Annotated in this window: 49 protein-coding genes and 1 pseudogene (2 of these 50 running past the window's edge); 31 read left to right on the top strand and 19 right to left on the bottom strand. The window is 69.7% G+C overall.

Annotated features, from left to right (window positions below):
- Together ACZ6K0_RS05120 and ACZ6K0_RS05125 are read right to left on the bottom strand one after the other, a co-directional pair.
- Positions 1-338: the 5' end (the start) of a tyrosine-type recombinase/integrase gene (locus ACZ6K0_RS05120; protein ID WP_469227852.1), read on the bottom strand. Its footprint begins 781 nt before the window's first position; the window shows 338 of its 1,119 coding nt (coding positions 1-338); the start codon lies at positions 336-338; its stop codon lies off the left edge, out of view.
- Positions 339-362: 24 nt separating this feature from the next.
- Positions 363-863 carry a helix-turn-helix transcriptional regulator gene (locus ACZ6K0_RS05125; protein WP_469227851.1) on the bottom strand — a complete coding sequence of 167 codons (501 nt, stop codon included), beginning with the start codon at positions 861-863 and terminating at the stop codon, positions 363-365.
- Between the two features lie 121 nt (positions 864-984).
- Here ACZ6K0_RS05125 and ACZ6K0_RS05130 point away from each other — a divergent pair, with 121 nt between their 5' ends.
- The 6 genes from ACZ6K0_RS05130 (at position 985) to ACZ6K0_RS05155 (ending at position 6,807) form a co-directional block, all read left to right on the top strand.
- Positions 985-1,179 (top strand): helix-turn-helix transcriptional regulator, encoded by a 195-nt coding sequence (locus ACZ6K0_RS05130; RefSeq protein ID WP_469227850.1) that lies wholly within the window; start codon positions 985-987, stop codon positions 1,177-1,179.
- A 544-nt stretch (positions 1,180-1,723) separates the two neighbouring features.
- On the top strand, positions 1,724-2,989 hold the full coding sequence (locus tag ACZ6K0_RS05135) for a DUF3631 domain-containing protein (protein ID WP_469228024.1): 1,266 nt from the start codon (positions 1,724-1,726) through the stop codon (positions 2,987-2,989).
- Positions 2,990-3,304: 315 nt separating this feature from the next.
- Positions 3,305-3,880: a MobC domain-containing protein gene (locus ACZ6K0_RS05140; RefSeq protein WP_469228022.1), complete on the top strand. Its 576-nt coding sequence runs from the start codon at positions 3,305-3,307 to the stop codon at positions 3,878-3,880.
- Positions 3,870-5,567 carry a relaxase/mobilization nuclease domain-containing protein gene (locus ACZ6K0_RS05145; RefSeq protein ID WP_469227849.1) on the top strand — a complete coding sequence of 566 codons (1,698 nt, stop codon included), beginning with the start codon at positions 3,870-3,872 and terminating at the stop codon, positions 5,565-5,567. The genes ACZ6K0_RS05140 and ACZ6K0_RS05145 overlap by 11 nt, the downstream gene beginning before the upstream one ends.
- Before the next feature lie 57 nt (positions 5,568-5,624).
- Positions 5,625-6,065, top strand: coding sequence for an FHA domain-containing protein (locus tag ACZ6K0_RS05150; protein WP_469227847.1), 441 nt, complete (start codon positions 5,625-5,627; stop codon positions 6,063-6,065).
- A 169-nt stretch (positions 6,066-6,234) separates the two neighbouring features.
- The gene (locus ACZ6K0_RS05155) at positions 6,235-6,807 is read left to right on the top strand and encodes a hypothetical protein (protein WP_189510171.1); all 573 of its coding nucleotides are present in this window, start codon (positions 6,235-6,237) and stop codon (positions 6,805-6,807) included.
- Between the two features lie 120 nt (positions 6,808-6,927).
- On the opposite strand, the gene ACZ6K0_RS05160 is transcribed toward ACZ6K0_RS05155, so the two are convergent.
- The 4 genes from ACZ6K0_RS05160 to ACZ6K0_RS05175 form a co-directional block, all read right to left on the bottom strand.
- Positions 6,928-7,473 (bottom strand): HAD domain-containing protein, encoded by a 546-nt coding sequence (locus ACZ6K0_RS05160; RefSeq protein WP_469227844.1) that lies wholly within the window; start codon positions 7,471-7,473, stop codon positions 6,928-6,930.
- Between the two features lie 34 nt (positions 7,474-7,507).
- Positions 7,508-8,200, bottom strand: a complete 693-nt coding sequence (locus tag ACZ6K0_RS05165) for a class I SAM-dependent methyltransferase (protein WP_469227842.1) — start codon at positions 8,198-8,200, stop codon at positions 7,508-7,510.
- A gap of 1 nt (position 8,201) precedes the next feature.
- Positions 8,202-9,113: a phosphotransferase family protein gene (locus tag ACZ6K0_RS05170; RefSeq protein ID WP_469227841.1), complete on the bottom strand. Its 912-nt coding sequence runs from the start codon at positions 9,111-9,113 to the stop codon at positions 8,202-8,204.
- 79 nt (positions 9,114-9,192) lie between these two features.
- Positions 9,193-9,942 carry a hypothetical protein gene (locus ACZ6K0_RS05175; RefSeq protein ID WP_469227839.1) on the bottom strand — a complete coding sequence of 250 codons (750 nt, stop codon included), beginning with the start codon at positions 9,940-9,942 and terminating at the stop codon, positions 9,193-9,195.
- 223 nt (positions 9,943-10,165) lie between these two features.
- Here ACZ6K0_RS05175 and ACZ6K0_RS05180 point away from each other — a divergent pair, with 223 nt between their 5' ends.
- Both ACZ6K0_RS05180 and ACZ6K0_RS05185 read left to right on the top strand, forming a co-directional pair.
- Positions 10,166-11,521, top strand: coding sequence for a tetratricopeptide repeat protein (locus ACZ6K0_RS05180; RefSeq protein ID WP_469227837.1), 1,356 nt, complete (start codon positions 10,166-10,168; stop codon positions 11,519-11,521).
- Between the two features lies 1 nt (position 11,522).
- Entirely contained in the window at positions 11,523-12,059 is a 537-nt protein-coding gene (locus ACZ6K0_RS05185; RefSeq protein WP_469227836.1) for an NUDIX domain-containing protein, read from the top strand.
- A 42-nt stretch (positions 12,060-12,101) separates the two neighbouring features.
- Here the strand turns inward: ACZ6K0_RS05185 and ACZ6K0_RS05190 are convergent, their stop codons facing one another.
- The 6 genes from ACZ6K0_RS05190 to ACZ6K0_RS05215 form a co-directional block, all read right to left on the bottom strand.
- Positions 12,102-13,727, bottom strand: a complete 1,626-nt coding sequence (locus tag ACZ6K0_RS05190) for a hypothetical protein (RefSeq protein WP_469227834.1) — start codon at positions 13,725-13,727, stop codon at positions 12,102-12,104.
- Between the two features lie 354 nt (positions 13,728-14,081).
- A complete protein-coding gene (locus tag ACZ6K0_RS05195; RefSeq protein WP_469227833.1) occupies positions 14,082-14,714 on the bottom strand; it encodes a DUF6000 family protein in 633 nt (210 codons plus the stop codon).
- Positions 14,715-14,718: 4 nt separating this feature from the next.
- Positions 14,719-15,450 carry a HEAT repeat domain-containing protein gene (locus ACZ6K0_RS05200; protein ID WP_469227831.1) on the bottom strand — a complete coding sequence of 244 codons (732 nt, stop codon included), beginning with the start codon at positions 15,448-15,450 and terminating at the stop codon, positions 14,719-14,721.
- Positions 15,447-15,833, bottom strand: a complete 387-nt coding sequence (locus tag ACZ6K0_RS05205) for a CPCC family cysteine-rich protein (protein WP_469227829.1) — start codon at positions 15,831-15,833, stop codon at positions 15,447-15,449. The genes ACZ6K0_RS05200 and ACZ6K0_RS05205 overlap by 4 nt, the downstream gene beginning before the upstream one ends.
- Positions 15,834-16,079: 246 nt before the next feature.
- The gene (locus ACZ6K0_RS05210) at positions 16,080-16,388 is read right to left on the bottom strand and encodes a type II toxin-antitoxin system RelE family toxin (RefSeq protein WP_469227827.1); all 309 of its coding nucleotides are present in this window, start codon (positions 16,386-16,388) and stop codon (positions 16,080-16,082) included.
- Positions 16,381-16,650 (bottom strand): type II toxin-antitoxin system Phd/YefM family antitoxin, encoded by a 270-nt coding sequence (locus tag ACZ6K0_RS05215; protein ID WP_060180502.1) that lies wholly within the window; start codon positions 16,648-16,650, stop codon positions 16,381-16,383. Before ACZ6K0_RS05215 ends, ACZ6K0_RS05210 begins: the two co-directional genes overlap by 8 nt.
- A gap of 244 nt (positions 16,651-16,894) precedes the next feature.
- Here ACZ6K0_RS05215 and ACZ6K0_RS05220 point away from each other — a divergent pair, with 244 nt between their 5' ends.
- From ACZ6K0_RS05220 to ACZ6K0_RS05240, 5 genes and pseudogenes are all read left to right on the top strand, one after another.
- A complete protein-coding gene (locus tag ACZ6K0_RS05220; RefSeq protein WP_361981294.1) occupies positions 16,895-17,323 on the top strand; it encodes an Rrf2 family transcriptional regulator in 429 nt (142 codons plus the stop codon).
- A gap of 79 nt (positions 17,324-17,402) precedes the next feature.
- Positions 17,403-18,140 carry an NIPSNAP family protein gene (locus ACZ6K0_RS05225; RefSeq protein ID WP_469227824.1) on the top strand — a complete coding sequence of 246 codons (738 nt, stop codon included), beginning with the start codon at positions 17,403-17,405 and terminating at the stop codon, positions 18,138-18,140.
- A 182-nt stretch (positions 18,141-18,322) separates the two neighbouring features.
- Positions 18,323-18,697 (top strand): annotated as a pseudogene (locus ACZ6K0_RS05230) (SDR family oxidoreductase); the annotation flags it as partial.
- Positions 18,698-19,213: 516 nt separating this feature from the next.
- Positions 19,214-19,498 (top strand): hypothetical protein, encoded by a 285-nt coding sequence (locus ACZ6K0_RS05235; RefSeq protein ID WP_028438980.1) that lies wholly within the window; start codon positions 19,214-19,216, stop codon positions 19,496-19,498.
- The gene (locus tag ACZ6K0_RS05240) at positions 19,480-19,893 is read left to right on the top strand and encodes a PIN domain-containing protein (protein ID WP_037661709.1); all 414 of its coding nucleotides are present in this window, start codon (positions 19,480-19,482) and stop codon (positions 19,891-19,893) included. The genes ACZ6K0_RS05235 and ACZ6K0_RS05240 overlap by 19 nt, the downstream gene beginning before the upstream one ends.
- A gap of 16 nt (positions 19,894-19,909) precedes the next feature.
- On the opposite strand, the gene ACZ6K0_RS05245 is transcribed toward ACZ6K0_RS05240, so the two are convergent.
- Together ACZ6K0_RS05245 and ACZ6K0_RS05250 are read right to left on the bottom strand one after the other, a co-directional pair.
- Positions 19,910-21,301, bottom strand: coding sequence for a hypothetical protein (locus tag ACZ6K0_RS05245; RefSeq protein ID WP_469227822.1), 1,392 nt, complete (start codon positions 21,299-21,301; stop codon positions 19,910-19,912).
- Between the two features lie 139 nt (positions 21,302-21,440).
- The gene (locus ACZ6K0_RS05250; protein WP_469227820.1) at positions 21,441-23,189 is read right to left on the bottom strand and encodes a DUF6119 family protein; all 1,749 of its coding nucleotides are present in this window, start codon (positions 23,187-23,189) and stop codon (positions 21,441-21,443) included.
- A 352-nt stretch (positions 23,190-23,541) separates the two neighbouring features.
- Between ACZ6K0_RS05250 and ACZ6K0_RS05255 the strand changes: the two genes are divergently transcribed.
- From ACZ6K0_RS05255 to ACZ6K0_RS05295, 9 genes are all read left to right on the top strand, one after another.
- Complete coding sequence (locus tag ACZ6K0_RS05255) at positions 23,542-25,707, top strand: hypothetical protein (protein WP_469227818.1); 2,166 nt, start codon at positions 23,542-23,544, stop codon at positions 25,705-25,707.
- Positions 25,708-25,724: 17 nt separating this feature from the next.
- Entirely contained in the window at positions 25,725-27,359 is a 1,635-nt protein-coding gene (locus ACZ6K0_RS05260) for a class I SAM-dependent DNA methyltransferase (protein ID WP_469227817.1), read from the top strand.
- Entirely contained in the window at positions 27,352-28,551 is a 1,200-nt protein-coding gene (locus tag ACZ6K0_RS05265; protein ID WP_469227815.1) for a restriction endonuclease subunit S, read from the top strand. The genes ACZ6K0_RS05260 and ACZ6K0_RS05265 overlap by 8 nt, the downstream gene beginning before the upstream one ends.
- A complete protein-coding gene (locus ACZ6K0_RS05270; protein ID WP_469227813.1) occupies positions 28,548-31,850 on the top strand; it encodes a type I restriction endonuclease subunit R in 3,303 nt (1,100 codons plus the stop codon). Before ACZ6K0_RS05265 ends, ACZ6K0_RS05270 begins: the two co-directional genes overlap by 4 nt.
- Before the next feature lie 225 nt (positions 31,851-32,075).
- The gene (locus tag ACZ6K0_RS05275; protein ID WP_018100890.1) at positions 32,076-32,261 is read left to right on the top strand and encodes a hypothetical protein; all 186 of its coding nucleotides are present in this window, start codon (positions 32,076-32,078) and stop codon (positions 32,259-32,261) included.
- On the top strand, positions 32,258-33,664 hold the full coding sequence (locus ACZ6K0_RS05280; RefSeq protein ID WP_469227811.1) for an N-6 DNA methylase: 1,407 nt from the start codon (positions 32,258-32,260) through the stop codon (positions 33,662-33,664). Before ACZ6K0_RS05275 ends, ACZ6K0_RS05280 begins: the two co-directional genes overlap by 4 nt.
- Positions 33,645-34,838, top strand: a complete 1,194-nt coding sequence (locus ACZ6K0_RS05285) for a restriction endonuclease subunit S domain-containing protein (protein WP_469227809.1) — start codon at positions 33,645-33,647, stop codon at positions 34,836-34,838. The genes ACZ6K0_RS05280 and ACZ6K0_RS05285 overlap by 20 nt, the downstream gene beginning before the upstream one ends.
- Positions 34,839-35,621: 783 nt before the next feature.
- Positions 35,622-38,282, top strand: a complete 2,661-nt coding sequence (locus tag ACZ6K0_RS05290) for an AfsR/SARP family transcriptional regulator (protein ID WP_376402270.1) — start codon at positions 35,622-35,624, stop codon at positions 38,280-38,282.
- 103 nt (positions 38,283-38,385) lie between these two features.
- Positions 38,386-39,168, top strand: coding sequence for a DUF4232 domain-containing protein (locus ACZ6K0_RS05295; protein WP_469227807.1), 783 nt, complete (start codon positions 38,386-38,388; stop codon positions 39,166-39,168).
- A 60-nt stretch (positions 39,169-39,228) separates the two neighbouring features.
- On the opposite strand, the gene ACZ6K0_RS05300 is transcribed toward ACZ6K0_RS05295, so the two are convergent.
- Positions 39,229-40,350 carry a pyridoxal-phosphate dependent enzyme gene (locus ACZ6K0_RS05300; protein WP_469227805.1) on the bottom strand — a complete coding sequence of 374 codons (1,122 nt, stop codon included), beginning with the start codon at positions 40,348-40,350 and terminating at the stop codon, positions 39,229-39,231.
- Positions 40,351-40,538: 188 nt separating this feature from the next.
- On the opposite strand from ACZ6K0_RS05300, the gene ACZ6K0_RS05305 reads away from it, so the two are divergent.
- Together ACZ6K0_RS05305 and ACZ6K0_RS05310 are read left to right on the top strand one after the other, a co-directional pair.
- Positions 40,539-42,113 (top strand): S8 family peptidase, encoded by a 1,575-nt coding sequence (locus ACZ6K0_RS05305; protein WP_469227803.1) that lies wholly within the window; start codon positions 40,539-40,541, stop codon positions 42,111-42,113.
- 191 nt (positions 42,114-42,304) lie between these two features.
- Positions 42,305-43,483: a DUF4190 domain-containing protein gene (locus tag ACZ6K0_RS05310; RefSeq protein ID WP_469227801.1), complete on the top strand. Its 1,179-nt coding sequence runs from the start codon at positions 42,305-42,307 to the stop codon at positions 43,481-43,483.
- A gap of 131 nt (positions 43,484-43,614) precedes the next feature.
- On the opposite strand, the gene ACZ6K0_RS05315 is transcribed toward ACZ6K0_RS05310, so the two are convergent.
- A complete protein-coding gene (locus tag ACZ6K0_RS05315) occupies positions 43,615-44,958 on the bottom strand; it encodes a glycoside hydrolase family 18 protein (protein ID WP_469227800.1) in 1,344 nt (447 codons plus the stop codon).
- 295 nt (positions 44,959-45,253) lie between these two features.
- Here ACZ6K0_RS05315 and ACZ6K0_RS05320 point away from each other — a divergent pair, with 295 nt between their 5' ends.
- From ACZ6K0_RS05320 to ACZ6K0_RS05345, 6 genes are all read left to right on the top strand, one after another.
- The gene (locus ACZ6K0_RS05320; protein WP_024760850.1) at positions 45,254-46,006 is read left to right on the top strand and encodes a GntR family transcriptional regulator; all 753 of its coding nucleotides are present in this window, start codon (positions 45,254-45,256) and stop codon (positions 46,004-46,006) included.
- 281 nt (positions 46,007-46,287) lie between these two features.
- Positions 46,288-48,045: a purine-cytosine permease family protein gene (locus ACZ6K0_RS05325; protein ID WP_376402286.1), complete on the top strand. Its 1,758-nt coding sequence runs from the start codon at positions 46,288-46,290 to the stop codon at positions 48,043-48,045.
- Positions 48,046-48,199: 154 nt separating this feature from the next.
- The gene (locus ACZ6K0_RS05330) at positions 48,200-48,379 is read left to right on the top strand and encodes an SPOR domain-containing protein (protein ID WP_376402289.1); all 180 of its coding nucleotides are present in this window, start codon (positions 48,200-48,202) and stop codon (positions 48,377-48,379) included.
- A 40-nt stretch (positions 48,380-48,419) separates the two neighbouring features.
- Entirely contained in the window at positions 48,420-48,890 is a 471-nt protein-coding gene (locus ACZ6K0_RS05335; protein WP_469227797.1) for a (deoxy)nucleoside triphosphate pyrophosphohydrolase, read from the top strand.
- A gap of 143 nt (positions 48,891-49,033) precedes the next feature.
- Positions 49,034-49,456: an ATP-binding protein gene (locus tag ACZ6K0_RS05340; protein ID WP_376402295.1), complete on the top strand. Its 423-nt coding sequence runs from the start codon at positions 49,034-49,036 to the stop codon at positions 49,454-49,456.
- 144 nt (positions 49,457-49,600) lie between these two features.
- The gene (locus tag ACZ6K0_RS05345; protein ID WP_469227796.1) at positions 49,601-52,168 is read left to right on the top strand and encodes a SpoIIE family protein phosphatase; all 2,568 of its coding nucleotides are present in this window, start codon (positions 49,601-49,603) and stop codon (positions 52,166-52,168) included.
- Positions 52,169-52,227: 59 nt separating this feature from the next.
- Here ACZ6K0_RS05345 and ACZ6K0_RS05350 read toward each other — a convergent pair whose 3' ends face one another.
- Positions 52,228-52,935 (bottom strand): PspA/IM30 family protein, encoded by a 708-nt coding sequence (locus ACZ6K0_RS05350; protein ID WP_376402300.1) that lies wholly within the window; start codon positions 52,933-52,935, stop codon positions 52,228-52,230.
- Positions 52,936-52,994: 59 nt separating this feature from the next.
- Positions 52,995-55,103, bottom strand: a complete 2,109-nt coding sequence (locus ACZ6K0_RS05355) for a TPM domain-containing protein (RefSeq protein ID WP_469227794.1) — start codon at positions 55,101-55,103, stop codon at positions 52,995-52,997.
- Between the two features lie 151 nt (positions 55,104-55,254).
- On the opposite strand from ACZ6K0_RS05355, the gene ACZ6K0_RS05360 reads away from it, so the two are divergent.
- On the top strand, positions 55,255-56,262 hold the full coding sequence (locus ACZ6K0_RS05360) for a glycoside hydrolase family 18 protein (protein WP_376402306.1): 1,008 nt from the start codon (positions 55,255-55,257) through the stop codon (positions 56,260-56,262).
- Positions 56,263-56,565: 303 nt separating this feature from the next.
- Here ACZ6K0_RS05360 and ACZ6K0_RS05365 read toward each other — a convergent pair whose 3' ends face one another.
- On the bottom strand, positions 56,566-57,671 hold the 3' portion of the coding sequence (locus tag ACZ6K0_RS05365) for a glycoside hydrolase family 1 protein (protein WP_469227792.1). It continues 103 nt past the right edge of the window; 1,106 of the gene's 1,209 nt are visible here — the last part of the coding sequence; its start codon lies off the right edge, out of view; it ends in the stop codon at positions 56,566-56,568.

Genomic DNA, 57,671 nt, shown 5'->3' on the forward strand with positions numbered 1-57,671 from the left:
AGGCCGGTGACCCAGCTCTGTACGTCGCCAGGCTTGATGGCGCCGAGTGCCCGCTTCTCCCAGGCCGGGTAGACGTAACAGCGCAGGTGCTGGGCCACCGCCTTGGCCGTGGAAGGCCGGTGCGGCTGCATGGCCCGCCATTCCTCCGCGTACTCCTTGAAGGGCTTCTTCGCCGATCGCGGGTCGACGTACTGGCCGGTGACCAGGCTGGCCGTGACCTCGTCGATCCACCGCTGGGCGTCGATCTTGCGGTCGAAATGGCGGGCGTGCTCCTTGCCGTCGAGGTCGCGGTAGCGGGCCCGCCATTTTCCGTTGGGGCGCTTCTGGATGTTGGCCAAGTGGCCTCTCCTTCGTGTCGGTTGTCAGTAGTGGCCGCCGTCCGCGATGTCGTTGCTGAGCGTGCGAGCGTCCCGCTCGTCGCCCATGAGGCGGAGGCACTGCTCGTGGATCGCCCGCGAGCTGTCGGGATGGGCCTTGATGTGGTCGGCGATGGCGACCACTGCGTGGTGGAGGCGGTCGCGCGCATCTCGGGCCTCGTAGAACGCTTCGACGGCCTCCTGGACGAGGCGCCGGCTGTCGATGTCGAGCCCCTCCAGGGGTGGGGACATCAGCTCTTCGAGGGGGAGCTCGAAGACGCGGGTGAAGGCGAGGGCCTCGTCGAGGTTGATGCGGCGGCGGGGCGTGCCGTTCTCGATGCGCCAGACCGCAGTCTGGTTCATCTTGACGCCGGCTCTGGTCACCCGCTCCGCCAGCTCGGTCGTGCTCCACCCTCTGACTTCGCGCTCCAAGGCGACGCGTGCGGCCACGTTCCCTTCGCTGTAGAGCAGCGGCACTTCGCCACCCTCGGGCTTGTCGCCTGCCATCGGACCTCCATCGTCACCGTCGCTATCCCAATTGAAACATGAGCTTCCCGATTTGGGTAACCGTCGATCCTGGGGTACAACTTTATGCAGATCGAATCGCTACCTAGCCGAATGGGAATGCATGCGATATCTGACCACCACCGAGGTCGCCGAGCGCTACCGCACAGCCGAGAGCACCATCCGCTACTGGCGCCACATCAAGAAGGGGCCGCGCGGCATCAAGGTCGGCAAGCGGGTGCTGTACCCCGAGGCCGAGCTGCTGCGCTACGAGCGCACGCTGATCGACGGCCGAGACGAGTGGGGCCTGGCCTCATGAGCCGTCGGCAGCCCCGGACACAGCAACGGCCCCCGGCGCGTCAACGCCGAGGGCCGGAGATTCCCCTGCACGTCGCCCATCCCTGAACGAACGAACCGGTGAGGGGCGGGACCTTGCCCGTCCCGTCCCTCCCCTGAGAGGAACGTCGATGGAGGACTCTACGTCCCCCGCCACCTCGAGCACATCCCACAAGGTCGTCTGGCCTGCCGCTGCGGTCCCCGGCCAGGGCATCCCGTGGCTCAGTCCGGATCGAGCGGACGGTCGGTCCACCTCTCCGGGGACCGGTGACCGACCGGATCGTGCCGCTGGTTCGGTCGGTCCGGAACCGGACCGACCCGCGACCGAAACCCGGACCGAAGTTCCGGTCAACCCGGACCAGGAACCCGGACCGACGGAGAACACGCAGCTCAACGGCCTATCGGGCCTGGTCGGGAACCCGGACCACGGCCCCGGTCCGGAAGCCGAGGACCGGACGGAGAGTTCCGGTCGGTCGGCCGGCGAACCCGGACCGTCGGTCCGGGTTGACCATAGTCACCACGGTGCTCTGGGGACGGTCCCCGAACCCGGACCGGGGCCCGAGGATCGTGAGCGTGCTGACTTCTCGGCGGACCGGGACCAGGACGGGACCGTCGTACTGGACGAGTTGTGCGCCGCGATCGGCCGCTACGTGGTGTTGCCGAGCGAGGAGGCCCTGACCGCGGTCACCCTGTGGGTGGCGGCCTCCCACATCCAGCCCGCCCTCCAGCACGCGCCGCGTCTGGCGGTGGTGGGGCCGACCAAGGGCTGCGGCAAGTCCCGTGTCCTGGACGTGCTCCACGAGACCGTGTCCCGGCCGATGATGACCGTGAACACCTCGCCGGCGGTGGTCTTCCGGATCATCGGCGAGGACCCGCCGACGCTGCTGGTGGACGAGGCCGACACCATCTTCGGCCCCAAGGCCGGCGACAAGGAGGACCTGCGCGGCCTGCTGAACGCCGGCCACCAGCGCAACCGCCCCGCCTGGCGGATATCCGGCCCTGAGCACAAGCCGACCGCGTTCCCGACCTTCGCCATGGCCGCGCTGGCAGGTATCGGCGACCTACCGGACACGATCATGGACCGCGCCGTCGTGCTCCGCATGCAGAAGCGCAAGCCCGGCGAGAAGGTCGCTCCCTTCCGATCCCGGCACTCCGTCCCGGAACTGAACGCGCTGCGCGACCGGCTGACCGCGTGGCTGACCCCACTACGCGGGACAGCGCACCGACTGGTGCCACCGATGCCGGTCGAGGACCGGGCTGCCGACACCTGGGAGCCCCTGGTCATCGTCGCCGACCTGGCCGGCGGCCACTGGCCCGCCCAAGCCCGCGCCGCCTGCCTGGCGATGACCCGGAACGAAGTGGTCCAGGACGAGCAGACAACGCTGAAGACCCGGCTGCTCCGGGACATCCGCCGAGTCTTCGAGCACCAGGGCGACAAGGAGTCGCTGCGCAGCCACGACCTACTCGCCTCCCTCGTCCAGGACGCGGAGGCGCCCTGGGCCGAGTACGGGACGAAGGGCCTGAACGCCTACCACCTGGCCAACCTGCTGCGCGACTTCGGCATCAGCCCGGCCAACCACCGCTTCGAGAACGGCAGGCAGGCGAAGGCGTACACCCGTAACCAGTTCCTCGACGCCTGGGCCCGCTACTGCCCCGACCCTGCCCAGTCGACCCCCGCAGCCGGCGAGACCGTGGTCGCACGTCGAGCCCAGGGCAAGCCACCGGCCCCTCCGTCGGGGACGTTGCCCATCGGCCCGCCCGGCGGGCCTGCCGGCCCCAGGCCCACGCGCTGACACCAGCTCCGTATCAATCCGTCGCATCCGTCCCCGCGCAGGTCAGCGCGGGGACGGAGTTCCTCGCAGGTACGGATCACTCCGTACCTGCGACCGCCTCCGTACCTGTCCTGACCAGCTACGGGACGGATGCAACGGACGTGACGAAGCCCCACCCCACACGACCACCGGAGCACCACCATGCCCGACACGAGCACCGAAAACGCCCCCACCCGCCGCCTCAAAGGATTCTTCGGCCTGACCCGCCGATCAGCAGCAAGCTGGAGCGAACGAGCCTCTAACGAGGCTTCGTCCGCGCTTGCCCCCGCCCCGGGGGTGGCGGAGGAGAAGGCCGAGCGCCAGGGGGCGCCCGAGCCAGAGGAGGGCATAGCCGAGACCAGCTGCCCGCCCGCAGCCGACTCCGTCGCCCCTCGCGCTCAGCCGCCGGCCGATGTCCAACCGCCTGCCGAGCAGCCCTCCTGGCGGGATCTCGATGCCCCCGTCCTGCCCGCACTGATGAACCGCAAGCGCACGGTGGAGAAGCGCGATCAGGAGAAGACCATCCGCTTCACGCGGACTGCGGTCGGTGTGATCAGCGCCGCCGCTCACCAGCGCGGTCAGAAGTTCGCCGGATTCGTCGGTGACGCCGCTCTGGCCGTCGCCCTGGGCAAGGCGGGGCTGGTCGGCAGCCCGGAGGACGATCCCCTCCGCCCGCTGGTCGAGGCGGTCGAGGTTCACACGGTCGCGCTGAACCGCATCGGCGGCAACCTCAACCAGATCACCGCAGCTATCCACCGAGGAATGGTGCCCGAGCGTGCCGAGGCGGTGCTGGACCGCGTTGAGGAAGCGGCCGAGAGCAGCTACCGACTGATCGACCAGCTCCTGACGGAAGGCACCGCGCATGGTTCCTGACGTCTCCACCGGCTCCGACACCCGCGGACTGATCGTCTACCTCTTCGGCCCCGGCCGCCGCGACGAACACACCGACCCTCACATCGTCGCCGCCTGGGACATGGCCGGCACCCCCGACCCCGGCCGCGACCCGGCAGCCACCTACTCCCAGCTCGCCAAGCGCCTCGACCACCACGTCGACCTGCGCACCCGCGAACTGGGCGGCAAGAAACCACCTCAGCACGTCTGGCACTGCCCGGTCCGCACCGCACCCGGCGACCGCTACCTCACCGACGCCGAGTGGGCCGAGGTCGCCCGCCGCATCGTGCACGCCACAGGCATCGCCCCCGAAGACGACGACAAGGCATGCCGGTGGATCGCGGTGCGCCACGCCGACGACCACGTCCACATCATGGCCACCACCGCCCGAGCCGACGGGCGCCGTCCTCGCACCCACCGCGACGGACAGCGGGCCCAAGCCGAATGCCGCAAGATCGAGGCCGAGTTCGGTCTGCGCCACCTGAAGTCCGGTGACCTCACCGCGCCCCGCACTCCCACCGGCGCCGAGCGTGCCAAGGCGGAACGCCAGGGCCAGACGGTCACGGCACGGCACTGGCTGCGCGAGCAGGCGTACGCGGTCGCCGCCGCCGTACGCAACGAAGCCGAGTACTTCACCGTGCTGCAGTCACTCGGCATCAAGGTCAAAACACGCCTCGGCCCCGAGACCGGCGACGTGATCGGCTACAGCCTCGCCGTACCTGGCGATACCAACGCGGCTGGCGAACCCGTCTGGTACGGCGGCTCGAAACTCGCCCCCGACCTCTCCATCAACCGGCTACGCGAACGCCTCCCCGACCAGGAGGTAACCGACCACCTGCGGCATGTGGCGGACCCCGCCGAGTCATGGCGACACACCACTATCGCCATCCACGCGGCGCACTCTGTCCTCGACTCCGATGACGATGCCGCCGCCCAGGGCTACCTGGCCGCCTTCGGCGATGCCCTGTACAACATCGCCAGCGCCACGACCGGCCCACACCGGGCAGAACTGCAGACGGCGGCCATGGCGTTCAACCGCGCCCGCCGCTCCGCCACCCGCGCCGACCACCAGGCCGCCACCGCCCTGCGCAAGGCCGCCAGGGAACTCGCCTACGCCTCCAACGACCCGGGCGGGCTCGCCATCGCCCTGCTCTTCGCCACCGTGCACCTGGCCCGCGCCGCCGCCAAGTGGCACGAACAGCACGGTCACGAGCAGCAGGCGGCAGCAGCCGAGCAAGCCCTCCGCCACCTACAGGCGGGCTACCAGCAGGCCGCCACACCCGTCCTGGCGGACTTGGCCCGCCGCGCACCACGAGCCGCAACCGCCCGCCGCTTCGAACAGGACGTTCGCGCGGCCCTCCCCAACCACGCCGACCGAATCCTCGCCGACCCCACTTGGACCGCCCTGACCACAACCCTCGCCCAAGCCGAAACCGCCGGCCACAACCCCCGACGCCTCCTGACCGAAGTGGGCACCCAGCGAGAGCTCGACAGCGCCGAGCACCCCGCCGAAGTCCTCAATTGGCGCATCACCGCTCAGCCGAACAGGCGGACGCAAGCCGCTCGCAGGCAAAGCACCACCAGCGGCACCTTGGCCAGGTCCGCCACGCCACACCCTCCGGCCACACCAGTGGCCATGAGGCCCGAAGAGCGCAGGCGACACCGCTGACCCCGGTCAGATGCCCTTCTGCGGACGCGCATCCTCATCACGCCGTAGCCTTCCGGCGTGCGCTATCTCGCAGAACCATTCATCCTCGGCGCCCTCAAGCGGGGGCGTTCCGTCGAGCAGTTCCTCGGACCGGCTGGAACCCCCGTGAGGCCGGGGGTCCGCTGGGTCGAAATACGGCCGTCCCGAGGGTCCCACGAGGCCTACCTCCACACCGCTCTCGACTGCGAACCCCTGACTGGCGACCTGGATTCGCTGCCACCGTTGTTCGACGACGAGGAAGAGGACTTCGGCCTCCTCTTGGCAACCACGAGTGAGCCGCGTGCTGCCATGCACGCTGCCGAGAGCCAAACCGGAGCCGCACTCGAACGCTGGGTAAACCAGTCCATGGCGGGCGACGAGTACCGCGACTACGTACTGGCCGGCCGCCCCGCAACGACACCTGACGACCGGCCGTGGCCCACTCCGCAGTCGTCGGCCGCCAGGTCGGCGACTGCGTAGACGATCAGCGGGACCCGTTATCCAGCCCTCGCGTGGGCACCGGAAGCCGTCGCCGGAGGCGATTGCTGAGTTCACAGCCTTTCGCGCACGGCCGCACCCGGCAGTCTGCTGGTCGGTGATTGACATGATGGGCGCCGGTGAGTTCTCAGGTGTCTCTAGAGGGGCGACTATGGCGGTCAAGGCCGAAGCCGATTTCGGAGTCGCCGGACGGGACGAGTGGTCCTATGCGCCGGCTGTCGGCGTGGGACCGCTCCGGTTCGGTATGACCGTCGACGAAGTGGTCGAGGCGGCTGAGACACTCGGCCAGACGAAGGTCAGCGATTGTGCACCGGACCACGCGATCTTCTCGCCGACCTGGAAGGTCGAGGTCCGCCGTCACGGGGCGGCTCCTCCTCCATCTGCCGTCACAACCTATGTGAGTCAAGCTGTGGGCCTCTTCTGCATTGCTGTCGACGCCGTGTACGGTCCCCAGGTCGCATACGACGGAATCCCGCTGGTCGGGCGCGACCTGTCGGAGCTGGAAAGCGACGCAATCGCGTATGCCGAGGCAATGGACGTGTACTTCCGCTACACGCCCGAGGGCTACGCAGGACCGGATGATCCCGGGGTCGTCATGCGCGGGCAACTAGTCGGGCCGGTCCTCCGATCCCGCCCGTTGTTCATGGTGACGCGCGACGGCGCGAATACCGAATGGGACTCGATGCCCTCCGAGGAGTACCGCCTCAACGGGCCGACGGCCTGACGTGGCGTGACTCATGACGAGGAGGCCCGAATACGCCAGCCCACCAGTCGAGGTCGCGTTCGGGCCGCCCGTTACGCACCCTGATGCCCTCGCTGTCCGTGGCAGCGAGGGCATCAGTCGTCAGGCGGCTCGGACTACAGGTAACTGAGCGACCCACTTCGTCACCTCGGTCAGGTGGTCGGGCTGCAGCCCGAGGTGTGGGTCGGGCTGAACGAGGAGGGTCCCCGTCCCGCGGGCGGCGCGCTCCGCCGCCCAGGCGTGGTCGAGGCCGGTGAAGTCGTCGTCGATCCAGACGGCAGGGGCGTCGCCCAGCCAGGCGTCGACGTGGTCGCGCTTCCAGAGGTAGCCGTTGGGGTGGCTGGTGGTGATCTGGGGATGTGGCAGGTCGATGTGCGGCAGGGCCGGGAGGTCGAGAAGGGGCCCGATGAGGGTGGTGGCGTCCTGGCGCCAGCTGGTGCACCAGACGGGAGTGACCAGGCCGGTGCGAATCACGTCCATGAGAAGGCGGCCGTGGTCGGGGTTGAGCCAGACGGTGACCGGGTTGTCGGCGCTGCGGCCGGTGGGGACGACGTCGTGGCGGGCGTGGGTGGCCGGGGCCGAGCCCTCTGCGTCGGGGAAGGGAATGAGGACGCCGTCGATGTCGAGGAGCAGGTAGGGCGGGCGCATCGGTTCCTCCAAGGGAAGCCGGGCGAATGGCTGGTCAGAGCTTGCGGGCGCGGATCAGTAGGGTGGTGGGCCAGTGGCCCATGCGGGGGTCGTGGAACTCCTGGGCAGAGGTGAGCCAGAAGCCCGCCCGGCTGAGGTGCCTCTCCCACCGGTCATTGGAGAACTCCCAGCGGGCGATGGGTAGGCGGGTGCGATCGGGAAGAGTGACGTGGTCGCGGCGGGGCCGGTCGTCGCCCGAGGGGCTTCGGCCGCCGCGCTGCGGGTGCGGGACGGAGAAGGCGAGCACCCGGCCGGGCGTGAGGCGTTGGGCGATGGCCGGGAGCAGGAGCTCGGGGGCGACGAGGCCGACGGCGCCGAAGACGGAGTAGATCGCGTCGAACTGCTCGTCGGTGGCGTGCAGGTAGTGCAGGGCGTGGCCGGCGACGTAGGTGAGGTTGTTCAGCCGTCCGTAGTGGGAGCGGGCGCGGCGGACCTGGAGGCCGACCAGGTCGACGCCGGTGACGTGGGAGCCGTGGCGGGTGGCGAGGTGGGCGGCGTTGTGGCCGGGGCCGCAGCCGAGTTCCAGGAGTCGCTTGCCGCGCAGGTCGGGGCCGAGGATTTCGGCTCCGGGGCCTTGGCCGGGTCTCGTGGTCCATTCCATCCGGGCGGGTACGGAGAGGGGTTCGGCGAGTCCGGCGGCGGTGCGTTGGAGGGCGTGGGCGTGCCAGGGGGATGCCTGGGCGAGCACGTCAGATCTCCAGGAGGTGGAGGACGTCGGTGAGGTGGCGGCGGACGGCCTTGATGTAGGCGGGGTCGGTGGCCGGGTCGTTGATCCAGCGGATGGACTGCTCCATGAACCACTCGACGGCCCACATGCGGTGCCAGCCCAGGGCCCAGTTCTCGGCGGTGAGCCCGCCGCGCGGGGCGAGGGCGTCGGGGGTGCCGCCGGCGGTGACGTACTGCTCCAGGAAGACGCGCCGGCGGATGGGGTGCGGGGGCTCGATGGTGCCGTGCCAGCTGGCGAGGTCGAGCAGGCCGGGGCCGGTGAAGGCGCGGGCGAAGTCGAGCAGCCGCCAGCCGCGCTCGCCGATGTGGAGGCTGGTGGGGTGGAACTCGGAGTGCACCCAGCCGAACGGTTCCAGCGTCGCTCCGGCCGAGCGGGCTTCGGCGGCCTTGGCGATCTGGTCGAGCGCGTCCTCGATGTCGTCGGCGTCCTGCCACCGGTCGGCCTTGCGTAGCCGTTCGAGATGCTCCAGCGCCCGGGCCGGCAGCGTGCGCAGCCGGTCCTGGTCGAGTACGGGCAAGGGTGGAGCCGTACGGGTTCCGTGCAGGACCACGGCTGCAGCGACGCCGTCGAGGTCGTCGGCCTCGCGGACGGACCGTCCGAGGTCCTCCATGAGCATGCCGAGCCATCCGTCCAGGACGGCGGAGGCGTGGACCCGGGGGACGGGAACGCCGAGGGTGTGGGCCAGGCGGAGGGCCTGGTCCTCGCTGTCGAAGGGCTTCTTGGCGTACTTGAAGACGGCCGTGGAGCCGTCGGGGAAGGTGACGCGCTCGACGCCGGACATGGACCACACGCGTACCTCCTCCCGTACGGCGGTGGTCCGGCCGGTCGCGGTGAGCAGGTTGTCGAGGAGTTCCGCGCTGGGGTTCGTGGTCACGTGAGGGCTCCGGGGAGGGGTGGTGGCGTCCGGGGCGGGCGAGAGATGCCGGCCCGCCCCGGAGCCTGATCGGGTGGGGTTACGCGGCGGGGTTCACGCGGTGGGCGTAGACCTGCTCGATCCAGCCCGCCTTGAAGGCCGCGAGGTCGTCGCGGAAGTTCGCCATCGAGGCACCGTAGGGCGCGATCACGCCGCCGGACTGGTCCGGCACGGACTGGCATCCGTGCACGAGCCGGCCGCCGAGCGCGGCGTGGGCCTTGATGGACTCGATCCGGCGGTGCTCGTTGAACCAGCCGCCGTGGTAGACCTCGTCGAGCATCCCGCCCATCTCGTCGTCCAGGTCGAAGACGACGGAGGTGGCGGCGGGGAAGAACCAGCACGGGCCGACGTTGGAGATGTGCCCGTCGAGCTCGACCTTGTTGAGCGCCATGAGCGTGGCGGCCTCGCGGAGCATCCGCAGGTGGTCGGCGGTGATCTGCGGCAGGCCGAGGCCGGCCAGGTGCTCCTCGCGGAAGAGGTACGCGTACACCTCGTACGCGGTGGCCAGGACGCGGGCCGCGTCGGAGATGGACTCGCTGTGCTGCTTGATGAAGTCGAGCGCGAGCTGCTCGACCGCGCTCTCGGTCGTCTCGTCCACGTCCAGGAGCTGGGACTTGACCAGCTCCCAGTCGGCGACGAGCCACGTGTTCGACTCGAAGCGGAAGAAGTACTCGGCCGGGTCGATCGTGATGCGCCGGCCGTCGACCTGGATGCCGGGCAGGCGGCTCCAGCGCGGGTCGAATGCCTCGGGCAGCTCGACCGTGATGGCCATGGTGTCGATGGTGGTCACCGTGTCTCCGTCTCTGATCGGCCAGGTTCGGGCACAGGAATGCCCGAGCCTGGTGTGGGCGTACGGAACTTCGGGGTGCCGCCCGGACCAAGGGGGAGCCTGGATCACGGTCGCGCCGTTCCGGGCGGCTGCTGATAAGTGAACCGGTGGTCACGCTCAGTGGGTACGGTGGAAGGCAGTTGAAGCGGTATACGCGGTTTACAGCTCCGGAGTGGAGGCGATCGTGGCGGCGCAGAGAGAACCCAACTCCCGTCTGCGCGACGTCATCGCGGCGGTCGACTGCACCTACGAGGCTCTCGCCAGAGACGTGCGGCGCATCGCCGCCGAGAACGGCGAGATCCTCCAGACCAACAAGTCGGCCATCTCGCACTGGGTGAACGGCACCCGCGCCCCGTCCGGCCGGGTAGGTCAGTACCTGGCCGAGGCGCTGTCCCGCCGAGCGGGGCGCACGGTCACCCAGACCGAGATCGGCCTCCAGGCCGGTGGTGACGAAGAGCCGGCGGAATCCGACCCCGTCCTCGCGGTCACCGACCTGGGCCGCGCCGACGTCGAACGCCGCCGCTTCCTCGCCATCGCGGCCTTCACCACCGCCGGCGTCGCCATGCCGCTCGGATACGACCACGAGGCCACCACCCGCATGCTCCGCGCCCGCACCGGCACGTCCCTGGTCGGCACGGAGGACGTGGACGTCGTACGGCAGATCACGGCTGCCTTCAGCGCGGCCGACGAGCGCCTCGGCGGCGGGCATGGACTGACCACCGTCACCGCGTACCTCGCCGACACCGCCGCCCCCATGCTGCGCGGACGCTTCCCCAGCGAAGCCTTACGCCGGGCCGCCTTCGGTGCCGTCGCCGAACTCGCCTACCTCGCAGGGTGGAAGCACCACGACCTCGGCCAGGAAGGCGCCGCCCAGCGCTACTACCAGGTCGGCTACAAGCTCGCCTGCGAAGCCGACCCCCACGGCCACGCCGCCTGGATGATGCGCGCCCTCGCCCACCAGGCCCTGAGCCTCAAGCAGCCGCACCACTGCGTCGACCTCGTCGAAGGCGCCCTCCGCACGGGTCTCGGCCACGTCGACGGCCAGACCGAGGCACTCCTCCACATCACCCACGCCCGCGCCTACGCCGCCACCGACGAGAACCCGTCGGCCGCGCGCGCCCTCCTCGCCGCCGAGGACGCCCTCCTCCGCGACGACGACCCCCAGCCCAGCTACTCCCGCGTCAGCGGCCCCGCCGCTGGCACCGTGGCCAGCCACACCGCCCGCACCCTGACCGACCTCGCCGACCACATCGGCACCGAGCAGCAGCATCGCGATGCCCTCACCCGCTGGGACCCGGAGAAGTACAAGCGGGTCCACGCCCTCACCCACGCCGACCTCGGCGACAGTCTTGCCGCCCAGGCCCGCGCCGACGAAGCCGTCGCCGCCTGGACCCAGGCCCTGGTCCTGATGGAGGGCATGACCTCCGACCGGACCCGGAAGGCGATCACGTCGATCCGCTCCACGCTCGCGGTCTACCAGCGACGCAAAGTTCCCGGCGCGGCCGATCTCGCCCGCCGCGCCCGCGAAGCCCTCGCCTAACATGCCCAACAACCCGCCCGACGAAGGGAACACCGTGAACCAGCAGACCGACGACCAGCCGAAGGCCCACAAGCCGGCGCTCGAATCGATGACCCTGCTGGTCGCCGCCGTCATCGTCCACGACAAGGCCGCCGACCGAGTCGTCCTGCTCCAACGCAGCGAGAACGCGAAGTTCGCCCAGGGAATGTGGGATCTCCCCGTCGGCAAGAGCGAACCGGGCGAGCCCATCACCGAAACCGCGGTCCGCGAGCTCTACGAGGAGACCGGCCTCACGGTGAAGCCCGAGTCCCTCAAGGTCGCCCACATCATCCACGGCGCCTGGGGCGTCGAAGCCCCCAACGGCTTCCTCACCGTCGTCTTCGCAGCCCACGAATGGACCGGCGAACCCGAAAACCGCGAACCCCGCAAGCACTCGCAGGTCTGCTGGGTGGACGCCGATGCCATCCCCGACGCATTCGTCAACACCACCGCCAGCGCCCTTCATAACTACATCAAAGGCGGAGCGCCGGTCTCCCTGAACGGATGGTCGTCGGCGTAGTAGCCCGGGGAACAGTGCGCCTGCACGTTCCGGTGGCTGGGTCTATGGCTCTCCGATCCCGGCGCCGAATTCCATTCCTTTGAACTGAATCACGTGGTTGAACCACTCGTTCATCTCGTCATCGAAACCTTCCCCTCGATGCTCGTTGAAGATCTCCTCCATTACCATTCCGACGTCTGAGGCCAGCAACTGCGCGTGCTGGATTGATTCGTGCCAGATCAACCCAGAAACGATACCCATGGCGTGCCCTCGGGCTGTGTAAATTGCCGTCTCCGGGCTCGCGTCGATCTGGATTTCCGTAAGGAGCTTGCGAGCGCCATCCCACTTGGAATTTCTCTTGGCGTGCGCGAACTCGCCAAGGGTGCGATTAAAGGGAAGAAGGCGCTTTAGTCCAGCGTTGTTTAGCCAATCCCTAGGGGTGGCATCTCCTTTTTCCTCCAGCTTCTCTGCCTTCTCTGGTTTCGTCCTCCAGACCCTAAGTCGCGCGTACTGTTCGAGGCACACTCGCAGAAGAGCCATAGCGCGGTCGTCGTCTTCGAGCCAAAGCCAGAAGGCTGATCTCAGTGCGCTTGATGATAGAGCGAGAGCGGTTGCTGCGTACTTGTTGGGGGACCAGTTGGAGATTAGTCCTGCCGTCTCGGCCGCCATGATTAGATAGAATTCTTTAGAGGAGACGCCGTTCAGGTTGAATTCGTCTCCGAGATGCTCGCGCTCCGCGTCGAATGCCTTCAAGGCCCCCTTTGCCGCGCGGGAGCGGCGTTCTAGAAAACTCAGGAACACCCACTCGTCGTCGCGGTACAGTCTGCCCGCTGGGCGATGCCCTGTGAGGACCTGTCCATGAAGATAGGCTCCCCGTTCTAGTGTCTTGATCACATCCGGGGCAAGCCCTGTCGAGGGCATTAGCGGCATCAGCGAGGTTGGCAGGGGGGCCGCGGTTCCCGCCGGCAGAATCTCCGGCATTGAGAACAGATTGCGAGCGAGCCCAGGGTTTTGAGCATCGGTGGCGAGAGTTGCTGCACACACCCTGATCTGGCGTAGATTGAGCAATATCGCGTCGCCGAGCAGTTTTGCGGCAGGTTGCGCGAGTGGGTCTTCACCTTCAAGGAGCCTGCTGGCCTCCCACAAGGCCAGCTCCGCCCATGGACCACGTCCATGCAGGATCTCTGACAGGCCGTCCGCGACCTCGGAGGGGCTGACGAGTCTGTCCTCGCCGACGGCGATAACTTCACCTTTTTTGGCGGACCTGCGTTCGTCATCCCAGGTATCTCGGACCCCCTCTTCTCGCGCGTTAACTAGTGCAGTGTCGGCCTTATAGGGGTAGGTCATGTTGGCTGTCGACCAAACACGTGCGGCGAAGTCCCCGAAACTTTCGCCTTGCTGGTGGGATAGCTCGGCGTTGAATGCTACATTTTCAGTCCACCGCTCAAGCTGTGTACGCAATACGGCGCAGGCTCCGGCGAATTGCCCGGAGAATGCAAGTCGTGCTGCCTGAAACGCGCTGTCCGCTCCCCAGCTCACATGGTCGATCCACTGGCCGGCATAACTGGAGGGCATGCGATGTTTGCTTGCTCCGAGGCGTCGAAGAGCAAGGTCGATCGACCCGGCTGAAACCAGGACCCCCATTAGCTCGCCGTTGAGGTCACCTTGAAGTGAGCCGATCCTGGACATTCTCTTGTTGTGCCGTGAGATCAATGCCTCGGTGACACGCTTTGAGCCGATGCTGGCTAGGTGCCTGTACTCGTCGAGACTGGAACCTATCGAGGCCGCCCGCCGCTCCGCCCTCGAAGCCGCCCGACGTGCGCGCTTCTCTTCCTCTCCAGCAGTCTGCGGCGACCCTCGAAGCTCTCGCCGACGTCGACTTGCCCTCCCCATCTAGCCTCCTCGCGTTGCCCCTAGTGTCCAAGAGTCCGCCGGGTGCAGGCCACCAGATTGCTGCAACGTGGTTAGCGAGAAGCCTGCTGGGCGTTGAAGTTGGGCTCACATGAGCCATCACACGTGAGGGACGAGCGGGCTTCATGTCGACTATGCGTGGGTCCAGCTGTTGGCGAAGTCGCAATGGAGGTCGGTCCATCGGCGCTGCTCGGCGGGGGTGTAAGCGGGGTGGTCGCGGAGGTGAGTTAGGGCGTTGACCCACTGGTCCCACAGGCCGCCGGGCTGGGTGAAGCGGTCGGCGTGGTAGGTGCCGAGGTGAGCGTCGAGGCGGAGGAGGGCGCCGAGCGCGGTTGGCTGGTCGTAACGGAGGTCGGTGCGAGGGAGGTAGCGGTCGAGGTAGGCGGTGAGGATCTCGGCATCCGCGTGCGTGCCGAGACGGGCCAGGGCGAAGCAGTAGCCGCCGCCGGAGTAGCAGACCTCGCTAGCCAGAAGCAGGTCACCAATGCGCTCGCGGAACGAGGTGCGCCGGCCTACGCCGATCAGCCAGGCGGCGGTGAGGCGCGAGCGCCATTCGTAGGCGAGGAGAGCTTCCAGCTCGGCGTCGGTGATCGCGGCCGCGTCGTCGATCAGGTGCCGGGCGAAGCTTTCGGCGTACGGCCACCCTGGCCGCAGGACACGACGGCTGTTCAGTTCGAGGTAGCGCGGGTGGTCCGAGTCCTTCCTCGTCACGTAGCGCTCGATCACGTGGCCGTAGCCGATTTCCTCGGGGCGCTGGAACGGCATGGGGTCACCTTTCCGGGTGTAGGTCGGTGCGGTCGATCCAGGTGGGAGCGACGAAGATGTTGTCGGCGACGGGGGCTTCAGTGGCTTCCAGGAGGGACCAGGCGCGGGCTTCCTCGACCAGGTGCTCCCAGGGCGCGGTCCAGTCGAGCTGCCAGTCGAGGCCGGTGCCGGAGACGCCGTACGTGTGGCCGGCGTCCACTCGCCAGAACTGGGAGTAGAGGACCAGTTGGGAGTGGTCGGCCAGGTCGTCGATGATCTCCGCGAAGTGGGCCGAGGGCCAGCCGGGGCTGCCCGGTCCGGTACCGGCTTGCAGTCGGGCGGTCAGGGAGGGGACGACGGGGCTGCGGGCGCCGAGATCGGTCAGGGCCCAGCGGATGGCGACGGGTTCGGACTCGTCGGGTGGAGTCTGCCGCTCCAGGCAGGCGCGGTAGGCGCGGCACAGGGGCTCGACCGCGTCCTCGATCTCCAGGCTCGCCAGGGCCGTGGCCGCCCACTGACGGACGGTGGGGTTGTCGCTGTCGAGCATGGTGACCAGGGCGGGGCCGCAACGAGGATCGCCCACCTCCTCGAAGACCTCGATGGCGGTCAGCTGACCGAAGCCGCCGAGGGAAGGCAGGCCGTTGATGACGGCGGGTATGGCGTTGGCGCCGATCCAGATCAGCTCCGCGCGGGCGTCGTAGGACTCGTCGGCCTTGCCGTCGAGCTGCTGGACGAGTGTCTCGGTGTGGGAGGTCATGACGCGGAGTGGTAACGGCGCCAGAAAGTGGGGAGCCACCAGCAGAGCACCGAGCGGTCGTCGGGCCACGGGGCGCGGTCCTCGGCTGCCCAGTCCTCAAAGGAGTCGCGCGTCAGGTCGATGGGGCGCCAGGACGGGTCGAGCGGCTCGTCCTCGGCCGGAGGGCGGGCGTACCGCCGGCCGAGCTGGTCGCAGGCGCCGAAGTCCTGGTAGTTGCGCTGGGCCTCGATCAGGGAGACCTTGTTCGCGCCGCCGGCCATGGTCGGCCAGCGGAACTGGACCCCGTCGTCCTCCCAGAAGCAGACGGGGCAGATCTCGTACGAGCCAGGCATGGCGTCGAGCACGCGGTGCCCGCAGCAGGGGCAGGGGTAGCGGTCGCTCACCTGGGCAGTCTCCTTGCCAGTCCCGCCCGTGCGCCATGGATTTCTCGGCATCCGCCCGCCCGGCCAGTCCGCAGCCAGTCCGCAGGGCACCCGTAAACGGCCGTCGGGAGCCAACGCATGCCAACGAGGAAGTCCCAGGTCAGGGCCCTGGATGGGGCTCCGTCGCAGGTCAGGATCAGACCGCAGACATTCCGCTTCAACGTCTGATCGGACGTGGACGAACGGCCTGACCTGCGAGAAAGCAGGTCAGGCCGTTGTGCTGTCCGCAGCAGTCCGCAGAACCTGGAGCGGCTGTGTGTCGTAGACCGTGGAACGGTGTCCGACGTGTACGACCCACACCACCAGCTTCCCGTTGTCGATCGTGTAGAGGACACGGTAGTCGCCGACCCGTAGGCGGCGGCGCTCAGGCTGGGATACGAGTGCGGTGGTATTGAAGCCGAAGGGGTCGCTCTCCAGCTCTGTCAGTTTGGCCAGGATGCGAAGCGCCATGTCACGCGGGATCTTGCGCAGCTCGGCCTGGGCCTCGGGCCGGAACACGGTGCGATAGTCACTCACTGCGTGCCAGCGTCTCCCTCATCACGTCCTCGATCGGGACGCCGGCGGCCGGGCTCGCCATGCGCTCGTCGATGATGCGGTTGATCTCGCGCTCTTCCCACTCCTGGTACTTGCGCAGCACCTCGATCGAGACCACGGCGGCGACCTGCTTGCCGCGACGGGTGATGACAGTGGGCACGTCGTCGCGGTCGGCCCGTTCGACGACTTCTGCCAAGTGGGCGCGTACGTCGCGGATGGACTCTATGGGCAGCGGCTGAGTCATGACCCAAGGGTACCGAGTGTGCCATGTGTACACAACGCCTGTGGGTCCCGGTCGGTGCCGGGGGTCAGTGGTGGCAGGGCTACGAGGCCGCTCAGGCGGTGGGGGCGTGTGGTGCGGCGGCTCGGCCGCGGTCCGGGTGCGCGGTGGCGACCGCCCCGTCGATCGGGCGCAGCAATGCGGTGGCCGTGGAATGGCTTGACGCCAGGGGGAGATGTAACAGAAGCTGTTGCAGCAAGGAGGGGTGATGGCGGCGAACAGTCGGTTGACCATCGCGACGCATGCGCTGGCCTGGCTGGCGTTGGCGCATCGCCGCGGGCAGGACGTGCTCACTTCGGAGCAGGTCGCGGCCAGTGTGAACAGCAATGCCGTGGTCATCAGGCGCAGCCTCGGTGACCTGCGTCGCGCCGGCCTGGTGGAGGTCCGCCACGGCGCGGGTGCGGGCTGGAGTCTGGCCCGTGCGCCGGAGGAGATCACCTTGCTCGAGGTGCATGACGCCGTCGATGCGCAGCCGCCGTTCGCTCTGCACCACACCGAGCCCAATCTGGAGTGTCCGGTCGGCCGCGGCATACGGCCTGCCCTGAGCGGGGTCTACGGTCGGGTCGAGCAGGCCATGCGGCGGGAGCTGGCGGGCGCGACGATCGCCGACGTCCTTCGCGACACGCTGACGAACTAGCCGACAGGCCTGCGGCAGGACGACCGCCATGCCGTTTGCTGTAACAAAAATTGTTCCAATCGAGCGAGGAGCAAGACTGATGCATGCCGTACGGTGCCCCGTCCTCGAACTGCGGCAGTACACACTGCACCCAGGGCGGCGAGATGTGCTGATCGATCTGTTCGACCGGGAGTTGGTCGAGCCCCAAGAGGCCGTGGGCATGACCATCCTGGGGCAGTTCCGCGACCTGGACGACCCCGACCGGTTCGTCTGGCTCCGCGGCTTCGACGACATGCCGCAGCGCACCAAGGCCCTGGAGGGCTTCTACGGCGGGCCGGTCTGGCGCGAACACCGCGACGCGGCGAATGCGACGATGATCGACTCCGATGACGTGCTGCTCCTGCGGCCCGCCTCGGCGCACGGCGGGTTCCCCGTGCAGACCGGTGCCCGGCCTGCCCCCGGCGCCCCGGTGCCGTCGCCGGCGTCGGTCGTCCTTGCCACGATCTGGTACAGCCGCGAGCCGTTCGACGCGGCATTCGTCGAGTTCTTCCGGCGGCATGTGCTCCCCGTACTGGCCGAGACCGGCGGCGAGCCACTGGCGTACCTGCAGTCGGAACACGCCCCGAACACCTTCCCGGCACTGCCGGTACGGCTCCATGAGGAGGTCTTCGTGTGGTTCGTACGCTTCGCCGACGAAGGCCACCTCGACCGGCACCTGAAGCACGTGCAGCAGTCGGAACGCTGGCGGGAGGGGGTGCAGCCGACCCTTTCGGAACGTTCGGCCAGGAGCCCGCAACAGCTACGGCTGACGCCCACCGAGCGGTCGACACTGCGGTGAGCACCAAGGGGGCCAGGCACTCGCCGTCAAGCATTCCCGGGCAGTCACCAGAGATTGCCGACAGGCTCGTCATTCAACGATGGTCGAAGAAAGGACGTGGCGTCGTGGGCGCGCTGAGGGGCAACCCCGGCCCGGGAGCAGGGCCGTTCGACCGCGAGGCGGAGGTCGGGGCCGCCGATCGGCTGGGGCGACTGCGCGACGGCGGCCGCATCGTCAACATCCCCACCAGCTACACCCTCGGCAAGCCCGAGCCCCAGCTGATCGCGTACGCGATGTCCAAGGCCGCAATCGACGTGTTCACCACGACCCTTGCCAAGGAACTCGGCCCCCGCGGGATCACCGTCAACGCCGTCAACCCCGGCGCGATCGACACCGATCTCAACGCCTGGTGGCTGCGCTCGGACGACGCGGCGCGCGAAGCCACCGCCGCCCGCTCGCCGTTGGCCCGGGTCGGGTTGCCCGATGACGTGGCAGGCGTGGTTGCGTTCCTTGCCTCCGAAGACGCGGGCTGGGTCACCGGCCAGAGACTCGACGCCACCGGTGGGGCCCTGCTCTAGCGTCCTGCGCCGTTGATCCCGCCGTGCCGCCCTGCGGTGGACGAGGGCAAGGTCCGGCCCACGCAATGTTGGGCCGGAGTCGGGCCTGTGCTCAGTCCGCAGCCAGTCCGCAGGACACCCGTAAACGGCCGTCGGGAGCCAACGCATGTCAACGAGGAATGCCAGGTCAGGGCCCTGCGCGGGGTTCCGCCGCAGGTCAGAATCGGTCCGCAGACGTTCCGCTTCAACGTGTAGCGGCTGACGTATCACCACGTCGCTGATCTGGCAAACATACAGGTCAGAGAGGGTCCGACTCTTCGGAGTCGGGCCCTTTGTTTTTTCCCGTGCTGGGATGGTGCTGGGATAGCTGACCCCTCGTCACCTGTCATCACCCCTGCTCATCCCTACCGTGCTGGGATCGTGCTGGGATGGGATGGGGGTGCCCGTGCTGGGATTTGCGTGAGCGGGGCGCTGACCGAGCTTGTGACGGTAGTGCGGACGTGGCGCTTTTCCTACTCGTTTGACACAATCGGGGGTATGGCTGAGGCGACGTACAGCATCGGGGAAGGGCCAGCGACGCGGGTGAGCTTGTCGCTGCCGGAGGGGACCGCGGAGGCGATCCGGGCTCGCGTGGGCAAGCGGGAGTTCTCCGCGTTCATCGCCGAGGCGGTCGAGCGTGAGCTGCGCGGGCAGGTCCTGGACGAGTACCTGGCGGACTACGAGAGCCGCAAGGGGCCGGTCTCCGAGCCGGCTCGTCAGCGGGCGCGGCAGGTCTTCGACGAGGTGTTCGCCGAGGAGGCCGAGTGGCCCGCCGCAGGCTGAGTCACGAGGGGACGCTCGTCCTCGACAGCGAGGGACTCTCGAAGCTGCTCGCTGACGAAGAACAGGTGGTGGCTCTGATCGCTGAGGCGCGCTCGCGTGGCATGGAGGTCGTGATCAGTGCGCTCACCATCATCGAGGCCGTCCACGCCCGTACGAACAAGTCACGCCTGAACTGGGTGCTTTCCGGGCTGCGGGTCGTCCCGGTCGGTGACGAGGAGGCGAGGGCTGCCTCGAAGTTGCTGATGAATGCCGGATTGCACGGACACAAGTACGCGATCGATGCGGCCGTCGCCGAGGCCGCGCTGCGACAGCACCGCCCCGTGGTCATGCTGACTTCCGATATTGACGACATGGCCAAGCTGTGCGGCGAGCGGGTCCGGCTCGTGGCGGTGTGATTTCCCTTGGTCCGGCTCAGTAGGAGCGGGGTCCGTAGGGGCTCCAGTGACCGAGGAAGAGCTTGAGGTCGTCGCCGCTGGGTTTCGGCGGCGTGGGCAGTTTCGGCGCTGAGACCGATTCGGTGAGGTTTTGGAGGTGCGCGTCCGCGAACGCGAGCCACGCCTCGACCTCGGTCCGCTCCTGCCCGGGCGGAAGTGATGTGGCATGGACGCCTACTGCTGCGACGTATTCAGTCAGGCGCCTGGCCTGGTACCAGGTGTCCGCCTGTTCTCCGAGCTGTTTGACGCGGTAGGCGTGGGCGTAGGCGGCGTGGGCTTCCTGCATGGCGGCTTCCCAGCGCTTTTGCTGTACCTCTCTGGCTTGCTGGTCTGCAAGGCGTTTGCGTTCTGCGGCTTCGCCGCGGAGTCCGACCTCCTGCACGATCTCGGCGAGCTGTTCTTCCAGAGGCCGGTCGGGGAGATCTGCCCATTCGCTTGCACGGTGCGGGCTGCCGCCGCGGAGTATGAAGCGTAGGCGGCTGGAGGGGGTGTAGTCGAAGCGGGGGATGCGCATCCATGAGTGCTTCTTGGCGTCGGCGAGTTCCTTGTCTGTGGGGACGTGTTCGTTGCGGTCCTGTTCTTGGAGGACGAGGAATCCGACACTTTCGCCGTGGGCGGTGATGGAGAAGTGCGGTGGTGCCTTGCGGCGCCGATGGGGCGGGGGCGCGCCTTGTGTGGTTCCGAGCAATGCCTTGTGGCCTTGGGCTGTGGTGGCGGCGATGAGGGTTTGGATGATGCGCAGGGCTCGGCCCTGGAGGGGTTTGGTCAGGCCCATGGGCTGCGGTTGCTTTTGGAGGGCGGCCACGACGGCATGGGGTTTGGTGAGTCTGGCCGGCACAGGGAGCGGGGTGAGTTCCGCGAGGCGCCAGGCAGGGATGTCGACCAGCTTGATCTCGTAGCCGCGGTGGGTGCGGTATCCGTGGATTTCCTGCGTGTGGGGGATCTTGCCGGACTTGCGGGCGGCGTTGACCCGTGACGCCCAATTCACCGCGTGCGGGCCGGATTCGATGGGCTTGATGAGACAGCCGTCGTTCGCAACGGCCAGTTCATCGAGTAGCTGGTCCGCGTAGTTCGCAAGGGCCTTCGGCACGGCTCGGGGGCGCAGCGGTGCCGCTTTTCGGGCGGGGCGCTCCGGCGGTCGGGTGCTCTGCTCCACGGGGCGGATGCCGCGTTCGATGAGATGCTGCCGCCCCTTCTCGGTGAGGTGGGCGCTCCAATGCCCGCGGCGTTTGGTGACTTTGATGAGCCCTCGGTTCTGCAGGGCTTGTCCGCTGGTCTTGTACGTGCTGTCTGGCCAGACTCCGTCGGGACACCCCTGGCCCACCCAGCCGAGCACGGCCTGCTGCCGCTTGTTGAGGGCCTGTTCCATGTAGCCTCCCGCCGTTCCCTGAATGCCCTGCACCCGGAGACGATGCCCGCTGCCCTTGCGGGAATTCTGGGCTGCTGAAAGGACTCCTCGTTCGGATGAGAGATATAGAGGGCGTGTTTACGGCGAGAGTCCCGGGCGGCTACGCAGCCTCGTCGCGCATGGCGGACTGGGCCGACTCGCTTTCGACGCCGATGACTTCGACGGTCACGCCGCGAGCGGCGAGGGCCTTCGCGGTCTGGGCCAGGGTGATGGCGGAGAACGGGAAGAGGGAGGCCGGCGTGAGCTTGGCTCCGTCCTTCAGAAGGATCGCGAAGACGACGCGGCGCGGGGTGAAGTCCTCGGGGATGCTGCGGGCCGGATCGCTGTTGACGTGTACGGACCGGGCGAACTCCGCGCGTACGGCCGCGTTCTCGAAGAGGAGCTCAACGGAGACGCGCGCCTGGCTGAACAGGTGACTCAGCGGGCTAGAGGAGTGCGCGGGCTTCACGAGGACAAGAGTGTCGTCCTCGGTGAACAGGTCGCAGATCTCGACGGAGTTGCTAGCCCGAAAAGGGTTGTGGACATTCTTCTTGTCCAGGCAGACCCAGCCGCGACGGGCCTGGGCGGCCAGCTTGTTGTAGTCGCCTTCGTCTACGGGACGCATCACGCGCATACCCTTCTTGTTGAGCTTCTCGACGAGCGGCCAGCGGGGGAGATCGACGGAGGGCGCGTCGGGGAACAAGGGAGCCACGGTCTCGTTGACGTTGCGCAGGTAGCCCGCCCCGAGCTCGTACCACTCACCGTCGAGCAGACAGAACGTGCGGGAGCGGAGGGAGAAAGTGGCCTCGATCCACTTCATGGCGGTTTCCTTGGACAGGGCTTCCAGGGAGGCGGTGCGCGGGGCGAGCGCGGTCCGTGCGGAGAGCGTGTCACGAAACAGTTCGACGGTGCCCTGCCGGAGCGCCGTGACGCGGGCGCCTGCCTTGATCACACGGGCCCGCTCCAGGACGTAGTCGAGACTGAACTCGTCCCGGAGGTGGGGCGGGCAGGACCCGATCTTGATGGTGCAGGCGGCGGACCGGGGCAGGTCGGTGCTCTGGGAGAAGGGGACGGCGGTGATGATCCGGCCGTCTGCGGGACGGCCGAGCGTGGCGTCCAGTTCCGCGTCGAGCGCGTCGATGAGGGAAGGGTCCTTGACCGCGGTGATGTGCTCGACGAAGGCCAGGTCGGGGTGGGGAACGACGTGCTCGCAGATCGCGGCGATGGCGCGGATGTCCTTGATCAGTGTGGCGGGGGTGGTGCCGAGTTTGATACGGAGACCGATGCCGCCCTCCGCGGTCATGGCCCCGTTCCTGGTGCCGCTCCCTGCGGTGAGGTCGACTTCGTCGAGGTAGCCGCCGAGGTGGCGGATGATCCGCCCGTGGTCCCGGAGTCCGAGTGCCGGTACGGAGGCGCCGGCATGGATCAGGGAACTGTCGATGCGCGCCTGGCCGAGGACGCTGGCGGTGAAGTCCCGCACCTGACGCGGGTTGATGGCGCGGATACCGAAGGACAGACCGAAGTGCGCGTCCTTGAGCTGGGCGGGGAGAAGCCGGTAGCCCTGGTCGAAGCCGATCGCGTACACCACGTCGTCGACGGCGAGCACGAGCAGTGCGCCGGTGCGCTGCTCGCTCTGCAGCAGGTCCGATTCGGCGGTGAGCCGGAGGACATCCTTGCCCCAGGCGGCTTCCTCCTTCGCTACGGCGAAGGACACCGCGAGGGCGGGAACTCCCATGTGATCGCTGACGTCGCGCACGACCGCGTCCAGGGTGTCGAGGGCGCCGACGTCGAGGGCTTCGAGCATCGACTCAGGGGTCGCCTTGACGTGGGTAAGACGGTACAGGGTGCGCTTCGACGCGGTGCTGGACACAGAGGTCTCCTGGGGCGAGGTTGCGGTGCGGTTCGGTAACACGAGCGGCCTTACGGGACGGGTGGTGTCGATGCGGACAGGGGTGAGTGCCCGGCAAGGGAGCAGAGGTGCGGCGATGAGGACGCCGGTGCGGTCGGACTCGTATGGGGCTGGCGTCCCGGCGGGTGGTGCCGGGGTGATGGTGACGAAGGTGCCAGAAGATTGGAGGTGGAATTGATCGAGAACCTGATAACCCTGGTTATCAACCGCTAGCGAAGCTGAGAGATCGACCGGCTGTAGCGTGTGAGGTGCCCTGGGAGAAACGTTCTCGACCGAGAGCACGAGGCAGTCGTCACGAAGGGAGCGGAACCGCATGGCTGGCACACGTGAAGCAACCGCTCCCATCCTGCCCGAGGAGATCTCCTGGCGGATCAGTTACGCCGAAATCGGGACCTTGGCCCAGGTCCAACGTCCCGTCGTCACCACCTGGGCCCGCCGGCACGCGGATTTCCCCGAGCCCGTCGCTTACGAGGGGGCCAGCCCGCTCTTCGACGGCCGTGAAGTCGCCGAATGGCTTCTGTCCACCGGCCGCGGCAATGCCGACGCCGGCCAGATCCGGGCGGAGCTGGTGCTGCACACCCTGTCCGCCTGGCGGCGCGCGATCCCCGCCCGCACCCTGGTCGACGCAGTGACCGCACTGCTCTGCCTGCGTCAGCTCCTCGACGAACCGCTCGCCAACCTGCCCTGGCAGACGATCCTGGAGCGTGCCGCCGAGATCGACTTCGACGACACCTTCCTCCGAAGAGAGCTGCGCGAACTGCCGGACGCCGAACGGCAGGGCCCCCTGCTCGCCGTGCTCGCCGACCAGCTCACCGAGGCCGCCTACACCCCGGCCGAAGCGCTCGAACGCGTCATGGACGCACGCCGCCGCCTGGGCTGCGACGACCTCGCCGCCGAGGAACCGATTCCGCCGGTGAGCCGGACGATGGCCCGCCTGACCGGCCTCGCGCGACTGAACGAACGCGAAGAAGGGGCAACGGCCGCCGTCCTCCACCCCCGGAGCGGCGATCTACTAGTCGCCCTGCGCGAATCCGTGTCCGATGCCGAGGATTCGCCTTTCTTCCTCTCCGCGGACCCGATGCCGGACCTGGCCCGGCTCGCCCGCCGCCGCCTCATGGCACAGGGTGTTCAGGAATTCGAGATGGACCTTGCCGACGGCGAGGAACTGGCCACGGAAGACTGGGGAAATCCGCACGTCATCGCCTGCTGCCTCCCTTACGAGGCGGCCGAGACCCGCAGCCCGCTCGCCGTCCTGCAGAGCCTGCAGGACCTCACCGACCTCCTCGCCGAGGACCGCACGGCCGTCGTCCTGGGACCCGCTGACGCGTTCGTCCGGCCCCTGCCCGCACGCGGGGAAGCGGACCGTCTGCGCCGGGACTTCCTGGAACAGCACCTCCTCAAGGCCGCGATCAGCCTCCCCGAAGGCGTACTCCCCTTCCGCCCGGCCCACCGCACCGCGATCTGGATCCTGCACCGCACCCCCGAAGACAAACGCACCGGCCAAGTCCTCCTCGCCGACCTCTCCTCACGCAACCTCACCCCGCAGACCCTGGACGCGCTGGCCGAGGACATCGACATCTTCCGCGACGCGGGCTGGCGGGCGGACAGCCGTCACGAACCGCGCAACGCCGCCGTCGTCCGGGCCACCACGCTGACCGACGCACCCGGTGCCGCGTTCACCCCACAGCACCGCCCGCACGCCGACCGCTACACCCGCACCGTCGTCGAACGCCCGGCCCGCATCGCCGAGACCGAACTCCGCCTCCAGCAGCTGATCGACGCCACCCGTAGCGCACTCGACCACGCACCCACGATCCGCAGCAACGCCGTCCTGCGCCCCGATGACCGGCCGGTCCGCCGCACCACCGTGGCCCGCCTTCTCAAGGACCGCCGACTGCGCCGGCTGCCCGGCCACCGCATCGCCGGCGAACATCTCCTCACCGGCGGCGCAGGCCACTACACCGTCCTCACCCCGGCCGAGATCACCGGCAGTGCGCCGGTCGACAGCCACCGCATCGACCGCGCCGTACTCCTCAACGCCTACGAGCACGCCTACTTCACCGAACCTGGTGACATCGTCGTCACCGCCACCCCGAGTTTCGGCGCCTGCGTCGACGACGAGGGCCTGTCCGTGGTCGCCTTCCCCGCCCGCGTCCTGCGCGTACGAGCCGACGCTGAGCATCCCGTATGGCCCCGTGTCCTGGCAGCGCTCCTGCACTCGGCGGCGGCCGAACACCGGCGGGTGAGTGGCGCGGTCCGCTCCGCCCGCCGCATAGAGGACCTCCTCATCCCCGACCTCCCTGGCGACGAGGCCGAGCGCTACGACGCGCTCCTGGCCGACATCGCCCGCCGCACGGCCCTGCTGCGCCAGCACGCGGCGGCCCTCGACGACCTGACCTCCCTGACCGCCGCCGGCCTCGTCGACGGCACGCTGACCCTCACTGACCCCCTCTCGCCTGATCTCTCGTCCGACTCTTGAAGGAGACCCGAGCGCCCATGCCTCCCCGGAAGAAGAAGCCCGCTGACCAGGCGGAGCTGTTCACCGCATCCACGCCCAAGGAGATCCAGGCCATCCTCTGGAAGGCCGCCGACAAGCTGCGCGGCTCCATGGACGCCAACCAGTACAAGGAGTTCGTCCTCGGCCTGATCTTCCTCAAGTACGTCTCCGACGCCTTCGAAGAGCGCCGCGAACAGCTCGCCAAGGAGCTCGCGGAGGAAGGCATTGCCGAAGACCGCCTGGAGGAGTTCCTGGAGGACCAGGACGAGTACACCGGGCACCACGTCTTCTGGGTGCCCGAGAGTGCCCGTTGGTCCTCGATCTCCGCCAACGCCAAGAGCGGCAACGTCGGCGAGGTCCTCGACCAGGCGATGGACGCCATCATGAAGGCCAACCCGTCGCTGACCGGCGTCCTCCCCAAGATCTTCAACAAGGACAACGTCGACAGGAAGCGCCTGGCCGAACTCGTCGACCTCATCACCGACGCACGCTTCGGCGGCAGCGACGACAAGCCCGCCCAGGACGTCCTCGGCGAGGTCTACGAGTACTTCCTCGGCAACTTCGCCCGCGCGGAAGGCAAGCGGGGCGGTGAGTTCTACACCCCGAGCAGCGTCGTCCGCCTCCTGGTGGAGATCCTGGAACCGTACGAGGGCCGGGTGTACGACCCGGCCTGCGGCTCGGGCGGCATGTTCGTCCAGGCCGCCAAGTTCATCGAGGCCCACCGAGGCCGCGGCCACAAGGCCGACATCTCCGTCTACGGCCAGGAACTCAACGAGCGCACCTGGCGCCTGGCCAAGATGAACCTCGCCATCCACGGCATCGACGGCAACCTCGCCGCCCGCTGGGGCGACACCTTCGCCGACGACAAGCACCCGGACCTCAAGGCCGACTACGTCATGGCCAACCCGCCCTTCAACATCAAGGACTGGGCGCGCAACGAGTCGGATGCGCGGTGGAAGTACGGTGTCCCGCCGAGGGGCAACGCCAACTACGCCTGGCTCCAGCACATGATCAGCAAGCTGGGGGAGCGGGGGACGGCCGGCGTCGTCCTCGCCAACGGCTCGATGAGCAGTCAGCAGAGCGGCGAGGGTGAGATCCGGCAGGCGCTGGTGGACGGGGACATGGTGGCGTGCATGGTCGCCCTGCCGGCCCAGTTGTTCCGGACGACGGCGATTCCGGCGTGTCTGTGGTTCCTGGCGAAGGACAAGTCGCCGGGGGGTGTGAAGGGGCAGAAGGCCGCGGCGGCGGACCGCCGGGGCGAGATCCTTTTCATCGACGCCCGCAACATGGGCGAGATGGTCGACCGCACCGAGCGCGTCCTGACAGAGGCCGACCTCGCGAAGATCGCGGGGACCTACCACGCGTGGCGCGGGACGACGAGCGCCAAGGACGCGGGGGAGGCGTACGCGGACGTCCCGGGCTTCTGCGCGAGCGCGGACCTGAAGACGGTCCAGGAGCACGGGTACGTGCTGACGCCGGGGCGGTATGTCGGGGCGGCCGAGGCGGAGGAAGAGGACGCCGAGGCGGTTGCGGGGAAGATCGCGCGGCTGACGACGGAACTGTACGAACTCTTCGACAAGTCGGATGCGCTGGCAAAGACGGTGCGTGAGCAGCTGGGGAGGATCGGTGCCTGAGCGCATTCATGCGGTCCCGCTGGAATCACTTGTCAGTGAGAAGATTTCCTACGGGGTTGTTCAGCCTGGAACCCCGAAGGTAGATGGAGTTCCAATCGTTCGTGTGAAGGATGTTCGTGACGGGAAGATTGACGCCTCGGACCCATTGGTTATTTCACGCGACGTGGAGCAGAAATATGCGCGAACGCGTTTGCGGGGTGGTGAGGTCCTATTGACGCTTGTCGGCTCAGTCGGTGAAGTGGCAGTGGCATCCGAAGAGATCTGCGGATGGAACGTGGCGCGCGCTATTGCTGTGGTGCGCCCGAGCTCGGAGGTGACGGCTCAGTGGCTTAGGTTGATTCTTTCTAGCGATCCAGCACAGCAATATTTCCATGACCGGTTGAATACCACGGTTCAGGCCACGCTCAATTTGAAGGACGTGCGCACTCTCCCGGTGCCGATGCCGCCGCGGCGTGAAAGGGACGCAGTGTGTGCTGTCGTAGGGGCGCTGGACGACAAGATCGCCGTCAATGGGCGCATCGCGGCCACGGCGCGCCGCTTGGGAATGGCCATTTTTGTTCAGGCAACCCAAGGTGATGGGGCGGTGGATGTCGAGGTCGACTCAGTGACGAATGCTTTGACACGCGGTGTTGCCCCGAAGTATTCGGACGACCCTGATGAGCTTATCGTTCTGAATCAGAAATGTATTCGGGATGGGCGGGTGGGCTTGTCTCCAGCACGTAGGACGCTGGGTAAGAAGGTTAAGCCCCCGAAGCTGCTTTGCAGAAACGACGTTCTGGTGAACTCGACTGGAGTTGGAACTCTCGGAAGGGTGGCTCGCTGGACTTCCGATAGCGAAGCGACGGTGGACTCGCATGTGACTATCGTGCGATTCGATGCTCAGCGGGTCGACCCTGTCTGTGCAGGGTTTGCGATGTTGAGAGCTCAGCCGGATATCGAGGCTATGGGCGAAGGTAGTACGGGCCAGACGGAACTCCGACGGGCCCAGGTAGGGGGCCTAGAGATCACCTTGCCCAGCCCTTCGCGGCAGCGTGAACTCCGGGTCAAGCTTGACTCACTTGAAGACCGCGCCGACCAGGCGCTGGCCGAGTCTGCCGCTCTCGCCGCCCTCCGCGACACCCTCCTCCCCCAACTCATGTCCGGCCGCATCCGCGTCAAGGACGCCGAGAAGATTGTCGAGGACCACGTATGACTACGCGCGGGAACGACGACGGCAGCAGCGAGACCCCCGACAACTTCCGCCCCCTCGAAATCGACTGGGAATTCCTTGCCCTCGAAGAGCTCGTGGAGCTCGACTGGCCGAAGGCCGAGGGCAATGAGCTCGCGCCCGGTTCCGGGCACCGCCGTTCCTGGGACGACCTGATCCTCTACTCCGATCTCCGCGAGGCCATCGAGCGGCTCAACCCCGACCTCCCCCCGGAGGCCGTCCGCGAGGCCCTCGCGACCGCCGCGACCCCGACCTCCCAGGACACGTACGAGGAGAACCGGACCGCGCACGGCTACCTGACCGACGGCGTCCACTCCGTCACGTACACCGACGCGCTCGGCGCCGAGCACACGCCGACCGTCCGGATCGTCGACCTGGAGAACGCGGACGCGAACACGTACCGCGCCGTCCGCCAGGTGACCGTGATCAACGGTGAGCGCAACCGCCGCTTCGACCTTGTCCTGTACGTCAACGGTCTCCCGCTCGCCGTCATCGAGCTCAAGCGGGCCGGCGACCCGAACGCCACCCTCGCTGCCGCGCACACCCAGATCCGGCACTACGTCGAGGAGTTCCCGACCGCCTTCCGCTACAACGCGGTCGTGCTGCTCTCCGACGGGATCACCGCCAAGTACGGCACCCCGTTCACCCCGTACGAGCACTTCGCCCCGTGGAACACCGACGAATTCGGCGCCCGAGTGGACACCGTGGACGCTGCCGCCGTCCACGCCGACGTCGACATCCCGACCGGCCAGGACCTCGCCCTGCACGGCCTGTTCACCCAGCCGCGCTTCCTCGCCCTCGTCCGGTCCTTCATCAACTTCGTGCCGGCCAAGCGCATGAAGCGGATCGCGAAGCCGCACCAGTACTTCGCGGTCACCCGCGCCGCGGACGCTGTCCGCCGCGCCGCCGCGACCGACGGCAAGGCCGGCGTGGTCTGGCACACCCAGGGCTCGGGCAAGTCAGAGGAGATGGTGCTGACCACCAACCTCGTCATGCGCGACCCCGCCCTGCACAACCCCACCGTGGTGGTTGTCACCGACCGCACCGACCTCGACGACCAGCTCTTCGACACGTTCAAGGAGAGCGAGGTCCTCCCGGAACAGCCCCACCAGTTCCTCAACCGCGCCGCACTCCGCGAAGAGCTCGCCGCCAAGCGCACCGGCGGCATCCTCTTCACCACCCTGCAGAAGTTCGGCCGCACCAAGCAGGAGAAGGAATCCGGGACCGACCACCCGCTCCTCTCCGAGCGGCGCAACATCGTCGTCGTGGTCGACGAGGCCCACCGCAGTCACTACGACCACCTCGACGGCTACGCCCGCCATCTGCGCGACGCGCTCCCGCACGCCACGCTCCTCGCCTTCACCGGCACCCCGATCTCCGAGGCCGACCGCAACACCCGCGAGGTCTTCGGCGACTATATCGACACCTACGACCTCAAGCGGGCCGCCGACGACGGCGCGACCGTGAAGGTCTACCACGAGAGCCGCGTTGTCCAGCTTGTCCTCGACCGCGACGTCGCCCCCACCGCCATCGACACCGAGGCCGACCGCATCACCGACGGCCTGGACGACACCGAGCGCACCCGCGTTGAGCAGGCCGTCGCCACCATGAATGCCATGTACGGCGCCCCCGCCCGGATACGCGACCTGACCCAGGACCTGGTCGAACACTGGGAAGCGCGCCGTGCGGCGATGCTGCCGTTCGTCGCGGACGCCGACGACGCACCCGGCGGAGCCCCCGGCAAGGCGATGCTCGTCTGCGCCACCCGCGAGATCTGCGTCCGCGTCTACGACGCCCTGAAGATCCTGCGCCCCGACTGGCACACGGACGACCCGACCACCGGCGCCATGAAGATTGTCTACTCCTCGGACTCCCGCAAGGACTCCAAGGAACTGCGCGTTCACGCCCTGCGCGACTCCCAGCGCAAGGCCGTCATCAACCGTGCCAAGGACCCCGAGGACGAACTCCAGCTCCTCATCGTCAACAACATGCTCCTGACCGGCTTCGACGCACCGTCCATCCACACCATGTACCTGGACCGGCCGCTGCGCGGCGCCGGCCTGATGCAGGCCCTCGCCCGCGTCAACCGCCGCTTCCGCAAGAAGGAGGACGGCCTCCTCGTCGGCTACGCCCCCCTCACCGAGAACCTCCAGAAGGCCATCGCCGAGTACTCCGCCGACGACCAGGCCGACCGGACCCTCGGCCAGGACATCGACCGCGCCCTGGACGAACTCCGCAACGAGTACGACATCCTCGATCAGATGCTGATCGGGTGGAACTGGCGCGAACGCCTCTCCCGCCCCGACCCGAAGGCTTTCATCAAGGCGGCCTACACCACGGCCGAGTACCTCCGCAGCCCCGCTACCCCGGGCAACAACCCCGACCAGCTCGACGACCCGAACCAGACCCTCAGTCGCCGCTTCCGCGAGCACGGCTACCGCCTGGAGCGCTTCTTCGCCTTGGCCGGCTCCTCCGCCGACATCTCCTCCCGGTTCGGCGACCAGCCGAACTGGAAGCGCGACATCCAGTTCCTCGTCGAGGTCCGTACGTACATGGCGAAGCTCGACGCCATGGACCGTGAGGCCCAGGGCCTGCCCGTCGCCCGCGACGTCGCCCTCTACCTCTCCCAGCTCACCTCCGCTGTCGTCGAGACCGGTGGTGTCACCGACCTCTTCTCCGAGGCCGGACTGGACAAGGCCGACCTCACTCACCTCAACGACGCCCTCGTCGGCCGCCTGCAGAACAGCGAAACCCCGCACCTGGCAGCCGAAGCCCTGCGCCGTCTCGTCGAGCAGAAGATGCGCGAGCAGACCCGGCACAACATCGTCCGCCAGACTGCGTTCTCGGTCCGCCTCCAGAACCTGATGACCCGCTACATGCGTCAGCAGCTCACCAGTGCCGAGATCATCGCCCAGCTGGTGGAACTGGCCAAGACGGTCGCGGAAGACGCCCGGCGAGGTGAGAAGTTCACCCCGCCGCTGGGCGACGACGAACTCGCCTTCTACGACGCGGTCGCCGACCTCGGCAGCGCCCGCGACCTCATGGGCGACGAGATCCTCTCCGGCATCGCCCGGGACCTCGTGGTCCAGGTCCGCAAGAACCTCAAGAAGGACTGGATCGCCCGCGAACCGGTCCGGGCCAGGCTCCGTGCCACCATCAGGCGCCTCCTGGCCCGTCATGGCTACCCGCCGGAGCAGTCCAAGGAAGCGATCGACCTGGTGATCCGTCAGATGGAACACTTTGCCGACAAGTGGTCCCAGGACGGCTCGGCCGCCGACGCATAGCCCTCGCGCATCTTGCTTCTGGCCCCGGCAAGCGTCTGCTTGCCGGGGCGGTCGTCTGCCCGACCGGATGTCCTTCGTGGGGTCGGCAGGGGCTGCGCCCGACCGCCTTATGGCAAAAGCAAATTCCCGTGCTGCGAGACGTGAGGTGCGTCAGGCCACTACTTTCAAGTCTGCGGAACGAACCGCAGAACTGCTAACTGCTGGTGGAACCGAGGGAGTTGTGGCATGTCGCAGCGAGCGCTGCTGTTGGTGGTGGTCGTCCTGGCGTCCGTGGTGGTGGGGCTCGTGGCCGGCATCCTCGATTTCGTGGGCGCGGGAGAGGTCGTCACGGCCATCCAGAACGGTGGTGCCGCCTGCGGAGCCGCTGTTCTCATCGGGCTGGCGGTCGTCTCCTGGCTGAGGTCGTCGTGACCCAGGAGGAATGGGCGAACGAAGAGGGGCGGCTGAAGTACCGGCGAGTGCTGCGGGCCGTCGAGAAGCTACGCAGCGTCGCCGATGCTGCGACGACGTACCGGCTTGCCTTTCAAGTGGTCTACCTTCACTGCTGGTCCCGCCATGGATCACTGGCGGAGGTGGACCGGTTGTGGGGGCCGGGTTCGGAGTCAGCGGGGGCCAGGCTCGGCGCAGTGTGGCCGCGTACGCCCGTTGCTCGCGCCCACAGTCTTCCTGCGTATCGCGACGAAGGTGTGAGCCGTCCCTTCGAGCTCATCGACCCGGCCCTCCGTGAGCTGATCGCGGAGGTGCGGCAGCTGGATCCGGACCCGAGGCTCCTTGACGTGCTCCTCGACACGTACTCGACACGCTATGCGCGTGGCGATGACTACTTCACGTCAAACGACCTGGCGTACCTCTTCGCGGGGCTGGCCGCTCCCCGAGGAGGCGAAATTGTTCGGGACCCGGTGTGCGGCAGCGGGCGACTGCTGCGCGCCGCCGCACACCGGGCTCGGGCACAGGGGGGTGAAGTGCGCTTGTCCGGTGCGGATATCAACCGGACGGCGCGTTATGCCGCAGCCGTCAACCTCGCCCTGCACGGATTCCTTGCCGACCTCGGCAAGGAAGGAGCTGACACCCTCAGGGCCGGCACTTCACCGATACCGGCCGACGTGATCGTCGCCAACCCTCCTGTGAACCAGCGGGACTGGGGGCACGGTGAACTGAAGGACGACTGGCGGTGGACCCTGGGCGTGCCACGTCCGGGTAACGCGAACTTCGCCTGGGTCCAGCACATCCTTGCCGATCTCACGCCACAAGGACGGGCCGTCGTTCTGCTGTCTTCCGGCGCGGCGCACAGCAGCAACAGCACCGACGGACTGATCCGCCGTGGGCTGCTGGAGAACGGTCTGGTCGTGGGCGTCGTGGCCTTGCCGACGTGGCTCTTTCCGCACGCCAGCGCGAGCACGGCGCTGTGGCTGCTGGCCAAAGGGGAGCGGCCGCACTCCGATCAGGTCTTGTTCGCGGATGCAGGGAAACTGCCAGCAGCGAAGGAGGGGCAGCGGCGCCACTTCGCAAAGGACTCGGCCGAACGCCTGCTGCAGATCTTCGGTGAATGGCAGGGACTTCGACGCCGTGAGGGCGAGGGGGACCCTGAATCCATCCCATGGTGCCGTGCGGCGAGGTACGAGGAAATCGCTGAGGCGGGCTTCGATCTGACTCCCGCACGCTACGTACGGAACGGGGGCACCGCGCAGTTGCATTCAAGTGACGGAGACCGGAACCGGAAGGCCGAGCTGTATGAGTGCATGGATTGTAGCGCCGCAGCCAGGAACCGAGTCCGTGATGCCCTGGAGAGCAGGAATGACTACAGAATCGGATGATGTCCCCACTCCGTGGCCCGTCGTTGAGTTGCGTGAGTTCCCTGGGGTCGAGTACGCCGCCTACGGAATTGCGCGACAGCAGAAGGCATCCGGCGGAATCCCGATGATCCGCGCCACAGAGATCGTCGAGGGAGGTGTGCACGTCCAGGAGTTCACATTTGTGCCTCCCGATGTGGCCAGACGCCACCCACGCAGCACGCTGAGGTCTGGGGACCTCCTTGTCGTGCTCGTGGGGCGTGTGGGGGAGGCAGCAGTTGCAGGGGAGGAGCACGCAGGATGGAATGTCGCCAGGTCGCTCGCGGTCGTCCGCTGGACACCAGAGGGCCGCGCCCAACAATGGGATCTGTGGCTTCGATGGTGGCTGAAGACCTCGCAGAGCCAGAGCTATCTCACGCTGTCCTCGTCGAACGCCGAGCACATGACCTTGCCTCTGCAGGCACTCAACCGACTTCCCGTGCCAGTGCCTCCAGCGCCGGTGCGGGAGAGGCTGCTTTCGCTGATCTCGCTTGCTGAGCGCAAGAATGCGTTGAACACCCGGATTGTGTCTTGCGCGACGGAACTAGCGGATGCGCATTTCATGGAGGCGCTGCAGACGTGCGGGCAAGGTCCCGCTACCGAGCGTGCAATGGGCGAAGTGTGTCAGGTTACGGCTGGTGCGGCACAGTCTCTGCCGGACAGCGAGCAGTCGGCTATGCCGTGGGTGTCTCCCCGCGAAGTACTGAACTGCAAGACAGTACATCTGGGTGCAGTGACTTCACGCACCGTGGCGCAAGCGGAGGTTGTATGCCCGTCCGGCAGCCTCTTGATCGCGCCCCGTCCCGGGGAGGTGCGGACCGTGCTCACTACTACCCCGGTAGTGCCAGGTCGGCGGACGCTCGCGATTTACACGGAGTCCGAGGTCGATCGGATGTGGTTGTTGCACTCGCTGCGTTACCGGAGGCGGGAGTTGACGGCCGTTACGCAGGGTGAGCAGGCCCGCGCGATGAGGCGCAAGGACTTTTCCCGTTACAAGATCCCCTGGCCGACCGATGCGGTGAGGCGGGACTTCGCCAGGCGTGCTGCTGCCCTGCACGACCTCGCCTACGCCTCCGCCAGGGAGCGACACGTGATGGAGGAGCTGGTGGTGCACGAGCTGGAGAAGGGGGGTCTGGCGCGTCTCACCTCGGCCAGCTGAATGCCGAGCTGATCCACGTTGCCCCTCTCTGGAGCACGGAATCCAACGCTCTGAACGAACGGCGCAGTACCGCGCGCACCGTTTCTCCGCTGGCGGTCCGAGAGAGCCCTGACCAGCCATGTTTGGGCGCCACCGGCAGGACTCGAACCTGCCGCCAAGCGCTTAGAAGGCGCCTGCTCCACCCGCTGAGCTATGCAGGCTGACCTGCGACAGCGCGGAAGCTTCTGACTATGCCCCGCCAAACCGGGGGTATCCGGGATCTGTGGACGCTCGCGCCGGCCTCGAGGTCTGGACGTGCATTCTGGGCGGCGGCCAGGCGTCGGAGCTGGCCGCTGACGTCCGGGGAGACCGCGAGTGAGCGCGAGCGCTGTGCTGCTCTGCGAGGTTCGGTGCGGTGGCACGAGCCTGATGTGGCGCTCGTAGAAGTTCCGCAGACTTCAGGCGTGTGCGGGCGCTTCCGGGTAGCGTTGGCGATCTTCGGTGTTCTTGTACTTTGTCGCGCATCCCGTGCTGGGATGGTGCTGGGATGCGCCTGCATTTCCGCAGGTCACGGCCTTGTGATGGAGTTCCGCTTCAACGTCTGATCCGTGTCCGATCGACGACGGAAGGGCCGGGCTCGGGTGAGTCCGGCCCTTTCGGCGTGCTCGGGGCGGCCCGGGTGGGTGGATTCGGACGGTGGGGGTGGGGGCGGGGAACTTCGCGTCGTCGGTGACCCTCTTACCCCACGTATCCTCGACTGCCGGGGAAACGGGGGCCGGGGACAAGGGATCGCGGAGGTATCAGGTGGAGTTCCGGCTGCTCGGCTCCGTTGCGCTGGTGACGGAGGACGGCGACGTAGCCCTGGGGCCCGCCAAGCGGTCCAGTCTGCTCGCCATGCTTCTGCTGCGGCCCAACGGTGCCGTGAACGTGGGGCAGTTGATCGATGCCCTCTGGGAGGACGAGCCGCCCACGCATGCCAAGACCGTGCTCCAGGGGCACGTCTCGCGGCTGCGGGCGCTGCTCGCCGAGCACGGGGCGGAGGCGTACGGGGTCGAGCTCGCCACCCAGGGGTCGGCGTACGTGCTGCGCATGCCGGAGTCGCTCGTCGACGCCCACCGTTTCGAGGAGCTCGTCGGGCTCGCCGGGGTGCAGCGGCATCCCGGCGACGCCGTGCGGATGCTGCGCGAGGCCCTCTCGTACTGGCAGGGGCCCGCGCTCACCGGGACCGTCCACAGCCGGCCGCTGGAGGCCGCCGCCGGGGGGCTCGAGGAGTTGCGGCTGGCCTCCGTGGAGGCGCTGGCCGAGGCGTACGGGGCGCTCGGCGAGCACGGCCGGGCCGCCGCCGTGCTCCGTACCGAGGCCGTCGCCCACCCCCTGCGCGAGTCCCTGGCCGCCGCGCTGATGCTGGCGCTCGGCCGCGCGGGGCGCCAGTCGGACGCCATCGACTGGTACCACCGCACCCGGCGGCTGCTCGCGGAGGAGCTCGGGGTGGACCCCGGCGAGGCGCTCAGCGAGGCGTACGCGACGCTCCTGCGCTCCGCCGAGCCCGCCGCCCGCGTCCCCCGCCCGGCCCTCCCCGTCGAGGCGGCCGTCGCGTTCGCCGCGCCGGAGCAGCTGCCGCGCGCGCCGCGCGGCTTCACCGGCCGGGGCGCCGAGCTGGCCGGCCTCGACCGTGCCGTCGGCGGTGTGGTCGCGCCGCTGTGCCTCGTCACCGGGCCCGCCGGCGTCGGCAAGTCCGCGTTCGCCGTCCACTGGGCGTACGAGCGGCGCTCCGGCTTCCCCGACGGGCGACTTTTCGCCGATCTGCGCGGCTTCAGCGACACCCCGGCGCCCGAGACCGCCGCCGTCCTCCGCGAGTTCCTGCTCGCCCTCGGCGTCCCGGCGCTGCGGATCCCGGAGGCCGCCGACGCGCGCGGCGCGCTCTTCCGCTCCCTCACGGCGGGCCGCCGGCTGCTCGTCGTCCTCGACAACGCCCGCTCCTCCGAGCAGGTCAGGCCGCTGCTGCCGGGCGGCGACCTCTGCGCGACGGTCGTCACCAGCCGCGACCGGCTCAGCGGCCTCATCGCCTCGGACGCCGCCCGGCCGGTGCCGCTCGGGCAGCTGCCGCCCGCCGACTCGGCCGCGCTGCTCGCCACCGTGCTCGGCGAGGCGCGGGTCGCCGCCGAGCCCGCCGCCGCCGAGCGGCTCGCCGGGCTCTGCGACGGACTGCCGCTCGCGCTGCGCGTCACGGCGGCCCGCCTCGCCGAGCGGCCGCAGTGGACGCTCGGTGCGATGGTCGGCGAGCTCGCCGACGAGCAGGTTCGGTTGACACTGCTGGATGTGGAGGACGTCGGTGTCTCGGCGGCGCTGCGTCTCACCGTGCAGCAGCTGCCCGATTCCGCCGCCCGGATGTTCCGCGCGCTCGGCCTGCACACCGGATCCGACCTGGACCGTTTCGCGGCGGGCGCGCTCGCCGGCACGTCCCCCGCGCACGCCTCCGCCGACCTGGACCGGCTCGCCGCCGCCCACCTCCTCGCCGAGGCCGTCCCGGGCCGCTGGAGCCCGCACGACCTGGTGCGCCTCTACGCCCGCCACCTCGCCCCGGAGGCCGACCCCGAGGGCCTGCCCCGCCTCCTGGACCACTACCTCTATACGGGGCTCGCCGCCGACGCCGCCGCCGAACCGGGCTCCCAGCCCTGCTACTCCCTGCCCGCCGACGCCCGACGGCCCGCCGCGACGCGGGAGTTCGAGGACCGTACGGCGGCGCTCGACTGGTACGTGGCCGAACGTGCCGCCCTGGAGGGCGCGGTGGCCGCCGCCGCGGCGCTCGGCCTCCACGACCGGGCCTGGCGGCTCGCCCTCGTGCTGTGGCCGCTGATGCTCATGCGGATCGGGGACGGCTGGACGCCGCTCCTGGAAGCCGGGCTCGCCTCCGCCGAGCAGGTGGGCGACTTCGACGCGCAGTCGCGCACGCGGGCGCTCCTCGGCTGGGTGCTGCACGAGGAGGGCCGGGACGCCGAGGCGCTCGTCCACCTGGAGAAGGCGCCGATCCTCGCCGCCCGGGCCGGGGACGCGGTCAGCGAGGCGATCGCGTACGTCAACTACGCCGCCGTCCTCGACGCGGCAGGGGAGCACGAGCGGGCCGGACTGCTCATGGTCCACGCGGTGTCGCTCGCCGACCGCACCGGCCATCCGTCCACCCAGGTGCTGACCCTCCAGCACCTGGCGACGCACTGCCTGAAGGCGGAGCACTACGACGAGGCGCTCGCGCACACCGTTCGCGCGGGGGAACTGGTCGCACCCGACGCGGTGGTCGTCCGGGCCCAGCTGCAGATCGTCCGGGGTGAGGCCCTGGCCGGCATAGGCCGTCTTGAAGAGGCTGCTGACCAGCTGAAACGGGCGATCGCGGCGGCCGACGCGGCCGGTTTCACCGAGGGTTCGGCCCGGGCGGCGGAGCGGCTTTCGCGGTTGTCAGCGGATCGTTAGCGGTACGTAAGCGGGACGGCAGTGCGGGGCCGGAAGCTGGATACAGCACGCAGTACGGATGTACGTACCGCGTCGACCTAGAGCTTCACGGGGGAGAACCATCATGCGTACTCAGTACAAGACCACCGTCCTGGCCGCCGCCGCCCTCACCGCCCTCTCGCTGGGCCTGACCGCCTGCGGCGGCGACACCGACACCGGCGCCAAGGACGCGGGGAACGCGAGCAGCTCGCAGCAGGCCGCGGGCAAGGCGGACACCGGCAAGACGGACACCGGAACGGCGGACACCGGTACGGGCACGACCGGGGGCCAGGCCGGGGGCCAGACCGGCGCGGGCGACGACGCCGCCGGTTCGGCGAATCAGGCCTCGGTGAAGGGCGCCACCGCGGGCGGGTCCGCGTCCGGCGGCACGAGCAAGGCCACCAGCGGTTCCACCGGCGGCAAGACCGACGCCAAGGCCCCGGCCTGCGCTCACGGCGACGTCAAGATCACCGCGGCGAAGGCCGACGAGGTCCCCACCGAGCACATCGTCCTCACCGCCACCAACGTCTCCGGCCGCTCCTGCACCCTCCTCCAGTACCCGCTGATCGCCTTCGGCGACATCCAGACGGCCAAGGACGTCCCGGCCGTCGCGAAGAGCAAGCCGGCCGCCCCGGTCGTCCTGGGGCCCGGCGCCCCGGCGTACGCCAACGTGCGCGTCGCGCTCGGCGGTGTCGACGAGGAAAACAAGGTCGTGAAGAGCTTCAACGTGAACCTCTTCGCCGCCGACGGCCCGGCCGAGGGCAGCGTCGTCGTCAACGCCCCCGCCGGTGGCCTCGCGGTCGACGAGGCCGCCGCCAAGACGGGCTACTGGACGGCCGAGCTGCGCAACGGCGCCGACGAGTTCTGATCGGTACGAGGCCCTCGACGCCCCCTAAGGCCTGTCCGGCGGATCAGGGTCGGACAGGTCCTAGCGCGCCAGGCCCGTCTTCGCGCCCGCCCCGCACAGCGGGACCACGGTGAGGCCGGGGCGCGGCGCGGCGGCGCCGACCGCCGCCCAGCAGGCCACGCCCGTCGCCTCGACGAAGAGGCCGCGGGCCGCCAGGTCCCGCTGGGCGGTACGGATCTGGTCCTCCGTCACCGTCAGGAACGTGCCGCCCGTCTCGCGTACCGCCCGCAAGATCTGGCGGGCGCGGGGCGGTGCCGGGATCGCGATGCCCTCGGCGAGGGTGGGGCGCGAAGGGGCCGGGCCCGCGATGTCGTCCGCGCCCGCGTGGAAGGCGGTTGCCAGCGGGGAGACGGCCTCGGCCTGCACGGCGACCAGGGCCGGCCGGGTGTCCGTGAGGCCCTGGCGGTGGAGTTCGTCGAGGGCGAGGGCGGCACCGAGGAGCAGCGTCCCGTTGCCGACGGGGACGACGATCGTGTCGGGGAGCCGGCCGCCGAGCTCCTCCCAGAGCTCGTACACATAGGTCTTGGTGCCGTGCAGGAAGTACGGGTTGTAGACGTGCGAGGCGTAGAACGTGCCGGGTGCGTCGGCGGCCTCCCGGGCCGCCCGGGCGGTGGCCTCGCGGTCGCCGGGCACCTCGACGACGCGGGCTCCGTGCGCCCGGATCTGCTCCAGCTTCTTCGGGGACGTGCCCTCGGGTACGTACACGAGGCTGTCGAGCCCGGCCCGGGCTCCGTACGCGGCGATCGCCGTGCCCGCGTTGCCGCTGCTGTCGGCCACGACTCGGTCGAGGACCCCGGCGCGCGCCAGGCGCAGGGCGTGCGCGGCGAGCATCACCGCGCCCCGGTCCTTGAAGGAGAGCGTCGGCATGAGGAAGTCGAGCTTGGCCGAGACCGTGTCGGTGAGGGGGACGAGGGGCGTGCGGCCCTCCCCGAGGGTCACTTCGGGCCCGTACGGCATCGGCGGCAGCGCCTCCTCGTACCGCCACAAGGAATTCACACGTGACGCGAGGGACGTGAGTGACGGGAGGGAGGAGGGCTCCGGTGTGAACTCCAGGTCCCAGGGGCCACGGCACTTCGGACAACACCAGGTGAGCGCGTCCGTGGAGGAGTGAACCTGGCAACGGGGGCACACGTAGGCGGTCATGGGGCCAGCATGTCAGCCGTGTGACACGGCTGTGTCGGCCCCGGCGTGACCCTTGTGTGATTCCTATGGATCCGCCAATCTTTCGCTCGGCAGCCGGACATGGGAAGCGGCGTGGACACCTCGCGCCGTCTTGTCATGCTCATGCCTTCCCCCACAGCAACGCACCACCAATGAGGAGGACCCCTCACATGTCAGTGATGCGTGATTCACGTCGCCGAATAGCCACGGCCGCGGCCATCGCCGTCGCAGCCCTCGCCCTCGGCTCCGCCTCCACCCTCCCGGCCGTCGCCTCACCGGCCGCCGCGGAGGGCGTCATCGAGAACGCCGGAGCCGAAGGCACCATCGCGGGCAGCTACATCGTCACCCTCGACGAGTCCGCGCAGGCGGAGACCGCCAAGGGCCGGGCGGTCGCCGCCAAGTTCGGCGCGAAGATCAAGCGGACGTACACCTCGGCGATCAACGGCTACTCCGTCGAGCTCTCCGAGGCGCAGGCGAAGAAGCTCGCGGCCGACCCCGCCGTGAAGTCCGTCGTGCAGAACCGCGTCTTCACGATCGACGGTACGCAGCCCTCCCCGCCGTCCTGGGGCCTCGACCGGATCGACCAGAAGGCCCTCCCGCTGAACCAGAGCTACAGCTACCCGGACACCGCGGGCCAGGGCGTCACCGCGTACATCATCGACACCGGTGTCCGCATCAGCCACAGCGACTTCGGCGGCCGCGCCTTCAACGGCTACGACGCCATCGACAACGACAACACCGCCCAGGACGGCCACGGCCACGGCACCCACGTCGCCGGTACGGTCGCGGGCACGTCGTACGGCGTCGCCAAGAAGGCCAAGATCGTCGGCGTCCGCGTCCTCGACAACTCCGGCTCCGGCACGACCGAGCAGGTCGTCGCGGGCATCGACTGGGTGACGCAGAACGCCGTCAAGCCGGCCGTCGCGAACATGAGCCTCGGCGGAGGCGTCGACACCGTCCTCGACGCCGCCGTCCGCAACTCGATCGCCTCCGGCGTCACGTACGCGGTCGCCGCGGGCAACGACAGCGCCAACGCCTCCAACTACTCGCCGGCGCGCGTCTCCGAGGCCATCACGGTCGGCTCCACGACCAACACCGACGCCCGGTCCAGCTTCTCCAACTACGGCACGGTCCTGGACATCTTCGCGCCGGGCTCCTCCATCACCTCGTCCTGGAACACCGGCGACACCGCCACCAACACCATCTCCGGTACGTCGATGGCGTCCCCGCACGTCGCGGGCGCCGCGGCCGTCTACCTCGCGGGCAACCCGACGGCGACCCCGGCCCAGGTCTCCACGGCCCTGACGACCGCCGCCACCCCGAACGTCGTCACCAACCCGGGCACCGGCTCCCCGAACCGGCTGCTCTTCGTCGGCGGCGGCACCACCACCCCGCCCACCGGCCCGAAGTTCGAGAACACCGCGGACTTCGCCATCGCCGACAACACGACCGTCGAGTCCCCGGTCACCGTCAGCGGCGTCACGGGCAACGCCCCCTCCGCCCTCCAGGTGCCGGTGAACATCGTCCACACCTACATCGGTGACCTCCAGGTCCAGCTGATCGCCCCCGACGGCTCGGCGTACACGCTGAAGGCCTTCGGTACGGGTGGCAGCGCGGACAACATCAACACCACGTACACCGTGAACGCCTCCTCGGAGGTCGCCAACGGCACGTGGAAGCTGCGCGTCACGGACAACGCGAACGCCGACACCGGCAAGATCGACTCCTGGGGCCTGCAGTTCTGAGCCTGTCCCGGTACCCGTAGGAGCTGAAGGGTGAGGGGTGGTCGCCCGCGGGCGGCCGCCCCTTCGGCGTACCCCGGGTCGGTTGGTGCGGGGGCTCACCGCGTACGATGCGCGCTCGTTCGCCTGTTCGCATCAGCCGCCCCGAGGCGCCCCGAGCAGCCCCAACCCGCCCCAACAGGAGCACGTCAGCCGTGGAGCCGACCCAGCCGCCCCAGCAGCCCTCGTCGCCCCAAGGAGCCCCGCAGCAGCAGGGCTGGCCCGCCCCCGGCCCGTACACCTCGCCAGGAGGGCCGTACGCGGCCGGTCCCTACGGCGTCCCGCCCGGCATGCCCGCCCCCTACGGGCAGCCCAGGCGGACCACCAACGGGCTCGCCATCGGCTCCCTCGTCTCCGGCATCGTCTGCTGCCTCCCGCCCCTCGGTCTGATCCTCGGCCTGATCGCCCTTCCGCAGATCAGGAAGAGGGACCAGGCGGGCAAGGGGCTCGCGATCGCGGGCATCGTCCTCTCCGTCGTGAGCTGCCTGCTGCTCGTCCTCGGCCTCGTGACCGGCGGCATCGGCGCGGCCGTCCACGGCTTCAAGGAGGGCGTGGACGAGGCGTCGCGCACCAAGTCGCCGTTCGAGCTGCGCACCGGCCAGTGCTTCGGCGACGACGGCAAGCTGAAGGACGAGTACGCGACGGACGTCGAGATCGTCGACTGCGCGAAGCCGCACGACGGCGAGGTCACCGGCACCTTCAAGCTCACCGGCTACGACAAGTGGCCCGGCGAGTCGGAGCTCGACGGGGTGGCGGAGAAGCGCTGCGACACGATCAACTCCGCCTACGCGCTGGACACCTGGGGCGTCCCCGTGGACGTTTCGGTGTACTACTACATGCCGAGCAGCCAGAGCTGGCGCCTCGGCGACCGGACCGTGATCTGCGCGTTCGCGAGCGGCGAGGGGTCGTTCTCCGGTTCGGTGCGGTCCGACGCGAGCACCCTGACCGCCGACCAGGAGCACTTCCTGAAGACCGTCAACCCGATCGAGACGGTCGGCTTCCGGGAGCCGGAGGACGACCCGGACGAGGACTTCGCGGCCAACAAGGCATGGGCCGGGGAGATGCTGGCGGCGATCGGATCGGCGCGCGCCGGTCTGGGCGAGCACTACTGGCCCGGCGCCTCCACGGCCCCGGTCGCGGCGCTCGGCAAGCAGCTCGACGCGGCCGCGAAGCAGTGGCGGAAGCTGGCGGGGGCGGCCGACGCGGACGCCTACTGGGAGGCGTACGACACGGCCTGGGACACCCTGCCCGAGGACCTGGGCGCGAAGGCACGGACCGGGCTCGGCCTGACGGACACGCCGCCGGTGCACGACGGGGCGAGCAGCTCGGCCTGACGGGCGGCGGAGGGCGTACGGGTACGAGTACGGGGCCGGGTACGGCCTACGGACTGCGGGGCCGGGTACGGACTGCGGGGCCGGGTCTCCTTTGGGAGGCCCGGCCCCGTCGTGCGTGTTCCGGCGAGGGCCTAGCGTCGGGTCAGGCCCCGGTCGATCGCGGTGATCAGCTCACCGTCCGGGGTGTCGCCGTCGAGGGACCAGATCATGGCCCCGCCGAGGCCCCGCTGGCGGACGTAGGTCGCCTTGGTGCGCAGCACGGTGGGGTCGTCGTAGGTCCAGAGGGTGGTGCCGTCGAAGAGCCAGGCGTGGCCGTTCCGGTAGCCGCGGTGCAGCGTGTACGTACCGGAGTCGGCGAGCGTCTTGAGGTGCTTGTAGTCCTCGGAGCCGGCGGCCCAGGTGGCCGGGGCGGGTCCGGTCGCGGGCTGTCCGAGGCCGTCGCCGCCGCCGGTGACGCCGGTCCAGCCCTGGCCGTAGAAGGGCATGCCGACGACGAGCTTGTGGGCGGGGGCGCCGCGCCGCAGCCAGGACTTCACGGTCCCGTCGACGCTCCAGTCGTCCTTGGCGAAGAGCGCGGACTGCTGGGCCGTCGTGGTCTCGCCGGAGACGTGGAAGTCATAGCCCTGGAGGTTCACGAAGTCGAAGTCCCGCATGATCTTGGCGACTTCGAAGCCCGCGTCGATCTTGGCGGGGGCGGTGGGCACGTACGCGCTGAGGTCGTAGCGCTTGCGCTGGGGCAGCGAGCGCCCGTAGGAGTCGAGCTGGGTGCGGAACTCCCGTACGAGCTTGGTGAAGTTGGGCTTGTCCTCGGGGCGGATCACGTTCCCGGGGGCGCCGTCCGAGCCGGGCCACTCCCAGTCGAGGTCGATGCCGTCGAAGAGGCCGGCGGCGGCTCCGGCGCCGCCGCGGGCACCGTCGACGGGCAGGTTGCCCTTGATGTACGTGTCGATGCAGGAGGCGACCAGCGTCTTGCGGCCGGCGTCGGTGCGCACGGCGTCGGAGAAGTACGCCGATCCGCTCCAACCGCCCAGCGAGATCATGACCTTGAGGCCCGGGTTCTTCGCCTTCAGCTCGCGCAGCTGGTTGAAGTTGCCGGCGAGGGGCTGCTCGGCGGTGTCGGCGACGCCGTCCACCGAATCGGCCGTGTCGACGGGGCGCACGTAGTCGGCCCACGGGTCGGAGCCGGGCACGTTGCCCATGAGGCACTTCCCGTTCGAACCGACGCTGCCGAAGGCGTAGTTGATGTGGCTGAGCTTCGCGGCCGTGCCGCTGGTCTCCAGGTCCTTGACCTGGAAGTCCCGCCCGTAGATGCCCCATTGGGTGAAGTACCCGATGCGCTTCAGCGAGTGGGTGGGGGAGGAGGGCTGGTGCGAGGGCTGGTGCGCTTCGGCCGTGGGGGCCAGGGTGGCGAGGAGGCCGAGGGTGGCCGCTGCGGCGGCGCCGAAGGTCAGCTTGGTCAGGGCTCTGGGGCGCATGGGCTCGTTCCTGTGCGAGGCGGGATGGCGCGTGCGAGGTGGAGCGTGCGAGGTGGAGCGTGCAGGCAGGAACGTATTGGTCTGTACCAATAAAGGTCAAGAGGTGCGGTGGGGGCGGGATGGGGGCGAGGCGGGGGCGCGACGGGGGTCCGGCGGCGCCTACTCGCGGTGACCGTGGGCAGCAAGGCCTGCGACCGGCGCGTCATCACTTCGAGTGAAACTTTGGCCCATGCTTGCGGATTGCGACCGTCGGTTGTCAGTCTGTAGCTGACAGTCAACCTGAGGGGAGTGTCCAGTGACATTCGGTGAGCAGCCCGCCTACTTGCGCGTGGCGAGCGATCTGCGGGAGAAGATCGCCAACGGCTCGCTTCCGCCGCACACCCGTCTCCCGTCGCAGGCGCGCATCCGCGAGGAGTACGGGGTGTCGGACACCGTCGCGCTGGAGGCCCGCAAGGTGCTCATGGCCGAGGGGCTCGTGGAGGGCCGCTCCGGCTCGGGGACGTACGTGCGGGAGCGCCCGGTGCCGCGCAGGATCGCCCGCTCCGGCTACCGCCCGGCGTCCGGCGCCACCCCGTTCCGGCAGGAGCAGGCGGCCGAGGGGGCCCGGGGGACCTGGGAGTCGCGCAGCGAGCAGGAGCCGGCGAGCGCCGAGGTGGCCGCCCGGCTCGACATCGAGCCGGGGGAGCGCGTGATGCGCACGCGGTACGTCTACCGGGACGGGGGCGAGCCCATGATGGTCTCCACCTCCTGGGAGCCGCTCGCGGTCACCGGCCGGACACCGGTGATGCTGCCCGAGGAGGGCCCGCTGGGAGGCTGTGGCGTCGTCGAGCGGATGGCCGCCATCGACGTGGTCGTGGACAACGTGGTGGAGGAGGTCGGCGCCCGCCCCGGCCTCGCCGAGGAGCTCCTCGCGCTCGGCGGGGTGCCGGGCCATGTGGTCATGGTCGTCGAGCGGACGTACTACGCGTCGGGACGGGCCGTCGAGACGGCGGACGTCGTGGTCCCGGCCGACCGCTACCGCATCTCCTACCACCTGCCGGTCCGCTGAGGGGTGTCCTGCCCGGGGGTCCTGCCCAGGGTGTCCTGCCCGGGGGTCCTGCCCGGGGTGTCCTGCCTGTCGGGGTCGGTCGGGCCCTGCCCCGGCGTGCCGGGTCCGCGGATGTCCTGCCGACCGGTGAGCGGACCCGGCTGTCCGGGCCGCTTGACCGGGAGTTAACGGGGCGTCAGTCCGCGTAACCGCCCGGCAATCGCGGACCGCGACAAGTCGTCATGCCCGGCTCCTACCTTCCTGCTCCGTACCCGCGATCCGGTCGGACGACAGGAGCCCTCATGACGGACACGGTCACCACACCCACCCCGGAGCCGGGTGGGGGCACCTCCCAGACCCTCCAGGTGCCGGACGAGGTCACGCCGCCGCCCGGGCCCCGCCGCAGCTACGCGAAGCTGGCCGCGGACGAGAGCCGCGAGGACTACTCGCTGCGCTACGCACCGCACTCCTTCCGGCGCTGGTCGCCCGCCACCGTGGCCGGCACGGCCCTCGGCGGCATCGCCTACCTCGCCGACTTCGCGATCGGCGCCTCGATCGTCTTCACCTACGGCTTCGGCAGCGGCCTCGCCTCGATCCTCACCGCCGCCGCGATCATCTTCCTCACCGGCATCCCCATCGCCCGGGCCTGCGCGAAGTACGGCCTGGACATGGACCTGATCACCCGGGGCGCCGGCTTCGGCTACTTCGGCTCCACGCTGACCTCCCTGATCTACGCCTCCTTCACCTTCATCTTCTTCGCGCTCGAAGGCTCGATCATGGCCCAGGCCATGCACCAGGCCGTCGGTCTCCCCGTCGAGATCGGCTACCTGGTCACGACGCTGATCGTCATCCCGATCGTCTTCCGCGGGATGGGCGCGCTGGCCAAGGTGCAGGCCTGGACCCAGCCGATCTGGCTCATCGGCCTGGTGCTGCCCTTCGCCGTCCTGGCCTTCGAGGCCCCCGACGCCTGGGGCGCCTTCGGCTCCTTCGGCGGTACGGAGGGGGCCGGCGCGGGCTTCTCGTGGATCGGCTTCGGCCTCGGCACGGGCGTCGCGCTCTCCCTGATCGCGCAGATCGGCGAGCAGGCCGACTATCTGCGCTTCATGCCCGCGAAGACGGAGGCCAACAAGCGCCGGTGGAACCTCGCCGTGCTCGCCGCCGGACCCGGCTGGGTCGTCATCGGCGCGGCCAAGCAGCTCGGCGGCGCCTTCCTCGCGTTCGTCGCCCTGGAGGCCGTCGGCAAGACCCACGCCCTGGAGCCGATCGCCCCGCAGATCGAAGCGCTCAAGCCCTGGCTGGGCTCCTTCGCCCTGCCCGCGGCCGCGGTCTTCGTGATCGTCTCCCAGATCAAGATCAACGTCACCAACGCCTACAGCGGATCGCTGTCCTGGTCGAACTTCTTCTCCCGCGTCACCCACCGCCACCCCGGCCGCGTCTGGTACATCTTCCTCAACCTCGCCATCGCGCTGACGCTGATGGAGATGAACATGTTCGCGGCCCTCAACAAGCTGCTCGGGTTCTACTCCAACGTCGGCATCGCCTGGATCGTCGCCGTCGCCGCCGACCTCGTCATCAACAAGAGGGCCGGCTGGAGCCCCCCGTACATCGAGTTCAAGCGCGCCTATCTGTACGCCGTGAACCCGGCCGGCTTCGGCGCCATGGTCATCGCCTCGGCCGTCTCGATCCTCGCCTTCTTCGGTCTCTTCGGTACGTACGCGGAGGCGTTCTCCACGTTCATCGCCGCCGCCCTCGCCCTCGTCCTCTGCCCGCTGATCGCCTGGGCGACCAAGGGCCGCTACTACCTGGCCCGCCCGAACCCGGTGAACGGACCGGACGCGGCGGTGGCCGACGAGCGGGCGACCCACACCTGCGCGGAGTGCGAGACGGCGTACGAGCTGCCCGACATCGCCGACTGCCCGGTGCGGTCCGGCCCCGTCTGCTCCCTCTGCTGCTCGCTCGACGCCGAGTGCGGCGACGTCTGCCGCAAGGAGCCCGAGGGCGCCGGCGCCCCCGTCCTGCTGCCACTGCCGACCGTTCCCCGGGCTGCCCCCGGCGCGTAGCTTCGGCCTCCCTCCGTCGGTTACCGGCCGATCCGTATCTCTTTGTGAAAACTCATATCCGCTGTGTGAAGGTCAGGCGTAAGCTCCGGCATATGCGGATTGCGGTTTCCTGGAGATCGTTGGAGATGCCCGGACCGGCGGAGGGAGAAGCCTGATGAGCGACAGCGGCGCCGATCTTCCCTGGCTTGTCATACGGCAGGACGACAACGGCAACCGCTACCGCGTAGGGCGGTATGCGACCAAGGACGAAGCCCAGAAGATCGCGGACAGCCTCGACGACCGCGGTCACCGGCAGCTCTACTGGGTCGAGCGCATCGGCACCCCGGCCCTCTGAGTCCGGCGGGCGCCGTCCGGCCCGGGCTACGCTCGCGCCCATGACGGAACGCACCACCGACCCCACCGGCCCCACCGCGCCCCACGGCACCGACCCCGGTGTCGTGGTCGTCGTCGCGGGGGCCGTGTACGACCGGGGGCGCCTGCTCGCCGCCCGCCGCAGCGCCCCCGCCGAGCTCGCCGGCCGCTGGGAACTCCCCGGCGGCAAGCTCGAACCGGGCGAGAGCCCCGAAGAGGCCCTGGTCAGAGAGTTGCGCGAGGAGCTCGGCGTCGAGACGGAGCCGGGCGAGCGCATCCCCGGCGAGTGGCCGCTGAAGCCCGGATACGTCCTGTGGGTGTGGACCGCCCGGCTGCTCTCCGGCGAACCGCGCCCGCTGGAGGACCACGACGAGCTGCGCTGGCTCTCCCGGCACGAGCTGGACTCGGTCGACTGGCTCGACCAGGACCGCCCGGCCGTCGCCGAGGCCGCCCTGAGGCTCCCGCCGGCTCCTGTCGACGGAGCGCGCGACTGAGTCTCTACGCCGTTCGTGCCACCGTGCGCCCACGGCTGCGCCCGACACGATATCCCGCACCAAATATCGGGTATGTCCTGATTGATCCCCTGGAAGGGGACGCGGGCCTTCCTGCTGACACACGGCTGGGGAAGTGATCGGGTGTGATCGACACCGACGGCGACTGTGCCGAGTGGCACTTCCCGGCAGAGGCCAATGCCGTGCGCACCGCCCGCCACGCGGTGCGCGAGACCCTGAGGGCCTGGGAGCTCGACGCGGCCCTCGGTGATGTGACCGTCCTGCTGGTCAGCGAGCTGGTGACCAACTCCCTGCGATACGCCTCCGGGCCGATCGGCGTCCGCCTGGTCCGCCCCCGCTCCGACGGCGCCGGACCCGCCCCGCACTCCGCGCTGCTCGTGGAGGTTTCGGATCCACTTCCGGATCCCCCGACGGAGAGACCCGCGGGACCGGAGGACGAAGGGGGCCGCGGACTCGGACTCGTGGCCTGTTCCGCACGGCGCTGGGGGACCCGTAAAGGAAGTACGGGCAAAACCGTATGGTTCGAGCTGGCTCTCCCTGGTGAGTAAACAGGGTGGGACAACGATCACCGGCACTCGGTCCGAAGCGAACGAGACCACCCTGTGATCGTGAACGTCGTGCCGTCGGGGCCTGCCGTATTGAATACTGCGGGCATGGCCGGTCCGGTGCGGTGAGCTGGAGGGGACGGTCGCGTGAGCGAGATATCCGAGACGGCGAGCGGCTTCGTGTGGCAGAGCAGCCCGCCCGGCTCCATCTATGACTACATCCGGGTCGCGTCCTTCTCGATCGGGCCGGACGGCCTCGTCGAGCAGTGGAGCAGGCGAGCCGTGGACCTCTTCGGCGTGACCGCCGAAGAGGCCAGGGGCAAGGACCCGGTCGAGGCCTTCATGCCCGCCGACCTGCGCGAGCGCGGTCACAGGCGGGTCAAGGAGATCCTCGACGGCAAGGAGTGGACGGGCCTCGTCCCCTTCCGCATGCCGGGCGAGGAACATCCGCACGGCATCGCCGAGATGTACGTCATGCCGAGCGAGACCGAGACCGGCGAGCGGGCCGCGCTGTGCATCGTCGTCGATGTGCGCGCCCTGCGCCGCATCGAGACGGACCTCGCCGCCTCCCAGGCGATTTTCGGTCAATCTCCCTTCGGCTTCCTCCTCTTCGGCACCGACCTCACCGTGAAACGGGCCAACCAGCGCTTCGCCACCGTCTTCGGCGGCTCGGCCGACGACCACCGCGGCCGGACCGTCCACGACTACCTCGCCCGGTCCGAGGCCGACCGGATGACCGCCGCCCTCCGGCGGGTCCTGGAGACGGGCGAGTCCGTCACCGACTTCCAGATCATCGGCGCCGCCCCCGGCGCCCGGGACCGCCGCCACTGGTCCATCAACCTCTATCGCGTGCACAGCGGCTCCGGCCGGCCGGTCGGCGTCGCCGGCCTCGGCATCGACGTCACCCGCCGCCACAACGCCGCCCGCGAAGCCGCGAGCGCCCGCCGCAACCTCGCCCTCCTCAACGAGGCCGGCGCCCGCATCGGCAACTCCCTCGACCTGGAGGCCACCGCCCGCGAGCTCCTCGACGTCGCCGTCCCCGGCTTCTGCGACCTCGCCTCCGTCGACCTCTACCAAGGCTTGCTCACCGGGGACGAAGCACCGCCCGGCCGGTGGGGCAGCTCCCACGACGTCGGCTACGGGGCGGGCAGCGCCGAGCTCCGCAGGGTCGCCTTCGCCAGCGCCGTCGCCGACACGCCCCTCAGAACCGACGAGGGCCAGGGGGCGGGCAGCGGCTGTTGCGGACCCGTACCGATCGAGGTCGGGGCCGTCCACCGCTACCCGTTCAACTCGCCGTGCGCGGGAGCGCTGCGGACCGGTCGGATCCGGACGGTGCCGGGCGCCGACGGCGACCTCGTCCAGTCCACGCTGGTCGTTCCGATGGTCGCCCACGACACCGTCGTCGGCCTCGTCCAGTTCTCCCGTACCAAGGGCAGCGAACCCTTCGGGGAGCGCGACCGGGCCCTCGCCGTCGAACTCGCGGCCCGCGCCGCCGTCTGCATCGACAACGCCCGGCTCTACCGCCGCGAGCACGAGCGGGCCCTCATCCTCCAGCGCAGCCTCCTCCCGCCCGGCGACCCCGAGGCCGCGGGACTCGACATCGCCTGCCGCTACCTCCCCGGCACCACCGCCACCGAGGTCGGCGGCGACTGGTTCGACGTCATCGAACTGCCCGGCCACCGCACCGCCCTCGTCATCGGCGACGTCATGGGCCGCGGCCTGCGCGCCGCCGTCGCCATGGGCGAACTGCGCACCGCCGTCCGCACCCTCGCCCAGCTCGACCTGGAGCCCGCCGAGGTCCTCTCCCACCTCGACGAGATCGCCCGCGGTCTCGGCGCCCCCATCGGCACCCAGCAGTCCCGCACCCACAAGTCCCGCGGCCCCGAACTCTCCGAGGTCTACCTCGCCACCTGCGTCTACGCGGTGTACGACCCGGTCACCCGCCGCTGCACCTTCGCCAACGCCGGCCACCTCCCGCCCGTGCTCGTCGAACCCGGCGAGGAGGCCCTGCTGCTCGACGTACCCCCCGGGATGCCGCTCGGGGTCGGCGGCGAGCCCTTCGAGGAGGTCGAGGTCGAACTGCCCGAGGGCGCCCTCCTCGCCCTCTACACCGACGGGCTCGTCGAGTCCCGCGACCATCCCCTGGACGAGGGGCTCAGCGCCTTCCGGCGCGCCCTCACCGATCCGGCCCGCCCGCTCGAAGACGTCTGCGACCGGGTCCTGACCAGCCTGGACACCGGCCACGGCGAGGACGACATCGCCCTCCTGATGGCCAGGATCCAGGGCCTGCCCAGCGAGGCCGTGGGTGACTGGCGGCTGCCCAGGGAGCCCCGCTCGGTCGGCCGGGCCCGCGAACTGGCCCGCACCCAGCTGAAGGCCTGGGACCTCGAACCCCTCGTCGACACCGTCGAACTCCTCGTCAGCGAGCTCGTCACCAACGCGCTGCGCTACGGCGAGGGAGAGATCCGCCTGCGCCTGCTGCGCGACCGCACCCTCGTCTGCGAGGTCTGGGACGCGGGCCTGGTCCAGCCGCGCCGCCGACGGGCCCGGGACACCGACGAGGGCGGTCGCGGCCTCCAGCTGGTCGGGCTGCTCAGCTCCTCCTGGGGATCCCGGCGCACCCCGCGCGGCAAGACCGTCTGGTTCGAACTGGCCCTGCCGGACGGCGGGGGGACGGCCGAACCCACGGTGGAACAGCTCCTCAGCATGTTCTGACCGACACCGTCCACGGCGGGCGGCGGCGCACCGCACCGCCCGCCCGAGCCAGGACCGGATCAGGCCTTGAGCGCGGCCAGCCGGGCCTCGATCTCCGCGCTGTCGCCGAGCGCGTCCAGCTGCTCGAACTGGGCGTCCAGGGAGGAGGCGGCGAGCTCCTGCTTGCCCATCGCCTTCGCCTCCTCCCGGCGAACCTTGTCCTCGAAGCGGCTCAGCTCGCTCGTCGGGTCGAGGACGTCGATGCCCTTCACCGCGTCCATCATGCGGTTCTGCGCCTGCGCCGACTTGGCTCGCGCGACCAGCTCGTCGCGCTTCGCCCGGAGCTCGCCGAGCTTCGCCTTCATCTGGTCGAGGCCGGTCCGCAGCTTGTCCACCACCTCGGTCTGCGAGGCGATCGTCGGCTCCGCCGTCCGCGCCTCCTTCTCCGACTGGAGCTGGCGGCCCAGCGCCACCTTCGCCAGATTGTCGAACCGGTCCGCCTCCGCGGCCTGCCCGCCGGCCCGCAGCTCGTCCGCCTTCCGGCTGGCCGCCAGCGCCTTGCCGCCCCACTCCTTCGCGGCGTCCACGTCCTCCTGATGGTCCTGCTCCATCAGCCGGAGGTTGCCGATCGTCGCGGCCACCGCCTCCTCCGCCTCCGAGATGTTGCTCGAGTAGTCGCGGATCAGCTGGTCCAGCATCTTCTGCGGATCCTCCGCCTGGTCCAGCAGCGCGTTGATGTTGGCCTTCGCCAGCTGGGTGACCCGGCCGAGAACGGTCTGCTTGCTCATGGCTCTTCTCCTTGGAGAGGGACAGGAAAAAGGAAAAGGGGACGCGGAACGCGCGCTCCTCAGAACCGGCCGCCGCCGCCCCGCCGGCCGCGCGTGCCACTGCCGCCGAAACTGCCGGGCCCGCCGCCGAAACCTCCGCCCCCGAAGCCCCCACCCGAACCTCCACCGAACCCCCCGTGTCCGCCTCCCCTTCCCCCGCCGAACAGTCCGCCGAGGATGATGCCGCCGAGCACCGCACCGCCGAGCCCGCCGCCACCGCTTCCCCCCACCCCGGTCACACCGCCCAAGCCGTTCGGGTTCCCATACGTCCGGACGTCCTGCTCGGCGAGTTCCTGCGCACGCCGGGCCAGCGCGTCCGCCTGCTGAGCCTCCGCGAGCGCGGTCTGCGGGTCTTCGGCGTCGGCGAGCGCACGCGCCTTCTCCCAGCGGCGCTGGGCCTCGGCCAGGCGCGTACGGGCCTCGCTGCCCACGGCGCCCCGATGGGTGGTGAGGTAATCCGCGGCCGCGCCGATCGCCGAACGGGCCGTCAGCATCGCCTGATCGAGGAGCGCACGGGCGCGCCGCGTGCCCGACTCGCGCTCCCGCGCGCCCTCCAGCGCCTCGTCGAGCGCCGCGTCGGCCTCCTCGACCCGGCGCAGCGCGCCGATCGGGTCGTACCGCCCGGCCTCCACCCCGCGCCGCACCTCGGCGACCACCGACTCGGCCCGGGCGATCCGGCCCTGGAGATCGGCGGTGGAGACCCCTTCGGCCGTCCCCTTCAACAGGCCGCGGGCGTCCGCGAGGTCCGCGTCCGTCTCGGAGAGCGCGCCCGGCAGCTTGCCCACCGCCTCCGCCAGCTCCTGCGCCCGCCGGTCCACGGCCTCGACGAGCCGGGCCGCCTGGTCGACGGCGCCCTCGGCCGCCCGGATGTGCACGGCCGCCGCGCCGTTGTCCCCGGCGTCGATCTGCTGGCGGGCCTGGTTGACGTGGGTCGTCGCGAACACGAGCCGGTCCTTCGCCTGCTCGATGTCGCCCGCGACGGGCGACGCGGCCGATTCCGCGTACCGCTCGCGCATCGCGGTCAGCGCCGCCTCGGCCAGCCCCATGCGCCCGGTCTGCTCACGGAACGCGGCCTCGACCGTGGCCAGCGCCTCGGGAGCGGTCCGCTCCAGGGCCCGGAGCCGGTCGAAGTCCTCGCTCTCGGCGTCGAGACGGGCGTCGGCCTCGGCGCAGCGCCGAAGGATCTCGTCGAGCATGGACCGGCGGGTCGAGTCGTCCTCGGGAAACGAGTCGTCGAGCTTCTGCCGCAGCCGGAAGGCGGCCGTCAGCTGCTCCTTGGCGAAGGCGACCGCCTCGGTGAAGGGCAGCACCGCCTCCTCGCCGAACTGGGCGGACGCGAAGCCGAGCTCCTCCTGGCTGGTGCGGACGGCGTCGTCGGTGGCGACCAGCGTCAGCCGGGCCTGACCGTCGAGCTCCTCCAGCGACGGCGGTGCGGGCTCCTTCGGCGCGCCCCAGCCCTGGCCGCCCTGCGGGGTGGTGCGGGTCTCGGTCCGCCGACGCCGTTTGGTGTACGCGTAGGCCGCCACGGCCCCCGCGCCGCCGACCAGCACCACCGGCAGGACCAGGTCGGTCGCCGAGGTGCCGTCGTCGGCCGCGGTGCCGGGGTCGGCGGGACCGGGGGTGATCGCCGGAGTGGGGACGGGCAGGCCGGCGAGGACGGCGTTGTAGCCGTTCGCCGCGCCGATGGCGGCGCCCGCCCAGTCGTTCTGCCGCAGGGCCGGTTCGATCGCGGTCCGGGCCACGTCGTCCAGCTGCTCCTGGGTGAAGCGTGAGGCCGGGTCGACGGAGTGGCCGTACTGCCGGTCGTGGGTGGCGACGGCGAGCAGCAGGTCCTCGACGCCGAGGCCGTTGCGCTCCGCGGTGGCGTCGGCCCAGCTCTGTCCCGAGCGCCCGGAGAAGTCCCGTACGTACACGACGAAGAGCTGCACCCGCCGGTCGTCGTAGAGCCGGTCGAGGGCCTGGACCACGGAGGGGCGGCGGTCGCCGAGGGCTCCCACCCGGTCGGTGATCTGCCCCTCGCGGGACAGGGCGACGGGATCGTCGGCGTGGGCACCGTGAACGGCGGGCACGATGAGCCACCACGCCGCCACCAGTACCGCGAGAAGGGCTCGGGTGGCTATTCGCGTCACAAAGTGGAGGCTATGTCCCGGTATGAGCCTTCGCGACCGGACCGGCGCCGTCCGGAAACCGTTCGAGCCCGTACGACGTCACTGTCTGTGGCCGCCTCTACGGTGGCCCCAGTGACACGACGGCTCTTGGGGGGCTCGGGTGAACCGACGGTTGAGAGGCATATGGCGGCGGGGGCGCTGGTTCGTCCTCGCACTGGCCCTGGTGCTCGTCCTGCCCCTGCTCACCGGAGCGGTCGCGCTGCGTCTCAACTACACCGGCGACGTCAGGGAGGACGCGCGGACCCGGGGCAAGGACGCCATCTGGCTCGGGCACGCCTGGGTCGACGGGCGGAAGAAGGACGCCGACCTCGCGGCGTTCGCGGCCCGGATCAAGGGCACCGGGATCCGCGACCTGTACGTCCACGCCGGACCGCTGCGGCACGACGGCACCCTGCCGGCGGCCAAGTACCCCCGGGCGAAGTGGCTGATCGACGCGGTCCACCGCACGATGCCCGGGATACGGGTGCAGGCGTGGCTGGGCGACGTCCTCGCCACCGAGGGACCCGACGGGCTGCGCCTGGACAAGGCCGAATCCCGGGCGGCCGTGGTCACCTCGGCCCGGCAGATCCTGGACGCCGGCTTCGACGGGGTCCACTTCGACCTGGAGCCGCTGCTCTCCGACGACGGGAACTACCTGTCGCTCCTCGACGACCTCGGCGAGCTGACCCGGGCCCGGAAGGTGCCGCTCTCGGTCGCCGCCCACCAGATCGACCCGGTGCCGGCCGCGCACTCGGTGAACGGCGCGCTCAGCGGCAGCGAGAAGTGGTGGTCCCAGGAGTTCTTCGGGCAGGTCGCCCGGCGCGTCGACCAGATCGCCGTCATGTCGTACGACACGTGGATGCCACTGGAGGGCCTGTACGGCGGCTACGTCGCCCAGCAGACGAGCCTCGCCCTCGAAGTGACACCCGAATCCACCGACCTGCTGATGGGCCTCCCCTTCTTCCACGAGGACGACCTCGGCCACCACGAGAACGCGGAGACCGTCGCCGCCGCGATCCGCGGCACGAGGCTCGGCCTCGGGCGCACGGACCACGACCGCGAGCGGTTCGGCGTCGCGCTGTACGTCGACTTCGCCGCGGAGGAAGGGGACTGGGCGGCCTACCGCGAGGACTGGCACTGAGCGGGCCCCGGACCGGCCCCGGACCGGCCCCGGCCCCGCACCAGGTGGCGGCGCTCAGATGCTCGATCGTCTCGTAGCCGCCGCCCGGAACCTGCTCCTGGCCGTGCTCCGGCAGCATCGTCCGCAGCAGGCCGTGCTCGCTGCGGTCGGAAACGTACGACGATCCATGAAGGGTCCAGCTCCCCACTGCGGATGTGACGGGAGCCGGCGGCTGTCAGGTTCCGCCGGCTCCCGGGTCTGGTGGTGGTTGCTCCCGGGCCTCCGGGCGCTCGGAGGACCGGGGCGGTGCGGCCGCCCCGGGCCTCAGCCCGCCTGACGGTCCGTGCGCGGCAGCTCCCGGCTGCGGCCGAGGCCGCCCAGCCAGACGGCGGAGGGCTTGGCGGTGCGCGCGAAGGTCTCCGGGTCGAAGGAGATCAGGCCGAAGGTCGGCTTGAAGGAGCCCCACTCGTAGTTGTCCAGGGCGCTCCAGTGCAGGTAGCCGCGGACGTCGAGACCGTCCTCCAGGGCGGCGGCGACCTCGGAGAGCGCCCCGGTCGTGTAGTCGACGCGGCGGCTGTCGTCGGCGGTGGCGATGCCGTTCTCCGTGACGATCAGCGGGACGTCGCCGACGACGTCGGCGGTGTGGCGCAGGGCGTGGCCGAGCGCGGCCGGGTAGTACTCCCACTGCGTCAGCGTGCGCTCGCAGTCCTCCGGCGCCGGGATCGGGCCCTCGGGGCCGATCTTGGTCCGGGTGTACGACTGGACGCCGATCCAGTCGTCCTCGCGGGCCGCCTCGATGAAGACGTCCTCGCGCGGGTAGCGGTAGGCGGCGGCGACGTCCTGGGCGCCGGGGAGGGCCTGGTAGACCTGGTTCGCGATGGACCAGCCGACCTGGATGTCGGGGTTGATCGCCCTGACCTCCTTGACGGCCGCGTGGTGGGCGGCGATGACGGCCCGCGTGGTCTCCTCGTCGGGGGTCGGCAGGCCGGCCGGGGGGAAGCCGATGTCGCCGGCCTTGGCGGCCCCCGCCATCACGGCGATCATGTTGGGCTCGTTGATGGTGCAGACGTGGCCGACGCCCTCGGCGATGACGGGCGCGGTCGCCGCGACGTAGCGGGCGAAGAGCTCCACGGCCCCCTCGGCGGTCCAGCCGCCGCGCTCCTCGAACCACTGGGGCACGGTGAAGTGGTGCAGGGTGACCATCGGGCGCAGACCGCGCTCCAGGGCGCCGTCCACCATGCGGCGGTAGTGGGCCAGTTCGGCCCGGGAGAAGCGGCCGGGGGCGGGCTCGACGCGGGCCCACTCGACGGAGAAGCGGTAGTCGGTGAAGCCGAGCTCGGCCAGCAGGTCCATGTCCTCGCGCCAGCGGTGGTAGCTGTCGGCGGCGTCGAGGCTCGGCTCCTGGATGTGGGTGCCCTCGGTGTGCTCCT

The organism is Streptomyces sp. NPDC042346 (genome assembly GCF_055581845.1).

What these genes read in the sequence shown, in the direction of transcription:
- ACZ6K0_RS05125 (WP_469227851.1), bottom strand. Translation starts at nt 863, where the DNA reads ATGGCAGGCGACAAGCCCGAGGGTGGCGAAGTGCCGCTGCTCTACAGC.
- ACZ6K0_RS05130 (WP_469227850.1), top strand. Translation starts at nt 985, where the DNA reads ATGCGATATCTGACCACCACCGAGGTCGCCGAGCGCTACCGCACAGCC.
- ACZ6K0_RS05145 (WP_469227849.1), top strand. Translation starts at nt 3,870, where the DNA reads ATGGTTCCTGACGTCTCCACCGGCTCCGACACCCGCGGACTGATCGTC.
- ACZ6K0_RS05155 (WP_189510171.1), top strand. Translation starts at nt 6,235, where the DNA reads ATGGCGGTCAAGGCCGAAGCCGATTTCGGAGTCGCCGGACGGGACGAG.
- ACZ6K0_RS05160 (WP_469227844.1), bottom strand. Translation starts at nt 7,473, where the DNA reads ATGCGCCCGCCCTACCTGCTCCTCGACATCGACGGCGTCCTCATTCCC.
- ACZ6K0_RS05185 (WP_469227836.1), top strand. Translation starts at nt 11,523, where the DNA reads ATGCCCAACAACCCGCCCGACGAAGGGAACACCGTGAACCAGCAGACC.
- ACZ6K0_RS05190 (WP_469227834.1), bottom strand. Translation starts at nt 13,727, where the DNA reads ATGTCCAGGATCGGCTCACTTCAAGGTGACCTCAACGGCGAGCTAATG.
- ACZ6K0_RS05195 (WP_469227833.1), bottom strand. Translation starts at nt 14,714, where the DNA reads ATGCCGTTCCAGCGCCCCGAGGAAATCGGCTACGGCCACGTGATCGAG.
- ACZ6K0_RS05200 (WP_469227831.1), bottom strand. Translation starts at nt 15,450, where the DNA reads ATGACCTCCCACACCGAGACACTCGTCCAGCAGCTCGACGGCAAGGCC.
- ACZ6K0_RS05215 (WP_060180502.1), bottom strand. Translation starts at nt 16,650, where the DNA reads ATGACTCAGCCGCTGCCCATAGAGTCCATCCGCGACGTACGCGCCCAC.
- ACZ6K0_RS05220 (WP_361981294.1), top strand. Translation starts at nt 16,895, where the DNA reads ATGGCGGCGAACAGTCGGTTGACCATCGCGACGCATGCGCTGGCCTGG.
- ACZ6K0_RS05225 (WP_469227824.1), top strand. Translation starts at nt 17,403, where the DNA reads ATGCATGCCGTACGGTGCCCCGTCCTCGAACTGCGGCAGTACACACTG.
- ACZ6K0_RS05235 (WP_028438980.1), top strand. Translation starts at nt 19,214, where the DNA reads ATGGCTGAGGCGACGTACAGCATCGGGGAAGGGCCAGCGACGCGGGTG.
- ACZ6K0_RS05245 (WP_469227822.1), bottom strand. Translation starts at nt 21,301, where the DNA reads ATGGAACAGGCCCTCAACAAGCGGCAGCAGGCCGTGCTCGGCTGGGTG.
- ACZ6K0_RS05255 (WP_469227818.1), top strand. Translation starts at nt 23,542, where the DNA reads ATGGCTGGCACACGTGAAGCAACCGCTCCCATCCTGCCCGAGGAGATC.
- ACZ6K0_RS05260 (WP_469227817.1), top strand. Translation starts at nt 25,725, where the DNA reads ATGCCTCCCCGGAAGAAGAAGCCCGCTGACCAGGCGGAGCTGTTCACC.
- ACZ6K0_RS05270 (WP_469227813.1), top strand. Translation starts at nt 28,548, where the DNA reads ATGACTACGCGCGGGAACGACGACGGCAGCAGCGAGACCCCCGACAAC.
- ACZ6K0_RS05275 (WP_018100890.1), top strand. Translation starts at nt 32,076, where the DNA reads ATGTCGCAGCGAGCGCTGCTGTTGGTGGTGGTCGTCCTGGCGTCCGTG.
- ACZ6K0_RS05285 (WP_469227809.1), top strand. Translation starts at nt 33,645, where the DNA reads ATGACTACAGAATCGGATGATGTCCCCACTCCGTGGCCCGTCGTTGAG.
- ACZ6K0_RS05295 (WP_469227807.1), top strand. Translation starts at nt 38,386, where the DNA reads ATGCGTACTCAGTACAAGACCACCGTCCTGGCCGCCGCCGCCCTCACC.
- ACZ6K0_RS05300 (WP_469227805.1), bottom strand. Translation starts at nt 40,350, where the DNA reads ATGACCGCCTACGTGTGCCCCCGTTGCCAGGTTCACTCCTCCACGGAC.
- ACZ6K0_RS05305 (WP_469227803.1), top strand. Translation starts at nt 40,539, where the DNA reads ATGTCAGTGATGCGTGATTCACGTCGCCGAATAGCCACGGCCGCGGCC.
- ACZ6K0_RS05315 (WP_469227800.1), bottom strand. Translation starts at nt 44,958, where the DNA reads ATGCGCCCCAGAGCCCTGACCAAGCTGACCTTCGGCGCCGCCGCAGCG.
- ACZ6K0_RS05325 (WP_376402286.1), top strand. Translation starts at nt 46,288, where the DNA reads ATGACGGACACGGTCACCACACCCACCCCGGAGCCGGGTGGGGGCACC.
- ACZ6K0_RS05330 (WP_376402289.1), top strand. Translation starts at nt 48,200, where the DNA reads ATGAGCGACAGCGGCGCCGATCTTCCCTGGCTTGTCATACGGCAGGAC.
- ACZ6K0_RS05335 (WP_469227797.1), top strand. Translation starts at nt 48,420, where the DNA reads ATGACGGAACGCACCACCGACCCCACCGGCCCCACCGCGCCCCACGGC.
- ACZ6K0_RS05350 (WP_376402300.1), bottom strand. Translation starts at nt 52,935, where the DNA reads ATGAGCAAGCAGACCGTTCTCGGCCGGGTCACCCAGCTGGCGAAGGCC.